The following is a 53,106-nucleotide window of genomic DNA, read 5'->3' as shown; positions in this document are numbered from 1 at the left end:
CATCCATGTGGTCCTGGCGACGCAGCGGCCTTCGGTCGACGTGATCACCGGCACGATCAAGGCGAACTTCCCGACGCGGATCTCCTTCCAGGTCACCAGCAAGATCGACTCGCGCACCATTCTGGGCGAGATGGGCGCCGAGCAGCTGCTGGGCCAGGGCGACATGCTCTACATGGCCGGCGGCGGCCGGATCACCCGCGTGCACGGCCCGTTCGTCTCGGACGCCGAGGTCGAGAAGGTCGTCGCGCATCTGAAGACGCAGGGGCGGCCGGACTATCTCGACGCGGTCACGGCCGAGGACGAGGCCGGCGGCGCCGAGGACGAGGACGGGGCGGTCTTCGACAAGAGCGCCATGGGCGCCGAGAGCGACGACCCCTATGAGCAGGCGGTGGCGGTGGTGCTGCGCGACAAGAAGGCCTCGACCTCCTACATCCAGCGCCGCCTGCAGATCGGCTACAACCGCGCCGCCTCGATCATGGAGCGGATGGAGAACGAGGGCATCGTCGGCCCCGCCAACCACGCCGGAAAACGCGAAATCCTCGTCGAGACAGGACGCGCCAGGGAAGACGAGGACTAAGAGGGCCGGTGCGACCTCCTCAGCCCTCATCCTGAGGAGCAGCGCAGCGGCGTCTCGAAGGATGCTCCAGGAGGTTCCGGAGACATCTGAAGCATCCTTCGAGACGCGATCTGCGATCGCTCCTCAGGATGAGGGCTTTCATTGGTCAGCGATGTTGGCCCCTGCCGTACGTGCTTTGGCTCAGTCCGACCAGGACAGCAGGATCTCGTAGGCCGTCGGCTTGACGAGGCGCATGTCCGGATCGGCCGAGGAGAATTCCTTGTCGCCGGAGAGCCGGTCGAGCGCCTTGGCGTCGGCGCCCTTCGGATAGCCGAAACGGATCGTCAGCCTGCAGCCGCCGAAGGCCTTGGCGAGCTTGCCGCCCTGCCAGTCGGCGGCGGTGCCGGAATAATCCCAGTCGAAGCCGAGGATGCTGAAGGGCTTGCCATTGGCGGCCTCGACCGCTGCGAGGGCACTGCCGATGGCGAGGCGCTCGCCCGCCGGCCCGGCCACGGCCCAGGCCGAGCCGTCGCGGACATAAATCGTGGCGGGGCCGCGGCGCTTCTTGCCGTCGCGCCAGATCAGCTCGAGCCGGCGCTTCCTGTCTTTGGGAAAGAGGATGGCGCCGGCCACCTTCTCGCCTTCGCCGATCTCGATGCGGGCGCGCTGGACGTTTCCGGCGCCGAACGCCCCGACCAAGGTCGCCTCGTCGGCATCGCGAGCGAAGGGGCCAGTGCAGACGAGCAGGTCAGGCGTCTGCGCCGAAGCCGTTCCGATCAGGGCGACAAGCGTGATCGCCGCCAGTTGCGATGCCAGAGCCAGTGTCTTCATGCGGCGCCCCCTTGCCGATGATGGCGGGCCGCCGATGGCGCCGCCCGCGTCAGACCTTGGGAGGCTTTGAAGCACGATCGAAGACGGGCGTCGCCTCGGTCTTGCCGGCCGGGTCCTGGCCCGTCGGGATGTCCTCGGCGGCGTGGCGGACAGCCTCTTCCTGCTCGGTCAATCCGTCCAGCGTGTCGTTGGCGTCGCTGCCTGCGTCGTGGACATTGGTCGTGTCGCTGGCGCGGCGCCGGTCGCTGATCGGCGCATCCTGGTCAGGGCGGACCGAGGCGTCCTCGGGCCGGACCGGATCGGTCTCGATGCGCTCGTCGAGCAGAGCGGGATTTTCGCGTGGCTTTCCATCCGGCATGGCAGTGCTCCTTGGCTGAGTGATTGCCGAACCAAGCTGCGAGCCACTGCATTGTTCCGTGCCGCCTGCCGCGAACCTTCGCGGGGCAAGAGCGTTTATCGGGCATGCAAGGAGTGCCCGCATGACGACGATCCATCAAGCCGGCGGACCGCCGGGTGGCGTGCCGACCAGCCCGACGCCACCACCGGAGCTACCGCCGATGAACCCCGGCGAGGTCGCGCCGGCACCGCCGATCGAGAATCCGCCGGACAACGAGCCGAACGGTATTCCGAACGATCCTCCGCCGGAACTGCCGCCGAATGCGCCGCCCGAAGGCCCCCCGGCATCGCCGATCGACCTGCCGCCGGCCCGCGATCCGCGCGAGCCGCAGGAGCGGGGACGCTAGCCTAGCTCAGAGTGCCGGGCGGTCGCTCTCGCCGAGGTCCCAATAGAGCCCAGCCATCAGGCCGAGCGCTTCGCGCGGGATGGCGACAGGCACATGCTCGTTGGGGGCATGCTGCGAGCAGCCGGGATAGGAATGCGGCACCCAGATCGTGCGCATGCCAACGATATCCGCGAAGATGTCGTTGGGCAGGCCGCCGCCGAGATTGGGCAGCAAAGCCGGCTTCTTGTTGGTGCTCTTCTGCAGCGAGGCCAGAGCCCATTCCACCCACGGATCATCGGGATCGAGCCGCGTCGCGTTGAAGACCGCGTCGCGCGCCTTGGTGACTTCGACCATGTCGAAGCCATGGCGCTTGAGGTGGCGCTGCAGCGCCGGGATGACGTCGTCCGGATCGATGCCTACGACGAAGCGCAGTGCGCAGCGGGCCCAGGCACTCGGCGGCACGGCGTTGACCGGGGTCTCCGGTACGCCCGACTTCATCGCCAGCACGTCGAAGGAGCACCAGCCGAAGACCTGCTCGGCCGGCGACAGGCCGGGCTCGCCCCATTCGGGATCGATGGTCGGGCCATCGGGCCCGCCGTCGATCTCGCAATCGGCGAGGGCCTTGCGCACCGCCGCCGGCAATTCCTTCGGCACCCATTCATGGATGCGGATCTGCCCGGTCGGCGAGGTGATCGAGGCGATGGCGTGGGCGAGCTGGATCGCCGGGTCGGAAAGGATGCCGCCCCAGTTGCCGGAGTGGTGGCCGCCCTCGCGGGCGTTGATGGTGAGGTCGAAGGTGACGCCGCCGCGGGCGCCCAAAAAGATGGTCGGGCGCTCGGCATTGAGGCGCGGCCCGTCGGAGGCGATCAGCACGTCCGACTTGAACAGCTCCTTCTGCTCGGTGCAGAGCTCGCGCAGGCCGGGCGAGCCGCATTCCTCGCCCATCTCGATCAGGTATTTGACATTGAAGCCGAGCGTGCCGCCGCGCGTCTCGAGCACGGATTTCAGCGCGCTGATGTTGATCAGGTGCTGGCCCTTGTTGTCGACGACGCCGCGTCCGTACCAGCGGTCGCCGCGCTCGGTGAGCGTCCAGGGCGAGAGCCCTTCCGCCCACTGTGCGTCGAGGCCGCGGATGACGTCGCCGTGGCCGTAGCCGAAGATGGTCGGCAGGCCCTCGGCCTCGATACGCTCGGCGAAGAGGAAGGGGCCCTTGGCCTTGGGGTGGTTCAGCGTCCGGCAGGAGAAGCCGAGGCTTTCCAGCAGCGGCTGCATCTCCTGTTCCAGATACTCGGTGAGTACCGGGGCGCGCTCGGGGTTCTGGCTCTCGGTCGGCATTGCGACGAGCCGGGTAAGGTCGCTCTTGAAGCTGCCGGAGTCGAAATAGTCGAGCGCATGGGCGATCGCCTTGGCGCGGGTCATGGTGGTCACTCCGTCAGAAAGGATCAGTTGCGCTTTTCGGGCGAGATCACGTCGCGCAGGCCGTCGCCCGCGAGGTTGATCGCGAAGATCAGCAGGGCGAGCGCCGTGCCGGGCAGGGCGATCAGCCAGAACGAGAAGAACATGTAGGCCTTGGCCTCGGAGACCATCAGGCCCCACGACGGCAGCGGCGGCTGCACGCCGAGGCCGAGGAAGGAGAGCGCCGCTTCGAGCAGGATGGCGCTCGCCGCCTCCAAGGTCGCGACCACGATCAGATGCGGGGCGATGTTGGGCAGGACCTCGCGCAGGATGATGCGGGTCGTGCTGGCGCCCGAGGCCTGTGCCGCCGTGATGTAGTCGAGCGAGCGGACCTGCTGCGTCGCGCTGCGCATCACCACGGCGAAGCGGTCCCATTTCAGGAGGCCGAGCACCAGGATGACGATCCAGAGCGAGGAGCCGATGATGGCGACGACGGCGAGTGCCACCAGGATCACCGGCATGGCGAGGCGGGTGGTGACCATGAAGGTCACGGCCATGTCGATGCGGCCGCCGAAATAGCCGGCGAGCAGGCCCATGGTCGTGCCGATCAGCCCGGCGATGGCGACGACGCTGATGCCGATGATCAGCGAGATGCGGGCGCCGTAGAGCAGGCGCGAGAGATAGTCGCGCCCGAGCGGGTCGGTGCCGAGCGGGTGGAGCCAGTTGCCCTTGTCGTACCAGAACGGTGGGACGTTCCGCGCCGTCAGGTTCTGCAGATAGGGATCATGCGGCGCCAGCAGCGGGGCGAGCAGCGCCAGCACGATGAAGAGCACCAGCAGGCCGAAGCCGAACAGGAAGGATTTCTGGGCCAGCGCGCGGCGCAACAGGCGACGGCCGCCGGTGATATCGCTGGAGGCAAGGGGGAGGGAGGTCGCATCGCTCATTTCAGGATACCCGGATTCGCGGATCGAGCCAGGCATTGGCGATGTCGGCCAGCAGCGTCAGCAGGACGTAGACGACCGAGAGCAGCAGGACGATGACCTGCATGACCGGGAAATCCTTGTAGGTGATGCTCTGATAGGCGAGGTAGCCGAGGCCATCGAGCGCGAAGATCGTTTCGATCACCACCGAGCCGCCGAGCAGGAAGCCGAGCTGCACCGCCGTCAGCGCGACCACCGGCACTGCGGCGTTGCGCAAGGCATGGGTGATGACGACGGCATGGGACGACAGCCCCTTGGCGCGGGCGGTGCGGATATAGTCGGCCGAGAGCACTTCGATCATGCCGGCGCGGATCAGGCGCATGAAGGCCGGGGCGGTGTAGTAGCCGAGCGCGATCGTCGGCATGACGTAATGCAGCCAGGTCCCGGAGCCGGAGACCGGCAGCCAGCGCAGCGTGATCGAGAACAGCATCACCAGGATCAGCGCGAAGAAGAAGTTCGGCATCGCCTGGCCGAAGACGGCGATGGCCAGCGCCAGCCGATCGATCCAGCTATTGGCGTAGATCGCCGCGAGCACGCCGAGCGGGATCGAGATCAGAAGCGCGAAGGCGAGCGAGGAGACACCGAGGATCAGCGTCACCGGCAGCTTGGCGAAGACCAGCGAGGAGACGTCGGTCTTGAAATAGATCGAGGTGCCGAAATCGCCTGACAGCGTCTTCAGCAGCCAGTCGAAATACTGGACGACGAGTGGCCGATCGAGCCCGTAGGTCTTGCGGATGACGTCGAGATCCGCCTGCTGCGCGCCCTCGCCGGCGATCGCGACCGCGATGTCGCCGGACAGGCGCAGCAGGAAGAAGGCGATGGCCGAGACCGCGAGGGCGACGAGCAGCGCCAGGCCGAGCCGTTTGACGATGAAGCCGAGCATGGCTTGCTTCCAATTGTGAAGGTGATGTCCGCGCCGGGTTATCAGCCCGGCGCGTCATGGTCGGCCTTGAGCCGACCATCTCTTTCAGGAGATTCTCGGGTCTGCGCTTCGCTTCGCCCGAGAATGACGCTTGCGCGTCACTTCCAGCCCATCTCCCAGAAGCGGACGAGCTCGTCCGGATAGGCCTTGAAGTTCAGGTCCTTGTTGGCGACGTAGTAGACCGGCAGCGAATAGAGCGGCACGGCATAGGCCTTGTCGGCGATGATCTTCAGGCCGGCCTTGTAGGCCTCCTTGCGGACCGCCGGATCGACCGAGTTGTTGCCCTTCTCCAAGAGGTCGCGGACCTGCGGATCGCGGGTGATGTCCTCGCTGCGGAAGGCGAAGTAGTTCGGCGTCGCGGCCGAGACGTCGTTGACCGAGAACGAGCCCCAGGTCTGGTGCGTCAGCATCGCCTTGTTGGTGGCGATCTGCTCGCGCATCGCGGCGTATTGCAGGAAGCGCAGATTGGTCTTGATGCCGACGGCCTGGAGATAGCCGATCAGCGCCTCGGTCTGGTTGCGCTCGCGATAGGCGACGATGTCCATGGTCAGGCTGGGATGGCCGGCTTCCGCCAGCAGCGCCTTGGCCTTGGCGGGATCATAGGGATAGCGCGCCGCGCCCTCGTCGGTGCAGCCGAACTGCGAGGGGAAGCAGATCGTGTTGATGACGCGCGAGCCCGTGCCGACGATGTTCTTGACCATCGCCTCGCGGTCGATGGCGTGGATGATCGCCTTGCGCACGCGCTCGTCCTTGAGGGCGGGGGCCGGCGTGCCGTCGAGGATGTTCATCTGCATGAAGACGATACGCATCGTCTCACCGGAGACGACCTGCAGCGTCGGGACGCTCTGGAGCTGGTCGGCCTGGTCCTTCGGCACGTGCATGATCAGGTCGGCGCCGCCCGATAGCATCTCGGCCATCTGAGTCTGGCGATCCGGGATGAAGCGGATCTCGAACTTGCCGACCTTGGGCTGCGGCTTCGGCGAATCCTTGAAGTAGTCCTTGTTGAGCTCGAGCGTGATCGACTTGCCCGGCACATAGTTCGAGACCTTGTAGGGGCCCGAGCCGACCGGCTTCTCGTTCTGGCCCTTGGGCCCGACCTTCTCGTAATACTCGTTCGGATGGATCACGACCGGGCCGGCGAGGTACTCGATCGCGGCCGGGAAGATCTCCTTGGTGGTCAGCCGGACCTTGTACTTGTCGAGCTTCTCGGCCTTGGCGATCCAGTTGACGTTGCCCTGGGTGACGACCTTGTTCTCGGGCTTGGAGATGAAGTTCAGCGTGTAGACGACGTCGTCGGCGTCGAACTCCTCGCCATTGTGGAACTTCACGCCCTCGCGCAGCTCGAACTCGATGGTCTTGTCGTCAACCTGCTTCCAGCTCTTGGCGAGCTGGCCCTTGTACTCGTTGGTGGCGGGGTCGCGGTAGATCAGCGTGTCCCAGACATTGGCGCCGATGATCACGCCGATGCGGACATTGTTGAAGAACGGATCGACGCTTTCGGGCGCCTGGTCATAGGCGAAGCGGACGGTGTTGGCGGCCTTCTGGGCCAGGGCGGGCGTGGTAAAGGCGGTCGCAGCCAGAATGGTTGCGGCCAGGGCCGTTGAGGCCTTGTCGAAGAAGCGCATGTTTTCCCCTCGCAGCGTTGTCGCTTGTCTCGTTCGGCGGGCAGCCTCGGGCCACCGTCACGCCGGCGACACAAACTCTGCACAGCTTCGTGCTTGCCGCCATAAGAATGAATCGAAAGGATCGTTGCCGAAGCGGCAATGCCTTGCTACGGCAGCCATCTTCTCAGCCCTCATCCTGAGGAGCCGCATCAGCGGCGTCTCGAAGGATGCTCCAGGACGCTCCGGAACCAGCTGGAGCATCCTTCGAGACGCGATCTGCGATCGCTCCTCAGGATGAGGGCTGAGCATGTCGGAAGTGGTAGCCGAGGTTCATGACGTGCAGACTCCGGCCTTGCGGTATTTCCTGGCGGTGGTGCGGACCGGCTCGATCAGCGCCGCGGCGCAGCGCCTGCGCGTCGCCGGCTCGGCCGTCAGCCGCCAGATCGTCAATCTCGAAAAGGAGCTGGACGCCGCGCTGTTCGAGCGGCGCTCGCACGGCATGATCCTGACCCAGGCCGGCCAGACGCTGGCGGCCTACGCGCAGCGGCTCGAACTGGACAGCGAGCAGGTCGTCAGCGAGATCCGCGAACTGCGCGGTGCCAGCAAGGGCCTGATCCGGCTCGGCGTCACCGAGGGCTTTGCGGTCAGCTTCATTCCCGAGGTGATCTACGCCTTCCGCCAGCAGCACCCGGACGTCGCCTTCGACGTCAAGGTGATGTCGCCGCAGGTCGTCACCGAGCATGTCCGCACCGGGGCGATCGACCTCGGGCTGACCTTCGTGCTGCAGCAGGAGCGCGGCGTCACCATCAACTGGCAATGCGCGGCGCGGACCTATGCCTTCGTCGCACCGCACCACCCGCTGGCGGGCAAGGAATCGATCCGGATCGAGGACATCTTCGTCCACCCGGTGGCGGTGCTCGACAGCGAGGCGACGGTACGCAAGATCGTCGACATCTATTTCTCGGCGCGGGGCCTTACCGTCGAGCCGGTGCTGGTCTCGACCAACGTCGCGGGGCTCGGGCATTTCTGCAAGCTCGGCGGCGCGGTGATGTTCGCGAGCTCGATCGCCTTCGGCGCCTCGATCCGCGACGGCTCGGTGGTGGCGCTGCCGCTCCGGGATGGCGACCTGCCGCCGCGCAGCCTGCAGATCCAGAGCATGTCGGGCCGGGCGCTGCCCAAGGTGGTGACCAATTTCTTGAGCGTGCTGATCGAGGAGCTGCAGCACGCCGATGTGCTGGCAGCGATGGCGACTGAGCGGGCTCCGGCTTCCGAGGTCCGGCAGGCATGAGCGTTCCCGTGAAGGCCGATGCGCCCGAGATCATGGTGCCGCATCCTCACCAGCTCGTCGCGCGCGAGGCGATCCTGGCGGCGCGGGCGGCGGGCAAGCCCGGCTTCCTGCTCGGTGACCTCACCGGGCTCGGCAAGACGCTCTCGGCCTGGCTCGCCATCTCGGCCATGCCCGAGCAGGAGGTGCTGGTGATCTGCCCGAAGGGCGCGATTCCGCAATGGCGGCGCACTATCGCCCATGCCGGGCTCCCGGCGAAGAAGCTCACCCTGATGAATTTCGAGCGGACGAAGTCGCTGCTCGCGCCACCGCCGGCCTCGAACAAGCGTTCGATCCGCGCGAAGAACAACGAGCTCGCCAAGCACGGCACGCCGAAGCGGGTTTGGCCGCTGGTCGTGATCGACGAGGCCCATCGCATCCGCAATCCGAATTCGCAGCAGGGGCTGGTCTGCCGGCAGATGGCGGCCGCCGCGCAGTTCACGATCTATATGAGCGCGACGGCCGGGCAGGCGCCGCACGAGCTCTCTTATCTCGCGCGTTTGCTGTCGGTGGCGACGGGCGCGCCGGGCGGCGATCTCGACGGTTTCCGGGCGCTGATGAAGCGGCTGAAGATCGGCAAGGCCAAGGGGCGCTGGAAGAACTGGAGCTGGGAGCCGAACGCGAGCGACCGAAAGGTGATGGCGGACCTGCTCTATCGCGGCGCCAACGCCATCGGCCTGCGTCGCCGGCCGGAGGAGATCGCCGGCTGGCCGGAGGTGCAGCGCGAGCTCGCCCCCGTTGCGCTCGATACGAGCGAGCGCAAGCTCTATGACGCGACCTGGCGCGAATTCCGGCGCGAACTCGGCCTCGCTGGCGGTTCGACCCGGAAGCCCGCTGGCTGGGCCGCCGATCTGCGCTTTCGCCAGAAGGCGAGCCTGCTGCGCACGGCCGGCACGGCCGAATTCTGCCAGGACCTGCTGGAGAATGACGAGCAGGTCGCGATCTCCGTCGCCTTCCTCGAAACCGGGGCGATGCTGGCCGAGAAGCTTACGGGCAGGGGCTGGCGCGTCGGCTCGATCACCGGCGAGCATTCCGGCGAAGTCAATGAAGCCACCCGCATCGCCTTCCAGACCGGCAATCTCGATGCCGTCGTCTTCACCGTGACCGAGTCGATTTCGCTGCACCGGGCCGAGATGCCTGGCGGCGAACGCGAGCGGGCACTGGTCGTCCATGACCTCCGGCACAGCGCGATCCAGCTGCAGCAGATCGAAGGGCGCTGCCATCGCGACGGCCAGCACGCGACGATCTTCTATGCCTATGCCGAGGATACGGTGGAAGAGAAAGTCGCCGCGACCGTGCTCGCCCGCATGGCGGCGATGGAGGGCCTGGCCGGCGACGAGACGGCACTCCTCGATGCCATCGCCGGGGAGGTCGAGCGAGCCGCGTTGGCGAGGGAGGCGGCGTAGGCGCTGCCCTTTCCCGTCATGGTCGGGCTCGTCCCGACCATCCACGTCTTTGAAGGTCGAAGGCCTCGTTCAAGACGTGAATGCTCGCCACAAGGGCGAGCATGACGGCGTGGGAGCGCTGACGCTCAATTCATCTGCGAGCGCGGCGGCTCGTCCGGAGCCCGCTCGCCGACGCGCTTGGCCTCGTCGACGACGCGCTCGGTTGCGCCGACGGCCTTGTACCAGAGGTCGCGCGTGTAGGCGCCCTGGTGGACTATGGCGTCGTAGCCGATCGCGATGACCGCGATCACCAGCAGAATGCGAAACATGGGTATCCCCCGTCCGAAACGTTACTCGGCAGGAAACGCCTCGGCCGCGGCCGGGTTCCGGTGCGGCGAGGTTGACCATCGCCGCGCGGCATTGTCCCTTCCGTCGGCAGGGAGACACGCGGAATGTTCGAGGATCTCAAGGGCAAGCGGCTTCTGGTGACGGGCGCTTCCTCAGGGTTAGGGGCGCATTTCGCCCGGCTGCTCGCGGGCAAGGGAGCGCATGTGGTGGCTGCGGCGCGCCGGACCGAGCGGCTTCAGGAACTGGCGCGTGAGTGCGAGAGCTTGCCGGGCAAGGTCTTGCCGCTCGCGCTCGATGTGAGTTCGGCCAAGGTGATCGAGGCAGGCATCGCCGAGGCTGCCAGGCTGCTCGGCGGGCTCGACGTGCTGGTCAACAATGCCGGCGTCGGCGAGACGGAAGCTGCGCTCTCGGTCAGCGAGGCGCAGTGGGACAGCCAGATCGACGTCAACCTGAAGGGCTGCTTCTTTGCGGCGCAGGCGGCGGCGAAGCTTATGGTGGAACAGGACGGCGGCGGGGCGATCGTCAACATCGCCTCGATCCTGGGCGAGCGCGTCGCCGGCAAGGTCGCGCCCTATGCGATCTCCAAGGCCGGGCTGATCCAGATGACCAAGGCGCTGGCGCTGGAATGGGCCCGGTACAAGATCAGGGTCAACGCGCTGGCGCCGGGCTACATCGTCACCGACATCAATCGCGCGTTCTTCGCAGGGGAGGCCGGCGAGGCGCTGAAGAAGCGCATCCCGATGCGCCGGCCCGGCGAGCTCGATGATCTCGACGGGCCGCTCCTGCTGCTCTGCTCGGAGGCCGGGCGCTACATGACCGGCGCGGTCGTCGCGGTCGATGGCGGGCATCTGGTCAGCGGGTTGTAGGCGGCCGGAACAGCCGGCGGCTGGGCAAGTTGCCTGTGTGGAAACAGGAGGAACCCATGCATAAGCCGGAAGGGCACAACGCGGTCTCGCCCTATCTCATGGTCACCGATGCCGAGCAGGCGCTCGCTTTCGCCAAGGCCGTCTTCGGAGCTGATCCCAGCTTCATCGCCCGGCGCGAGGATGGCGGGATCATGCATGCCGAGTTCAGGATCGACGATTCGATCGTGATGCTCGGGCAGGCGCCGGGCGGGCCGGAATCCCATGTCCACGTCTATGTCGCCGACCCCGACGCTTTGATCGCGAAGGCTGTGGCGGCTGGCGGCACGCTGGTCCAAGCGCCGGAAGAGAAGGGCGATGGCGATCGCCGCGGCGGGGTCAAGGACCCCGCCGGTACGACGTGGTGGCTGGCGCGGATGGTCGATCCGGCGGGGCGAAAGAAGACGAACGCGCTCTAGCTGTAGGGTAGCAAATCGCGCATCCGCAGCAAGGTTATCTTCTCGACCTGCGCGAGGGCGGTCTCGAATTCGCGCTGTGGCGTGCTCGCCATCCGTTCCTCGAAATTCGCGAGGATGTCGGCCTTCGTCAGTCCCTTGACGGCCAGGATGAAGGGGATGCCGAACCTCGCCTTGTACGCTTCGTTCAGAGCGGTGAAACGGGCGCGCTCGTCGGATGTCAGGCGGTCGAGACCCGCCGAGCCCTGTTCGTCCGCCGATTCCGCGGTCAACTCGCCGGCGGCGGCGATCTTGCCGGCAAGGTCGGGATGCTGTTTCAGGAAGGCGATCTGCGTCTCGCGCGGGCTTTCCTGCACGATCCTGAACATCGCGGAGTGGAGCGCATCGGCGGAGTCGTGCTCCGCATTGATGCCAGCCGCGTAGGCCTTCTCGGCAATCCAGGAAGAATGCTCGAAGACCCGCCCATAGACCTCGACGAAAAGCGCCCGAGGCAGCCGCGAGGGCTTGTAGCCCCCTTCCGGCGGATGTGTCCTGACCCAATGGCGGGCGATGTCGAGCCGCGTCGCGACCCAGACGCGATCATGGCTCTGGACGTAGTCGAGGAAGCGGGCGAGCGCGGCGGCCCGGCCGGGCCGGCCGACGAGCCGGCAATGCAGGCCGACCGACATCATCTTCGGCGCGGTCTCGCCCTCGGCATAGAGCGTGTCGAACGAGTCCTTGAGATAGGCGAAGAACTGGTCGCCGCTGTTGAAGCCCTGTGGCGTCGCAAAGCGCATGTCGTTGGCGTCGAGCGTATAGGGGACGGCGAGCTGCGGGCCGCGCGGCCCCTGCAGCCAATAGGGCAATTCGTCGGCATAGACGTCGGCGGTGTAGAGGAAGCCGCCTTCCTCCATGGTCAGAGGAATGGTGTTGACCGAGGTGCGGCCCTGATAGCACCCGAGCGGACGGGTCCCGGCGAGCTCGGTCTGGATGCGGATGGCCTCGAGGATGTGCTCGCGCTCGAGCTCTGCGGGCGCGTCGCGATAGTCGATCCATTTCAGGCCGTGGGTCGCGATCTCCCAGCCGGCCTCCTGCATCGAGGCAACGATCTGCGGATAGCGCTGCAGGGCCGACGCGACGGCGAAGACCGTGACGGGCAGATTGCGCTCAGTGAACATCCGCCACAGCCGCCAATAGCCGGCGCGCGAGCCGTATTCGTAGATCGACTCCATGTTCATATGGCGCTGGCCGGGCCAGGGCGCGGCACCGACGATCTCGGAGAGGAAGGCCTCCGAGGCGGCATCGCCATGCAGGATGTTGTTCTCGCCGCCCTCCTCGTAATTGACCACGAACTGGACGGCGATGCGGGCCTGCCCCGGCCAGTGCGGATGCGGAGGGGTGCGGCCATAGCCGACGAGGTCGCGCGGGTAGGAAGTGCTCATGAGATGATTCAAGTCCATGCGAGCGAGAGTCAAGAACGGCCGGCAAGCCGTTGTCGATGAGTCGTTTTCAGCTGCCGCGATAGGTCGAATAGCTCCAGGGCGAAGCGAGCAGTGGTACGTGATAATGGCCCTGCGGCTCGGCGATGGCGAAGCGGATCGGCACGAGATCGAGGAAGGCCGGCTCAGGGAGCTTCGTGCCGAGATGGCGGAAATAGTCGCCGATCGCGAAGGTCAATTCATAGCTGCCGACCGGTAGCCTGCCGGTGAGCAGAGGCGCATCGGTGCGGCCGTCGGCATTGGTGACGGTGTCGGCGATCCGTTCGCGGCTACCGTCCGGCAGCAGCGCGTCGAGCGCGATCGCGACGCCCGCGGCCGGCCTGCCGTTGACCGTATCGAGCACATGCGTCGACAGACGCCCCATAGCCCTGAACCTCTCGTTGATGCTGCGTTGAGCAGCTGGAATGACGCTTGCCTTCCAAGGCTGCGAACCTAGTCTGGACTGCGATGCAAGTTCCCTTCCGGATTCCGCCCTGTCAAATCGCACACATACCGCTCCACCCGGAGTCCGTCCGTGCTTGAGGCCTATCTGATGGAGTGGGGCAGCCAGCTCCTGCGCTGGCTGCATGTGATCGCGGCGATCGCCTGGATCGGCTCGTCCTTCTTCTTCATCCACTTGGACGCCTCGCTGAGGGCCGCGCCGGATGCGCCCAGGACCGAGGCCGGCCAGCCGACGCAGTTCCTCGCCTGGCAGGTCCATGGCGGCGGCTTCTATGCGATGCGCAAATACCTGGTCGCGCCAGAGGTGCTGCCGAAGGAGCTGACCTGGCACAAATGGCAGGCCTACTGGACCTGGATCTCCGGCTTCTTCCTGCTGGTCTGGGTCTACTACGCCCAGTCGGAGCTCTATCTGATCGACCCGGCGGTGATGGCGCTCTCGCCCTTCGCAGCGGGCGCGATCGGCATCGCGGCATTGGCCGGCGGCTGGCTGTTCTACGATCTGCTCTGCAAATCGCCGCTCGGCAAGAACGACGTCGTGCTCGGTCTGCTCGGCTTCGGCTATGTCGTCGCAGCAAGCTTCGCTTTCGCCTCGGTCTTCTCCGGGCGCGGCGCGCTGATTCATACCGGGGCGCTGATGGCGACGATCATGTCGGCCAATGTGTTCTTCGTGATCATGCCGGGCCAGCGCAAGACCATCGCTGCGATGGTCGCCGGCGAGGTGCCCGATCCGAAATACGGCAAGCAGGCCAAGCAGCGCTCGCTGCACAACAACTACATCACCCTGCCGGTGCTGTTCCTGATGCTGGCGAACCACTACCCGGTGACCTACGCCAATTCGGCGGTGATCCCGGTTCTGGTCGCGCTGATCATCGTCGCGGGTGCACTGATCCGGCATTTCTACAATGTCCGCCATGCCGACCATGCCAAGTCGCCGTGGTGGACCTGGGCGGTGGCGGCGCTTGCGCTCTGGCTCGCCTTCTGGGTGGCGATGGCGTCCTCGCCCGGAGGTCGCGAGCGTCTCGGGCTGAAGCCGCTGGAACCGGCCAAGCCGATGATGCTCGCCGGCCTGGTGCCGCCCTCGCCGGAGGTCGCCAACATCGTCACCGGACGCTGCGCCATGTGCCATGCGCCAGAGCCGTCCTGGCCTGGCCTGCAGATCGCGCCCAAGGGCGTCTTCCTGCACGAACCCGAGCTGATCGCCCGCCAGCGCCGCGCCATCGGCGTGCAGGCGGTGCTGACCCACGCCATGCCGCCGAACAACCTCTCGGGCATGACCGCGGACGAGCGGCGCGTCCTCGCCGCCTGGGTGGCGCAGAAGCGCTGACCCGGCTTCGCACGGCGCGGCAAGTTGACGCTGCCGGGCCACAGTCGGGCGCTCGATCCGCGCTGTTCAGTTTCATTCAGTTTCGGTTCATCGCGGAACCATCATCGTCGAACGTGATCACATCGGCGTGATCGGCGCGTGATCATGCGCGCCGGGCGCGCCGGGGGCCTTGGGGGTCCAGTTGAAAGCCGTGTGGAGATCGGGCTCCAGCTACTGGCTGGCGGCCGCGCTGTTCTGTTGCGCCTGGGTGGCGCTGTGCTGGCCCTGGCTGTCGGGAGCGGTGACGATTCCGTTCGACGCCAAGGCGCATTTCCAGGCGCAGATCCAGTTCCTGGCGCAGGCGCTGCACTCGGGCCAGTCGCCGTTCTGGACCCACAACGTCTTCGCCGGCTCGCCCCAGGTCGCCGATCCGCAATCGCTGATCTTCTCGCCCGCGATCCTGCTGGCGCTGTTCAACCCCTCGCCGAGCTTCCGCGCGGTCGATGCCTATGTGCTGGCGCATCTGCTGGTCGGCGGGCTCGCCATGCTGATGTTCTTCCGCGACCGCAACTGGCATCCGGCCGGGGCGCTGCTCGCGGCGCTGGTCTTCGCCTTCGGCGCCTCCGCCGCCTGGCGGGTTCAGCATGTCGGCCAGATCGCCAGCTTTGCCTTCTTCGGATTGTCGTTCTGGCTGACGGCGCGGATGCTGCAGCGCGCCTCGCTGCGCTATGGCCTGCTCGCCGGCTTTTCCGCCGGGATGATGGTGCTCGAGCCCGATCAGGTCGCGTTGCTCGGCGCCTATATCCTGATCGGCATGGTTGTGGCCTACTGGCTCTCCGAGGGCTGGACGGGGTTGCGCGAAAGTCTCGCGCCGATCGCGGCCGCCTGCTTCGCCGGGATCGTCACCATCGCGGTGCCGCTGCTCTGGACCTGGCTCTTCGCCGAGGCGACGACGCGCCCCGCCATCGATCTCGTCGAAGCCGGCAGGGGCTCGCTGCACCCGGCCTCCCTGCTGACCGCCTTCGTCGGCGACCTGTTCGGCGTGCGTGACCCGTCCGTCGAATTCTGGGGGCCTTACGCTCCGGACTGGAACGCCAAGGAACTCTTCCTGTCGAAGAATATGGGGCAGGTCTATCTGGGGGCGTTGCCTTTCATGCTGCTGATCGTGCCGGGCCTGACGCGCGGCTGGCTCTGGGACAGGGCGATCCGGCCCTTCACCATCCTGTTCGTGCTGATGGTGCTGTTCGCGCTCGGCCGCTACACGCCGCTGTTCCACCTCGCCTATGACTATCTGCCGGGCGTCAAGGTGTTCCGGCGGCCGGCCGATGCGACCTTCCTGATCGGCGGACTCGGGGCCGTGCTCTCGGGCTATCTGCTGCATCGCATGCTCAGCGAGGAGAAGCAGGGCGCGATCTGGCGCGATCTCGGCATCGGCGCCGGTGCGATCGCGCTGCTGATCGGCGTTGCCTTGCTGGTGGCGCGTCAGGCCGGCCATCTCGGTCAGGCCTGGCTGCCGAGCGCGACCGCTGCCGCCTGGTTCGCCAGCGCGCTCCTGCTCCTCGTGGTGCTGACGCGCTGGCGCGGCGCTGCGACCCCGCTTGCCGCAAGCCTGTTCATCACGGGCGTCGTCGCTGCCGACCTTGCTGCCAATAACGGTCCGAACGAGGCTACGGCGCTGGCGCCCGAGGTCTACGACGTGCTCCGGCCGGAGACCAAGAACGAGACCGTCGCCGTGCTGAAGAAGCTGACGGCGCAGCCGTCGGATTCAGCCCGGCGCGACCGGGTCGAACTGCTCGGGATGGGCTTCGAGTGGCCCAATGCCGGCATGATCCACGGCTTCGATCATACGCTCGGCTACAACCCGCTGCGTCTGGCCGACTTTTCGGATGCGGTCGGCACGCGCGATTCGATCGCGGCGCCGGGCGAGCGCGTGTTCACGCCCCTGTTCCCGTCCTATCGCTGCCGCCTCGCCGATTTCCTCGGCCTGCGCTACATCGCGACCCGGGTGCCGATCGGTGAGGTCGACCGCTCGCTGCGCGAGGGCGACCTCAAGCTCGTCGCCTATACCAAGGACGGCTACATCTACGAGAACCCGCGGGCGCTGCCGCGCGTGATGTTCGTCGGCGGCTGGGAACTCGCCGATTTCGAGGGGATGAAGTCGGCCGGGAAATGGCCGGAGGCCGACCCGCAGCGCGTCGTCCTGCTCGACCAGGAGCCGGAGCCCGGCGTGCCGGAAGGGCCGGTCGCGAGCAATGCCGAGGTCAAGCTCAAGCGCTACCGCAACACGGTGGTCGAGATCGAGGTCACGACCGCCCAGCCCGGCTTCGTCGTGCTGAACGACATCTGGCACCCCTGGTGGAAGGCCGAGCTCGACGGCCAGGAGGTCGAGATCCTCAAGGCGAACGTCTTGTTCCGCGCCGTGCAGGTTCCGGCCGGCACGCACAAGATCCGCTTCAGTTTCCATCCGCTCGAGGGGGCGATCGCCGAACTGCGCGACCGCGTGACGCCGCCGGAAGAGGAGGGCGTGGTCGCGGAAGCGCCGACGCATAGCGGCCCCTCGGGCTCGCCGGCGACGCGCATCCAGCCGGTGCCGCCGGAGCCGGTCTCGCGCCCGGCGCACGACATGGCCGCACATGAGATGCTGCCGTCCGCGTCGGCGATATCGGTGGTGCGGTAGGGGCAAGCAACGTCATGCTCGGCCTTGAGCCGAGCATCTCAGGCCGGAAGAGACTCCAATAGCGCCTTCTCGTCATGAGATTCTCGGGTCTGCGCTTCGCTTCGCCCGAGAATGACGCTTAGGGCTCAAGCCACGCCGAGCTTCTTCTGCAGGGCGCTCGACGAGGTCGTGTACTGGAAGGTCAGCCGCTTCTCCGGATAGACGTAGCGGTGGACCTTCTGGGCGGCGAGCGCCGCCTCGTGGAAGCCCGAGAGGATCAGCTTCAGCTTGCCGGGATAGGTGTTGATGTCACCGATCGCGAAGATGCCAGGCACATTGGTCTCGAACTTCTCGGTGTCCGCCGGGATCAGGTTCTCGTGGAGGTTCAGACCCCAGTCGGCGATCGGGCCGAGCTTCATCGTCAACCCGAAGAAGGGCAGCATCGTGTTGCAGGCGATCTCGAACTCGACGCCGGCATTGTCACGGCAGATCGCGCCGTGCAGCTCGTTGCCCTCGCCCTTGAGGCCCATGACCTGGCCGAGCCGCAGATCCATCGCACCGGAGGCGACGAGGGCGCGCATCTGCTCGACCGAATGCGGCGCGGCGCGAAAATCGTCGCGCCGATGCATCAGCGTAACGCGCTTTGCGATCGGCTGCAGGTTCAGCGTCCAGTCGAGCGCCGAATCGCCGCCGCCGACGATCAGGATCTCGCGGCCGCGGAAGGCCTCCATCTTGCGCACGGCATAGTGCACGCCGCCGCCGTCGCTGCGGCCCTCATAGGCCTCGATGCCGGGAATCGGGGGCTTCTTGGGCAGGAAGGAGCCGCCACCGGCGGCGATCAGCACCGTCTTGGCCTCGAACACCGTGCCGCCATCGGTGCGCAGGCGGAAACGCGGGGCCTCGGCTGAGCCGAGCACCTCGACCGCCTCGATCATCTGGTTGAGATGGAAGGTCGCGCCGAAGGGCTTGATCTGCTCCATCAGATTGTCGACCAGCCCCTGGCCGGTGACGAGCGGGAAGCCGGGAATGTCGTAGATCGGCTTCTCCGGATAGAGCTCGGCGCATTGGCCGCCGACCTTTGGGAGGATGTCGACGAGATGGGCCTTGATGTCGAGCAGGCCGAGCTCGAACACGGCGAACAGGCCGCAGGGGCCGGCGCCGATGATCAGCGCGTCGGTCTCGACGGTCTCACCCTCGATGGTGGCGGCGATGTTCATGGGTCTTCGTTCCTCAGGACGGCTTCAAGGGCCGCCGGTCGCCCCCCGTTGCCGGAAATCCGCGGGCCTTGCAATGCGACATCGCGCAAGGCCGGGCGGGCCCGATCGCATGCGGGATGGGGCTTTCAGCCGCCGGTTTCGGCGGTGAGCCCAGCGGCGGCGATGCCGGCGAGCGCCGCCGCCTCGTCATTGTCCGAGGTGTCGCCGGAGATGCCGACGACGCCGATGAGGTTGCCGCCGGGATCGCGGATCAGCGCGCCGCCGGGCACGGGGACGACCGGGCCGCCGACCGAGAGGGCGACGCCGTTGATGAAGTGCGGGCGCTCCAGCGCCATCTTGTTGAGGGTGCGCGGGCCGACGCCGAGCGCGATCGCGCCATTGGCCTTGCCGAGCGCGATCTCGCCGCGCTTCAGGCTGGTGCCGTCCTGCGCCAGGAAGAACTTCTGCGCGCCGCGGGCGTCGAGCACCGCGATGGCGAGCGGCTTCAGCCCGTTCTCGCGGGCGTATTTCAGGGCGCCGTCGACGATCACGCTGGCCTGGTCGAGGGAGAGGGCGGTCATGGGTGGCCTTTCCTGGATATCGATGACGGAGCCTGCCGGCTTGGCACCGTTCTGCCAGTGCCGGCGACGCGAGGGAAGGGCAGTCGTCAGGCTTCGTCTCGTGACGGTTTCGTCTTGCAGTTGTCGTTCCGAGTCGGCTTCATGTGTTGCCCGCCTCGGGATATGTTCCGCAAGGTGATTGCCATTTTTGCGACCAGAACATGCTCCAAGGCTGTCGCGTTGCGCGAAGCCCGATCGTTCGGCCAATCCTGGCGGGGCGGCCAGCGCATGAGGAGAATACGCCATGGGTCTGTTCAGTTTCATCAAGGAAGCCGGCGCCAAGATCTTCGGGTCGAGCTCGGCCAATGCGGCAACGGCTGATCAGTTGCAGAAGGAACTGGCGGGCCATGGCCTGCCGTCCGACGTCAAGATCGACGTCTCGGGCGACAAGGTGAAGGTCTCCGGCAAGGCGATGACCACGGAGGAGGCCGAGAAGATCATCTTGGCGATCGGCAACACCGCCGGCGTCGGCTCGGTCGAATCGGAGCTGATCGTCAACAAGGAGGCGGCAGCCGCGGTGTTCTACACGGTCAAGAAGGGCGATACGCTCTGGAAGATCGCCGAGGAGCATTACGGCAAGGGCAAGGGCGCCAAGTACACCGAGATCGTCAAGGCCAACACCCCGCCGGTGAAGGATCCCGACCTGATCCAGCCGGGCTGGGTGCTGCGCATCCCGCCGCTCGCCTGAGCCGGCGCGGCGTCTCCGCCGCTTGCCAATTGGTTGCAGATGAAACTATTATGACCGGGAGGCCGTCAGCGACGGCCTCCCGGCTTGCGTTCAGGCCGGTTTCCACCTCAATAGTGCAAGACGCGAGACGGGACGGGCGGCGAGGCCGCCGAAAGCCCGCGGCAGGGGCGACCGCAACCACCGATTTTTCCCAGGGGAGGGATGTAATGACTTTTGACCGCCGCAAATTCCTGACGCTCGCCGGCTCGGCCGTTGCTGCGCCCGCCGTGCTGCGCGCCACGCGCGCCAATGCCCAGGAAGTGACGCTGCGCATGCACCACTTCCTGCCGCCGGTGGCGAACGGGCATTCCAAGTTCCTGAAGCCCTGGGCCGACAAGGTCGGCGCCGAATCGAACGGCCGGATCAAGATCGACATCTTCCCGTCGATGCAGCTCGGCGGCACGCCGCCGCAGCTCTACGACCAGGCTCGCGACGGCGTCGTCGACATCGTCTGGACGCTGCCCGGCAACACGCCCGGCCGCTTCACCGGCATCGAGGCGTTCGAACTGCCCTTCGTGCCGAACAAGCGGGCGCTGGTGAACTCGCTGGCGCTGACCGACTATGCCGCGGAGCACCTCAAGGACGAGTTCAAGGACGTCCATCCGATCTGCTTCTGGGCGCATGATCACGGGCTGATTCATGCCAACAAGCCGGTGAAGACGATGGAGGACCTGAAGGGCCTCAAGCTGCGCTTCCCGACCCGGCTCGCCGGCGAGGCGCTGCGCGCGCTCGGCGCCAACGCCATCGGCATGCCGATCCCGCAGGTGCCGGAATCGCTGGCGCAGCGCGTCATCGACGGCTGCGTCGTGCCCTGGGAGGTCGTGCCGTCGATCAAGGTCCAGGAGCTGGTCAAGAACCATACCGAGATCCCGGGCTCGCCGACCTTCTATGTCGCGACTTTCGTGCTCGCCATGAACAAGGCCAAGTACGAAGGCCTGGCGCCCGACCTCAAGGCGATCATCGACAAGAACTCCGGCGCTGCGGCAGCGGCGATGGCCGGCAAGGTCTGGGACGAGCAGGCTGTCGTCGTGTCCGAGATGGTCAAGAAGCGCGGCAACAGCATCGTCACGCTGGAGCAGGCCGAGGCCGAGCGCTGGCAGAAGGCGACCGCGCCGGTGATCGAGGGCTGGCTCAAGACCGCCAAGGACAAGGGCCTCGACGGCGAGAAGCTGCTCGCCTCTGCTCGCGCCGCCCTGACCAAGCACCAGAACGCCGCCTGACGCGATGACCGACAGGGCAGGGGAAGAGCGGCCGCCATCGCGCATCGACGCGGTGGCGGAGACGGTTGCGCTCGTCGGCGGTGCGCTGCTGATCGCGGTCGCGACCATGGTCGTGGTCAGCGTGACCTTGCGCAGCGATCTGGTCGGCGCCGCCGGCGTGCCCGGCGATTTCGAGCTGGTGCAGATGGCGACCGCGGTCGCCGCCTTCTGCTTCCTGCCGCTCTGCCAATTGAAGCGCGGCAACATCTTCGTCGACACTTTCACCCTGAAGCTGCCGCAGCGCTGGCGCGACGGCATCGATGCGCTCTGGGACGTGGTCTACGGCCTCGCCATGGCGCTGATCGCCTGGCGGCTCGGCGTCGGCGCGCGCTCGGCGCTCGCCAGCGGCGAGAACACCATGGTGCTGCAGCTGCCGGCCTATCTGCCGATCGCGCTCTGCGCGGTGCTCGCCGGCTTCGTGGCGCTCGCCGCCTTCGTCAGCGCCAGCCGCCTCATGAGGCAGCCCCGATGAGCGGCGCATCTCTTGCGATCACTGGCTTTGCCGTCATGCTGGCGCTGATGGCGCTGCGCCTGCCGATCGGCCTCGCCATGCTGGTCGTCGGCAGCGCCGGCTATATCCAGCTCAACGGGCTCGAGCCCTTCCTCAACTACATCCGCACCACGCCGTATCAGATCTTCGCCAATTACACGCTCTCGGTGATCCCGCTCTTCGTGTTGATGGGCGCCTTCGCCGAGCGTTCCGGGCTGGCGGGCGACCTCTTCAAGGCGGCTTCCGCCTTCGTCGGCCATCGCCGCGGCGGCCTCGGCATGGCGATGATCGGGGCCTGCACCGGCTTCGGCGCGATCTGCGGCTCCTCGGTCGCGACCACCGCGACCTTCGCCCGCGCTGCGCTGCCGCAATTGCGCAGCTATCGCTACGATCCCGGCTTCGCCTGCGGCGTCACCGCGGTCGGCGGCACCCTCGGCATCCTGATCCCGCCCTCTGTCATCCTCGTCGTCTATGCGATCTCGACCGAGCAGAACATCGCCAAGCTGTTCCAGGCGGCGCTGATCCCCGGGCTGATGGCGGCGACGTTCTATTGCATCACCATCTGGATCATGTCGCGCGTCGACGGCACGCTCGCACCCGCCCATGAGCGCACGCCCTGGCGCGAGCGCTGGCCGCTGCTGCTCGGCGTCATCCCGGCGCTGGCGGTCGCGGTGATCGTGGTCGGCGGCATCTATGGCGGCGTCTTCACGCCGACGGAGGGAGCGTCGGTCGGCGCCTTCATCATGCTGGCGATAGGCCTGTTCCGGCGCACGCTCGGCTTCGACGGCGTCAAGCAGGCGATCCTGCAGACGGCCGAGACCTCGGCGATGATCTTCGCCATCCTCCTCGGCGCCGAGGTGTTCAACGCCTTCCTGGCGCTGACGCAGGTGCCGACGGCGGCGGCCGAGATGATCGTGGCGTCGGGCTGGGCGCCCTATACCGTGCTGGTCGGCCTCCTGCTGTTCTACATCGTGCTCGGCGGCGTGATGGACGAGCTCGCCATGATCCTGCTGACGCTGCCGGTGTTCTTCCCGATCGTGACGGCGCTCGATTTCGGCATGCCGACCGACGACATCGCGATCTGGTTCGGCATCCTCGTGCTGATCGTGGTCGGCATCGGCATGACCTGCCCGCCGATCGGTCTCAACGTCTTCGTCGTCGCCTCGCTGGCGCGCGACGTGCCGGTGACGCGGATCTATCGCGGCGTGCTGCCCTTCGTCGCAGCCGACGTGATCAGGCTCGGCATCTGCGTGGCATTTCCGGCGCTCAGCCTCTATCTGGTGAAGCTCCTGAACTGAGCGACCGCGAGCAGCAGCATGATCGTACACGACCTCGACATCGATGCCGTCAAGGCGGGCCTGGCCGATGGCTCGATCCTCATCGTCGACGTGCGCGAGCCGCATGAGTTCGCCGCCGGCCGCATTCCGGGCTCGGTGTCGCGGCCGCTGTCGCAATTCGATCCTGCCGACCTGCCGAACGAGCCGGGCAAGCGCGTCGTGCTCTCCTGCGCCGCCGGGGTGCGCTCGCTGCGGGCGCTGGAATTCGCGCAGGCGGCCGGACTCGACATCGACAGCCACTATATCGGCGGCTTCAAGGATTGGGCGATGCGGGGAGAACCCGTAGAGCGCTGACATCCCCTGAGCCCTCATCCTGAGGAGCGCTCGGCAGGATGAAGGCTTTGAAGGTATCGACGAGGTGCATCGCCTTCCGGTTGCGGTCAGCGGCACCAGCGTCGATAACGTGGCGCGGCCTCAAATCCGGCCGTGGTCGACCAAAGGTGCCCTATGAAGGCCTCCCGCCTGCTGAGCCTCTCCCTGGCAGCCCTGCTTTGCTCCGTGTCCGCAGCGCCGCCCGCCTTTTCGCAGGCCGCCCCGCAGACAGCAGCGAAGAAGCCGGCGCAGGATCCGGAGCTGCAGGCGGCGATCGCCAAGTCGAATGCCTATACCTCGCTTTCCAACCGGACGATCCGGGCGATCGAATCCTGGGATCGCTACAAGAGCTGGGTCGACTTGAAGAAGGGCCCGACCGGCAAGGAGCGCTACATCGATTACGGGCTCTACAGCCTCTATGACGTCAAGGACGAGATCGCCAAGGCCGAGGCGGCCGCCGGCCAGCCGCCGGCGCAGCCGGAGCTAGACGCCGCCGTGAAGCGCTATATCGCCGCCTATCAGGAGCTGGCGCCGCTGATCACCCGGGCCGAGCGCTATTACGAGCGCAAGGACTATCGCGGCGACAATGTCGCCGAGGGCCGCGAGCTGCATGCCAAGATGGTGCCGGCGGCGGAGGCTTTCCTGCGCGAGCGGACCGTGTTCGGCAATCAGCTCAACGGCTACAAGAAGGGCATCGACGCGCGCGAACTCGCCGCGATCGAGGCGAGCGAGGGCCGGCAGGCCCGCTGGCAGCTGCGCAACATCATGATCAATGCCCGTGCCGTCATGGACGTGATGCCGAGCAACGAGAAGCCGATCGTCGACCTGGCGGCCTTCGATACGGCGCTCGCCGGCTATTCCGGCGCGATCAAGGAGATGGACGCGTTCAAGGACAAGAATGCGTCCGGCGTGCCGATGATCGATTCCTCGGCCAGCTCCTGGCTCGGCAACCTGCGCGATTTCCGCGAGAAGCTCGGCAAGTCGAAGGGCGACGTCCGCAAGGGCGCGGCGGGCGACGCCAACCGGATCGTCTCCAGCTACAACATGATGGTGAGCATGGCAGACAGCGCCGCGCGCATGATCCGCTGAGTTTCAAGTCCCGCCTGCTTGCGCCCGGCGCATCCCGGCCCCCCTATATGGACTGGGGTGACGGCGCGGCTATCCTGCGCCAGTCTTTCTCATTCGAGTGATCCGAAGGAAGTTTGCCGATGCGTCCGATGAAGTTCGGGATGGGCCAGCCGGTGCGGCGGGTCGAGGATCAGCGCCTGACAACCGGCACCGGCCGCTATACCGACGACACCGCGGTCGAGGGCGCTCTGCACGCCTATGTGCTGCGCTCGCCGCACGCGCATGCCAAGTTCAAGATCGTCGACAAGCAGGCGGCGCTGAAGCGCAAGGGCGTCAAGCTGATCCTGACCGGCGAGGACGTCGCGCATCTCGGTGACATCCCCTGCAAGGGGCTCATCAAGGACATCTCCGGCAAGAACGTGAAGCCGAATTCGGTGCCGGTGCTGCCGACCGACACGGTGCGCCATGTCGGCGAGGCCATCGCCTTCATCGTCGCCGAGACGCTCGACCAGGCGCGCGACGCCGCCGAGGCGATCGAGATCGAGTTCGAGACGCTGCCGTCGATCACGGGCATCGCCGAGGCGCTCGAGAGCGGAGCGCCGCAGGTCTGGTCAGATCGCGACGGCAATGTCGCCTTCGAGGCGGAGCAGGGCAATCGCGAGCGGACGGAGAAGGCCTTCGCCAAGGCCGACCGGACGATCTCGATCACCATCGTCAACAACCGCCTCGCCTCCAACTACATGGAGACGCGCGCCTGCATCGCCGAATACGACAAGGCGACCAAGCGCTGGACCCTGACGCATGGCAGCCAGGGCAGCCACGGCACGCGCGACATCCTCGCCAACTACATCCTCAAGGTCGATCCCTCCCGCATCCGGGTGATCACCCCCGATGTCGGCGGCGGCTTCGGCACCAAGATCTTCATGTACCGCGAATACCCGCTGACCATGGTCGCGGCCGAGAAGCTGAAGCGGCCGGTGCGCTGGGTCGCGGACCGTACCGAGCACTTCCTCGCAGACACCCACGGCCGCGCCAATCTCACCACCGCGACGATGGCGCTCGACAAGCGCGGCAAGTTCATCGGCCTCAAGGTCGATCTCGCCGCCGACATGGGCGCCTATCTCTCGCAGTATGGGCCCTTCATCCCCTGGGTCGGCACGACGATGACGCCGGGCTGCTACAATATCCCGGCGGTGCATGTCCGCTTCCGCGGCGTCTTCACCCATACGACGCCGGTCGACGCCTATCGCGGTGCCGGGCGGCCCGAGGCGGCCTATCTGATCGAGCGCCTGGTCGATGCGATCGCGCGCGAGACCGGCAAGAGCCCCGATGCGGTGCGGGCGCTCAACTTCGTCAAGCCGGCCGAGATGCCGCACAAGACGCAGACCGGGCCGGTCTACGATTCCGGCGAGTTCGAGGGCCATATGCGCCGCGCCATGGAGGTGGCGGACTGGAAGGGCTTCAAGAGCCGCCTGAAGAGCTCGCAGAAGGCCGGCAAGCTCCGCGGCATCGGCCTAGCCTGCTATATCGAGGCCTGCGGCGGCGGCGGGCCGGAGAGCTCGACCGTGATCCTGGAGAAGGACGGCACCGTCACCGTGCTGATCGGCACCCAGTCGAACGGGCAGGGCCACGAGACCGCCTATTCGCAGCTCGTCGCCCAGCATCTCGACATCCCGCTCGACCGCATCAAGGTCGTGCAGGGCGACACCGACCGGATCGCGACCGGCTCGGGCACCGGCGGCTCGCGCTCGATCCCGGTGGGCGGCGCGGCGCTGAATGCGGCGACCGGCATCCTCGCGGACAATCTCAAGAGCCTCGCCTCGGAGGCGCTCGAGGCCGCCCCGGGCGATCTCGAGATCGTCGACGGGGCCGTGCGAATCGTCGGCACCGACAAGGCGCTCGATCTCAAGGCGATCGCCAACCTGCCCGGCGCCAAGGCCGAGCAGCTCAGCGTGCATCAGAGCTGGACGCCGCCGGAGGCGACCTATCCGAACGGCACGCATGTCGTCGAGCTGGAGGTCGACCCGGCGACCGGCGGCACCGAAATCCAGAACTATGTCGTGGTCGACGATTTCGGCGTGACGCTGAACCCGATCATGCTGCAGGGGCAGGTCCATGGCGGTGCGGCCCAGGGCATCGGCCAGGCGCTGATGGAGGAGATCCGCTTCGATTCGTCCGGCCAGATGCTGACCGCGACCTTCATGGACTACGCCCTGCCGCGCGCGATCGACATCCCGAACTTCCATTTCGAGACGCGCAATGTGCCCTGTGTCACCAACGCCCTCGGCGTGAAGGGCGCAGGCGAGGCCGGGGCGATCGGTGCCTGCCCGGCGGTGATGAACGCCATGGTCGATGCGCTGAACCGCGCTGCCGGCATCAAGGCGATCGACATGCCGGCGACCCCACCAAAGGTGTTCTCGACGTTGAAGGCGGCGGGCTATCTCTCTTGATGCAAGGAGGCGTTTGCTTCCTTGCAAGGAGATTCACGACAATGCGACTTGGCGCTGTCGTGCACGTCAGGTGATCTGGAAGAGTTCAAAACAGCGCCGGGTCCGGCGCTGCCTTCCGGAGGATTCCCACGCATGCTTCGCTCTGCTTTCGTCGCCCTCGGTCTCGCCGTCGGCATTTCCGCCGTACTGGCCCAGGCCAACCCGATCTCCGAGCGGCGCGACGCGATGAAGGCGGTCGGCGCCGCGACGCGCGAGGGCGCGGCGATGGCCAAGGGCGAGGCGCCGTTCGATGCCGCCAAGGCGCAGGCGGTATTCAAGGTCTATGGCGACGCCGCCAAGAAGATGCCGGGCCTCTATCCGGACAGCGCCAAGACCGGCGGCGAGACCACGGCGGCGCCGAAGATCTGGGAGGACCAGGCCGGTTTCAAGGCCGCTTTCGCCAAGTTCGAGGCGGATGCCGCCAAGGGCGCTGCGGTGACCGATCTCGCCGGCTTCCGCACCGCTTTTGGTGACGCCACCAAGAATTGCGGCACCTGCCACGAGACCTACCGCATCAAGAAGTAACGGGCGGCTTCAAGCCGCCAGATTTGACCTGATCGAAGGAGCGGGCTTCCTTGAGGGAAGGCCCGCTCCATTCGTGTCTGCGAGGTTCGGCTCGAACCCTGTCGCGATACGAGCGTTGTTTGCCCGGGACAACCGAATGAGGAACCGATGCGCCGCCTGCTGATCACGCTTCTGGTCTTCATCGCGTTCGGCGTTGCCGGCTTCTTCGTCCTCACCGATCCGCGTGTGGTCTCGCCTGGGCCCGAGGTCGGCACGCTGCCGGCGCCGGATCTCGAGAACGGCAAGCTGCTGTTCGCGGCCGGCGGCTGCGCCTCCTGCCACGCGACGCCGGGGCAGGACGACAAGAGCAGGCTGGGCGGCGGGCTGGTGCTGGAATCGCCCTTCGGCAAGTTCCATGTGCCCAATATCTCGCCGCATACGCGTGACGGCATCGGCAACTGGGGCACGGCCGACTTCATCCAGGCGATGACTGCGGGCGTCTCGCCCTCGGGCCAGCACTATTACCCGGCCTTTCCCTATACCTCCTACCGGCAGATGCCGGCCAAGGCGGTGGCCGATCTCCTCGCCTATATCCGCACGCTGCCATCGGTCGAGGGCAAGGCGCCGGCCCATGAGCTCGGCTTCCCCTTCAACATCCGCCGCCTGGTCGGCGGCTGGAAGCTGCTGTTCTTCGACGGCGCGCCGTTCAAGGCAGATCCCTCCAAGAGCGAGGAATGGAATCGCGGCGCCTATCTGGTGAACGGTCCCGGCCACTGCGCCGAATGCCATTCCAGCCGCAACCGGCTCGGCGCGATCGTCCAGGCAACGCGCTTTGCCGGCGGTCCCGATCCCGAGGGCAAGGGCTGGGTGCAGAACATCACCCAGGCCGAGGACGGGCTCGGCAAATGGTCCAAGGCCGAGATTGCCGAGCTGCTCGAGACCGGCTTCACGCCGAGCTTCGACAATGTCGGCGGCTCGATGGCTGCAGTGGTGCGCAACATGGCGCAACTTTCGGATGCCGACCGGCTGGCGATGGCTGAGTACCTGAAGTCGCTGCCGGCGGTGCAGGGGCCGGCGAGGCCGCCGAAACCCGCGGGCTAGCCGGACCCCATACTCAGACGGTCGCTGCGCCTGCCGCGATCCGGTCCAGCATGCTCAACGCATCAGCCGGAAGCTGGAGTTCCACTGCCGCCAGATTTTCGCGCAGATGGCCGGTCGACGACGTGCCGGGGATCAGCAATATGTTGGGCGCGCGCTGCAGGAGCCAAGCCAGCGCCACTTGCATCGGGGTCGCATCGAGCGCCTTGGCGACATCGGACAGTGCGGTCGATTGCAGCGGCGTGAAGCCGCCGAGTGGGAAGAACGGCACATAGGCTATCCCGGCAGCGGCGAGGTCATCGATCAGGGCGTCGTCATGCCGATGCGCGAGATTGTATTGGTTCTGCACGCAGACGATCTCGGCGATGCCGCGCCCCTGCGCCAGCTGCTTCGGAGTTACGTTGCTGAGCCCGATATGGCGGACTAGGCCCTGGCGCTGCAATTCGGCGAGCGCGGTAAGCGGTGCCTCGATCGAGCCTTCGGCAGGCCCGTGCACATCGAACATGACGCGCAGATTGACAACGTCGAGAGCATCCAGACCGAGATTGCGCAGGTTGTCATGAACTGCGCTGGTCAGCTCCTCGGCGGAGAAAGCCGGATTCCAGGAGCCGCCGGCGCCGCGCTTTGCGCCGATCTTCGTGACGATTACGAGATCGTCCGGATAGGGGTGGAGCGCCTCGCGGATGATCTGGTTAGTGACGTGCGGGCCATAAAAATCGCTGGTGTCGATGTGGTCGACGCCACTGGCGACGGCTTCGCGCAGGACTGAAAGAGCTGCCTGCCGATCTTTGGGCGGGCCGAACACGCCCGGCCCCGCCAGTTGCATGGCGCCATAGCCCATGCGCTTCACCCGACGCGTGCCGAGCATGAATGTTCCGACTTTGCCGATGTCCGTCATTGACCTGTCTCCTTTGGCTTGACCGAGCATGTACGCGGTCGGCATATAATGGATAAGACAGCTCAATCGGCACGGGCTGTTCGGGAAAGCGAACAATGGCGGCTGATCTTGGCGACCTCACGGCCTTCGTCGCGGTTGCGCGCGCCGGCGGCTTCCGCGATGCGGCGCGGGCCAGCAATGGCAGCGCCTCAAGTTTCAGCGAGGCCGTGCGGCGGCTCGAAGCGCGGCTCGGTGTGCGCCTCCTCAACCGCACCACGCGCAGCGTCGCGCCGACCGAAGCGGGAGCCCGCCTGCTCGACAGGCTGGGACCGGCGCTCGGAGAGGTCGAGGCGGCGCTCGACGTCGTCAACGGCTTCCGCGATCGGCCTGCCGGGACGCTGAGGCTGAACGTGCCGGTCAGCGCGGCGCGGCTCGTGCTGCCCAGGATCGTGCCGGCCTTTCTCGCCGCCTATCCCGACATCACTCTGGAGGTGATCGCCGAGGACAGCTTCGTCGACATGCTCGCTTCGGGCTGCGATGCCGGGATCAGATATGGCGAGCGTCTGGAGCAGGACATGATCGCGGTGCCGATCGGCCCGGCCGAACAGCGCTTTGCGACGGCGGCGTCGCCCGCCTATCTCGATCGCTGCGGGCGGCCTGAACATCCGCGCGACCTGCTGGGCCATGCCTGCCTGCGCGGCCGCTTCTCGAGCGGCGCGATGACATCCTGGGAATTCGAGCGCGACGGCGAGATCGTCCGCGTGGAGCCGAGCGGCCCGCTCATCGTTCGTGCCGGCGCTGCGATCGACCTTGCCGTCGAGGCAGCGATTGCGGGCAGCGGCGTCATCCAGCTCTTCGAGGACTGGCTGCGGCCTCATCTCGACAACGGCGCGCTGGAGCCCGTTCTCGAATCCTGGTGGGAGCGCTTCCCCGGGCCGTTCCTGTACTATCCGGGCAGGCGTCATCTGCCGGCGCCGCTTCGCGCCTTCGTCGACTTCGTCAAGGCGCAGGGGCGATGGCCGTGACTGCGTCTAGTCCATCACCGCGGCCTTGAGGATGCAGACCATCAGGGCGGTGCCGGGCTGGTCGCCGATGCAGCGGACGATGTGCTGGCGGTCGCAGCGATAGCGCAGGGTCTCGCCGGCCTTGGCGCGCTGGGTGATGCCGCCGACATCGACCTCGAACTCGCCCGCGCTGACCGAGAGCGATTCGATCGAGCCGCGCTGATGCCCTTCCGAATCGAGCTCGCCGCCCGGCTCGGCGCTGACCTCGTACCATTGCAGCCATTCGACCGTCTTGATCCAGCCGATGATGGCGAGGCGCAGCTTGCCGTCCTCCGAGACCAGGATCGGCGTGTCGGGCCGGGCGATCTTCTCGATGAAGGCCTCTTCCTCGTTGTTCGAGAGCACGCGCTCGATCGAGACATCGAGCGCCTGCGACAGCCGCCAGATCGTCGCCAGCGTCGGATTGGTCTCGTTGCGCTCGATCTGGCTGATGATCGACTTGGCGACACCGGACTGTTCGGCCAGTTCCGAGAGCGACAGGTTGTAGGCCTTGCGCAGCCGCTGGATGGTCTTGCCGAGCTGGCCCGAAATCACCTGCGCGCCGGATGCGAGCTCCCGGCCGCCACGTTCCCTGGTTTCGATGCCCATTGTGCTCATGCCTGCCGTCGCTCCTCTTGCCCGTCCAGAATGTGCCGTTTGGGAAAGAGAACGATTGGTTTGTCTTAGCGGACAATGCCTTGGATCGCTCCAGGCGGCAAGTCGAGTGGCTTCAGACCGAGCGGGACGGGCCGGCCTCGCGCGTCTCCTTCTTGAGCAGGCCGAGCTGCTTCTCGCGCAGGATGACGTAGATGCCCGACGCGATCACGATCAGCGAGCCGATGAGCACCGCCTGGACCGGCCATTCGCCGAAGACGAACCAGCCCAGCGCGGTCGCCCAGATCATCGTCGAATACTCGAACGGCGCGATCAGCGAGGCGTCGCCATAGCGATAGGCCTGGACCAGCAGCATCTGGCCGAGACCGCCTAGCACGCCGATGGTGACGAGCAGGATGAAGTCCTTCAGGTCAGGCACGGTCCAGCCGAGCGCGAGCGTCAGCAGACCGAGCAGCGAGGTCAGCGACATGAAATAGAAGACGATGGCGCCGGTCTTCTCGGTATGGGTCAGCAGCCGGACCTCGATCGAGGCGAAGGCCGAGCAGAAGGCGCCGGCAAGCGCGAGCAGGGCGCCGATGGCCGGGCCGCCCGAGAGCCCGTGGCCGAAGGCCTGCGCGCCCATATGCGGGGAGAGCATCAGGAGCACGCCGAGGAAGCCGACGGCGACCGCGGTCCAGCGATAGATGCGCACGCGCTCCTTCAGGATCAGCGCCGCCAGCACGACGACGATCAACGGCGCGGCATAGCCGATCGCGACCGCGTCCGAGAGCGGCAGCAGATGCAGCGCGGCGAAGCCGAGGAACATGCCGGTCGAGCCGATGACGCCGCGCTTGAGATGGCCGCGCAGATTGCTCGTCTTGAGCGCCTCGGGGAATTCATGCCGCCAGGCCAGCCAGATGATCAGCGGGATCAGCGCGAAGAACGAGCGGAAGAAGACGAGCTCGCCGGTCGGATAGCGCGAGGCCAGCGTCTTGATGCCGGCTGACATCAGCGTGAACGACAGGGCCGAGAGCAGCTTGAGGCTGATGCCGAGGAGCGGTGACAAGGGAACAGGTCGGGCGCGAGGAATGGAAGTCTTGTGCAAGACCTCCAGTCCTTAGACCACGAGCGCCGAGCCGTTCCAAGCGCCGATCTTGCAAACCGGACCGGCGCGCTGCGGGACGCGATGGCGATGCGGTTCAGGCGAGGCGGTATTCGAGGATCTCGTCGTCCCTGTGGTCGAACGTGCCGGTCGAGGTCCAGCCCAGATGCCGATAGAAGCCATAGGAGCGCACCGCCGGATCGGGCGAGCAACTGAGGAACAATCTAGCGAAGCCAAGCTCCCTGAAGTCGGCGACGACCAGGTTCAGCAAGGTCCGTCCGACACCTTTGTTCTCATGGTCGGGCAGCAGCGCCAGCACGGCGATCTCGCCGGTCTCGCGCTCGCCGAAGCAGTAGCCGATAATCTCATCGGCCTCGGTCGCGACATGGCCCGGCAGGCTGCCATCGGCGATGCCGGCCTGCCAGCTTTCGAGCGTGACACCGGCTTCCGCGAGGCGCTCGACCGAGAAGGCGTTCTCCCGTGTCCTGCCGCGTAGAACGACGCAGGCAGGCGTATCCTCCGGGACGGCGCGGCGATAGGCGATGGTCATTGGTCTCGGTTTGGTACTGGAGGGTGAGAGCCGGAGCGCATACTGACGCGCCCCGGCTGGCCCGGTTCAGAAATTGGCGCGGAACGAGCCGCCGTCGATCAGGAAGTTCTGGCCGGTGATGTAGCCGGCATGGGCGCTGGCGATGAAGGCGCAGAGCTTGCCGAACTCGTCGGGCGTGCCGAGGCGGCCGGCCGGTACGGCCGCGAGCCTGCGCTTCGTCGCCTCCTCGATGCTGATTCCCTGCATCTCGGCGACCTTGTTGGTCGCGGTCTTGATCCGGTCGGTATCGAACACGCCGGGCAGGATGTTGTTGATGGTGACGTTGGCATGGGCGATCTCGCGGGCGACGCCGGCGAGGAAGGCGGTGAGGCCGGCGCGGGCGGCGGAGGAGACGTCGAGCCCGGTCAGCGGAGTCAGAACACTGGCAGACGTGATGTTGACGATGCGGCCGAAGCGTCGCTCGATCATGCCGTCGACCACACGCTGCACCAGCTCCAGCGGGGTCGCCATGTTCTGCGCGACGCCTTCGAGCAGTCCCTCGCGCGTCACCTCGCGGAACGGCTTGGGCGGCGGGCCGCCATTGTTGTTGACGAGGATGTCAGGATTGGGCGCGGCGGCGAGCAGCGCATCCTGACCGGCCTTGGTTCCGACGTCGGCGACGACGGCGATCACGGTCGCGCCGGTGCTGGCACGAATCGCGGCCGCGGTGTCCTCAAGCGTCGTGGCGTCACGGCCGTTGACGACGACGGTGCAGCCCGCTTCGGCCAGTGCCTGCGCGCAGCCGCGGCCCAGCCCCTTGCTTGAGGCGCAAACGATGGCCGTGCGGCCGGCGATACCCAGATCCATGGTCGTCTCCCGGAAAGGTCCGTTCCTGTGCGGGCAGGCAAAGCATGCTTTTGCCGCCGCGTCATCAAAGCGTAGTGCAAATCAGACACACGCCGCAGGCAAGGCAACAGCATGGGCCGGCGGCCATGAGCGACGACAGCGACGCCAAGCAGGTTCGCAGCATCTTCATCTCGGACCTGCATCTGGGCACGCGCGGGGCCCAGGCGGATCTCGTGCTGGAGTTCCTGCGCGACTATGACGCGCCGACGATCTACCTGGTCGGCGACATCATCGATGGCTGGCGGCTGAAGAGCGGCTGGTACTTTCCGCAGTCGCACAACGACGTGGTGCAGAAGCTACTGCGCAAGGTGCGCAAAGGTTCGAAGCTGATCTACGTTACCGGCAACCACGACGACTTCCTGCGCGACTACACCGGCCTGCAGTTCGGCGGCATCACGCTGGTCGATGACATCGTCCACGAGACGGCCGACGGCAAGCGCATGCTCGTCATTCACGGCGACCTGTTCGACCTCGTGGTGCGCAATGCCAAATGGCTCGCACTCCTCGGCGACTGGGCCTACACGATCGCGCTCGTGCTCAACCACGGCATCAACAAGGTCCGCCGCGTCCTTCGCCTGCCGCACTGGTCGCTCTCGGCCTGGGCCAAGCACAAGGTCAAGAACGCCGTGAACTATATCGGCGAGTTCGAGCAGTGCCTCGCCGACGAGGCACGCCGTCACAAGGCCGACGGCGTGATCTGCGGCCACATCCACCATGCCGCGCAGCGCGAGATCGGCGGGCTGACCTACATCAACACCGGCGACTGGGTCGAAAGCTGCACGGCCGTGGTCGAGCACGACGATGGCCGCTTCGAGATCGTCCGCTGGCCGCAGCATCGGCAGAAGGGCGAGAAGCTTGCGCCCGTCATGGCACGCCCGACGCCAGCGCCGAGCCTCGTCGAGGCCGCGTGATGCGCGTCCTGATCGCGACGGACGCCTGGCGCCCGCAGATCAACGGCGTGGTGCGCTCGCTGGAGCGAATGGTCGAGGCGGCGCCGGAGTTCGGCGTCACACCGCATATGCTGACGCCGGAAGGCTTCTGGCAGGTCGGCCTGCCGTCCTATCCCGACATCCGCATCGCACTGGCGACGCGCCGGCATGTCGCGAGGCGGATCGCAGAGTTCGCCCCGGACCATATCCATATCGCGACGGAAGGGCCGATCGGCTGGCTGACGCGCGCCGTCTGCCTGGCCCAGAAGCGCACCTTCACCACGAGCTACCACACCCGCTTTCCGCAATATGTCGCGGCGCGCTGGCCGATCCCCGAAAGCTGGAGCTACCGCTTCCTGCGTCGTTTTCACGGGCCGGCGGCGGGCGTGATGGTCTCGACGGCCACCGTCGAGGCGGAGCTCAGCGCCCATGGCTTCGAGCGCATCCTGCGCTGGGGCCGGGGCGTCGATCTCTCGCTGTTTCATCCGCGCCCTGAGAGCGTGCTCGACCTGCCGCGGCCGATCTTCCTCAGCGTCGGCCGGGTCGCGGTCGAGAAGAACCTCGAGGCCTTCCTGTCGCTGCGCCTGCCCGGCAGCAAGGTCGTGGTCGGCGACGGCCCCGCCCGTGCCGACCTCATGCGCGCCTTCCCGGAGGCGCATTTCCTCGGGGCGCGCGAGGGCGAGGATCTCGCGGCGATCTATGCCTCCTCCGACGTCTTCGTCTTTCCGAGCCTGACCGACACCTTCGGCATCGTGCTGCTGGAGGCGGCGGCGAGCGGGCTGCCGGTCGCAGCCTTCCCGGTGCAGGGACCGAGCGACGTCTTCGCCGGCAGCGAAGCGGCGGTGCTGCACGAGGATCTGCGCAGTGCTGCGCTCTCGGCCCTGCGTCTGCCACGCGAGGCCGGGCTGGAACTGGCCAAGCGCCACAGCTGGAACAGCAGCGCGGAGCAGTTCTACGGCCATATGCGCCGGGCGATGCAGGCGGCCGCCGCCGGCAAAATGGTGCGTATCGAGCCGGCGCCGGCCGCGACGACAGCGCTGTCCGTGCGGCTTGAGCCGGCGGAGCGGAAGGAATTCGCGTAAGTCTGGATCAGGCGCCCGGCGTCACAGCCGCCGCGAGCGGGCATGGCGCGGCAGGGCGGGCTGCGGCGCGCTCGCCGGCTTGAGCTCGCTGCGGAAATCGTCTCGGCGCTGGTGCACCGAGGCGATGACGAGGCCCATCGGCACGCCGAGTCCGACCAGCGCCGCTTCCGACAATTGCAGGCTGGCTTCGATCGTTTCAGGTACGGCGTCGTTCACCCCAAGCTCGTACAGATGCCGCGCATGCTTGGCGTCGCGGGCGCGGGCGACGATGATGAGGTCCTGCCGCACGCCGCGCGCTGCCGCGACGATCTCGTCGACGGCGCGGGGATTGTCGATGGTGACGATCAGCGCGGTCGCCTCCTCGAGGCCGCAGAGTCGCAGGAAATCCGGCTGGGTGGCGTTGCCGTAGAAGGCGGGGCGGCCGGCGCGGCGTTGCGTCGCGACCACGGCCGGGTCTGCGTCGAGGCTGATATAGGGCACCTTGTGCTGCGAGAGCATCTCGCCGACCAGCCGGCCGACGCGGCCGAGGCCGACGACAATGGCGCGGGGGGCATGATCGTCCGGCGGCAGGATATTCGCTTCGTCCGGAATTTTCACGGCCGGCGCCAGGCGTGCCGAGAGCTTTCGCGCCATGCGGGCAGCGAGCGGCAGGAAGATCATGGTCAGCGAGACGCCCGCGAGCACGAGCGCGGCCGCGTTCTGGTCGACCAGCTTGGCCGCGACGGACGCGGTCAGCAGCACGAAGGCGAACTCGCCGCCGGGCCCGACCATGATCGCGGTTTCGAGCGCGGTCGGCACCGACAGTTTGAAGTAGCGGGCGAACAGGAAGGTGATCGCGACCTTGGCGAGGAAGAGCCCGGCGGCGATGCTCAGGATCGCAACGGGCTGGGCCGCGAGGGCTGCAGGGTTCACGCTCATGCCGACGGTGAGGAAGAAGACGCCGATCAGCAGCGACTTGAACGGCTCGATCGTTACCTCGATGGCGCGGCGATACTCGGTCTCCGCCAGCAGCAGCCCGGCGATGAAGGCTCCGAGCCCCATGGAGAGGCCGGCTCCGGCGGCGATCAGTCCTGTGCCGAGCGCGACCAGCAGGGTTGCCGCCATGAAACTCTCTGAAGAATCCGTCGATGCGACCAGGCGAAAGAGCGGGCGCATGGCGAGGCGGCCGATCACGACGATCGCGGCAATGGCTGCAATCGCCTGCAGCAGCGCCTGGGTCAGGCCGGCGATCAGCGAACCGCCATTCTGCGCACCGAGCACGCTGACCAGGAAGAGCAGCGGAATCACCGCAAGGTCCTGGCAGAGCAGGATGGCGAAGCTGGCGCGTCCGGCCGAGGAGGTCATGCGGCGATGGGCCGAGAGCAGCTCGACCACCATCGCGGTCGAGGACAGGGCGAGCGCCGTGCCGATCAGCAGCGCCGCGGCAGCCGGCTGTCCGAAGCTGTAGGCGATGGCGCTGATCGCCGCGGCCGAGAACGCAACCTGCCCGAGGCCTAGTCCGAAGACCAGCCGGCGCATGGTCTTAAGGCGCTCATAGGACAGTTCCAGCCCGATGACGAAGAGCAGGAAGGCGACGCCGAGTTCGGCCGGGCCGGCGAGCGCCTCTGCGCTCGAGACGGTGATGGTGCTGAGGATCGGGATCTTGGCGACTAGCCCGCCGAGACCATAAGGGCCGAGCACGGCACCGCAGGCCATGAAGGCGACGACGGAATTGACCCGGAAACGCTTGGCGAAGGGCACGATCACGCCGGCCGTGGCGAGCACGACCACGGCGTCACGATAGGCGGAAGGATCGATCGTCCCGGCCACGTCACCCTCGAAGAATCAAGCGAAGCTGCTGATCGCGAAGCTTTGCTTGGCAAAGCCTTGCAACACAAACCAAAACTCGCGTGGGGCCGACGAAAACTTGCCCTGTTGCCGGTCGACCTCTAAGCACGATGCTGTTCGCGGCAGCAGCATGGCCGCAAGCCAGCGATATGAAGGTCCCGCATGCGCTTTACCGGCACCGCTTCCTACGTCGCCACCGAGGACCTGACCGTCGCGGTCAATGCCGCGATCCGGCTGGAGCGGCCGCTGCTGGTCAAGGGCGAGCCCGGCACCGGCAAGACCGTGCTGGCCGAGGAGATCGCCGCCGCGCTCGGCGCGCCGCTGCTGACCTGGCACGTCAAGTCGACGACCAAGGCGCAGCAGGGCCTTTACGAGTACGACGCGGTCAGCCGCCTGCGCGACAGCCAGCTCGGCGACGCCCGCGTCTCCGACATCGCCAACTACATCAAGCGCGGCAAGCTCTGGGAGGCCTTCGTCTCGCCGGTGCGGCCCGTGCTGCTCATCGACGAGATCGACAAGGCCGATATCGAGTTCCCGAACGACCTGCTGCTCGAGCTCGACCGCATGGAGTTCCATGTCTACGAGACCGGCGAGACGATCCGCGCGGCGCAGCGGCCGGTAATGATCATCACCTCGAACAACGAGAAGGAGCTGCCGGACGCCTTCCTGCGCCGCTGCTTCTTCCACTACATCCGCTTCCCGGACGCCGAGACGATGCAGAAAATCGTCGAGGTGCATTTCCCTGGCATCAAGAAGCGACTGATGGAGGAGGCGCTGCGCCTGTTCTTCGAGGTGCGCGAGGTGCCGGGCATCAAGAAGAAGCCCTCGACCTCCGAATTGCTCGACTGGCTGAAGCTGCTCGTCGCCGACGATATCGGCCCCGAGGTGCTGCGCGAGCGCGACCCGCGCAAGCTGATCCCGCCGCTGCACGGCGCGCTGCTCAAGAACGAGCAGGATGTCTCGCTGTTCGAGAAGCTCGCCTTCATGGCGCGGCGGGAGAGCCGCTGAGCTTGGCCTCCGCCACCGTGTCGCAAGGCGGGATCGCGGTGGCGAGGTCGACCTTGGGATCGATCTCGCGGACGGCGTCCCTGAGATCGAAATCACGCATCAGCAGGACATAGTCCTGTGTTTCCGACGTCCTGAGATAGCCTGACATCGCGATCGGCTTGCCTGACAGCTCGCCCAGGCGGCAAGCCTTGTCGGCTCCCAGCGCCAGGCTGCCGCGATTGCCGCTGTTCTGCGGGCCGGCGAACATCTCTTCGCGGAAGGCGCCAAGGCGGGCGGTGTCGGCCCGGCTCAGCCTGAACAGGGTGAAGCGGCGTCCCGGCGAAGCCACCGCCGGCAGCTTCGCCAGCTCGGCGGCTTCGCGGACTTCTTCCAGCACGACCTTGCGTTCATGGCGCCCGCCATCCTTGGGCAAGGCGATGAGCGTCATGGTGACGCCGCCGGGCAGGGTGCGGATGTCGGCCGGCAGGCTGATGCCGGCGCGCAGCTCGGCGAGGTCGGTCGTCCTGATGTCGACCTTGGCCAGCTTCGGCAAAGAGGCCAGCGGGACGTGGCCGCAGCCGGCGAGCAGGCCGCAAAGCAGCAGTGTGGCGGGCAGAACAGGGCGCATCGCGTTTTCCGATGAATGGTTTTGACATTCAGAAATTCATCTCTTAGTTTAATTTTATCAATCACGGAGTGAAGAGACATGGTATCCCTTGTGAGCACGGCGCAGGAGCGGTCCCCCATGGCGAGGCTGCGGCGCATGAGTACGATTGCGCGCGTCCTGTGCATTGCGGCGGCGGCCTTGATGGCGTTCGGCGCCGTCTGGCTCTGGCGCGATCCCGAGCAGCTCGCCGCCTATGCCCGCGGCACGATCGGCGTCAGCGCCCCGGTCGGCCCGTTCTCGGAGCGCGGCTATTGGGCGGCGCTGACGATCGGCCTCGTACCTGCGGGCCTCTTCGTTGCCGCGATGTTGCGGCTATCGAGCCTGTTCGGCCGCTTCGGTCGCGGCCAGGTGCTGGAGGAGGAGAACGCGCAGCGCCTCACGCGGATCGGCTGGCTACTGACGGCAATGGGTGTGGCGACGCCGCTGGCGCGGGCGCTGCAGAGTGTCGCGCTGACCTTCGACAACCCGTCAGGCCAGAAGCAATTGGCGATCACGCTCGATCCGGGGACGTTCGGCGTGCTGGCCGCAGGGGCGGCGCTGGTCGCCTTCGGGCTGGTCCTCAGGGAGGCGGTCCGGCTCGCGGACGAGAATCAGAGTTTCGTGTAGGAGTTCGACGATGCCGATCATCGTCGAACTCGATGTCATGCTGGCGCGCCGCAAGATGCGCTCGAAGGAACTGGCCCAGCGCATCGGGCTGACCGAGCAGCAGGTCTCGCAGCTGAAGTCCGGCAAGGTCCGCGGCATGCGCTTCGATACGCTGACGCGGATCTGTGCCGTGCTCGATTGCCAGCCGGGCGACCTGCTGCGCTACGAGCCGGGCGACGATGATCTTGTGCCCGGCTCCGATGGCGATGATGCGTAGTGCCTGTCAGCCCAGCCCGAGCAGCGGGCGCGCCTGCAGCGCCGCGACGAGCGCCGTCGCGGTGATGGCGGCATAGGCGGCCGAGACCGTCCCGAGCGCAACGAGCCCGGCCTTGCGCTGCCGGCTCGCCAACCAGAGAGCCACGCCGATCGCCGGGATGATCTGCAAGGCGTGCAAGCCAAGGAAATGCGCGATGCGCAGATCCCCGATCGTCAGCGACCAGCCGAAGAAGGGCATCGTCCGATGCGCTTCCGGCACGATGCCGACATAGTGGCCGCTCGCGCTCGAACTGAGGATCGCGCCGCTGGCAAGCCCGAAGACGCAGGTGAGGGCGAGCCCGACGATCAGAGACCAGCGCACCACCTCCGGCAGCGGGGCGGCATCGCGGCGGGAAAGCCCATAGGCGAGGAAGCCGGGCGCGATCGTGAACATCACCGCGCCGATGCCCATCAGCGCGTAGAGCGCGATGCCGATCCAGTCGTCGCGGTTGTAGTGCGAGGCTTCGACCCGCGAGGCGCGCCAGGCGATGTAGAGCACTTCGAGGACGATCGGCACGATCACCGGCCAGACCATGTAGCGCCCGAGCCAGGAGGCGCGGAAGCGGTCGCTCGCGAGCGGCAGGAACAGCGCCAGAGTCAGCAGGTAGAACGCGACCGAGATCTCGAATTTCAGCGGCTTGATCCAGGTATCGACGCCATGGAACTGCCGGGTGTCGATCAGCCAGGCGAGGCTGGTCGGCGCGGCCAGGGCGAGCATGGCGAAGGCGGCGGCGGTGAGGCGCGGCTCGAGCTCGAGATCGGGCAGCCAGGTGGGAAGGCGGGCCTGCAGGCGGGCGATGCGGTCTTCGCGTGCCAGGCGAAAACAGGTTTCCAGCAGCAGGTAGGTGATGAAACCGAACGGGCCGAACAGGAAGACCATCGGCAGCACCGGCAACATCAGCCAATGCGGGATCGCCTGTTCCTGCGAGCGGCGCAGCATCCAATTGCCGAGGAAGAGATCGAAGGCGAGGTAGTGCACCCAGCCGGCGAGCAGCAGCGGCTTCGAGGCGAACAGGGCCGCAACCGAATCGAGCGAGGAGAAGCCGCCCTTGGCGTCGTGCCAATGGACGGCGATCAGCACGGCATAGCCGAGCGAGAGCAGGGCCGGGATGATCCAACCGGCAAGCGCTGCGGAAAGGCCGCGCCAGCGTGGCAGCAGGATCAAGGCGGCCCAACCGATCATCGCGAGCTGGCCTGCCCGAGTGAAGGCATCGTCGAAGCTGAGAGGCATCCTGCGCTCCAATCTTGACGCTGTTTAGTTGCGGGCTTGTCCTATTGCGTTATCTTAACGGCGTCAAGTTTAATGGCGGCGGCGTGCGGGCGGGGCGTGCGATGGATACCAAGGTCGGCAAGCGCGGCGGCTATCATCATGGCGACCTGCGCCAGGCGATGATCGACGCGGCGGAGGCGGTGCTGGCCGAGAAGGGCGTCGGCGGCTTCACCCTGCGCGAATGCGCCCGCCGGGCCGGGGTTTCGCCCGCGGCGCCGGCGCATCATTTCGGCAATCTCGTTGGCCTTCTGACCGCGATCGCGACGCTCGGCTTCGACGATCTGTCGCAGACGATGGAGGCGGCCATCGCCAAGGCCGAGGCGTCCGGCGGCGATCGGCTGGCGGCGATCTGCGAGGGCTATCTCGCGGTCGCGCTGACGCGGCCCGGCCGCTTCCGCGTCGTCTTCGGGCGGCTCGGCCTGAAGAGCGGGGACGACGATCTGCGTCGCGCCGCCGTCCGGGCCTTCGGCATCCTGGTCCGGGAGACCAAGCTGGCGCTGGGGCGAGAGGTCGATGCCGATGTGCTGATGCGGCTGCCGTCGAGCTATGGCGATGACGCCGATCTCGCCGAGATCCTGTTCGTCTGGTCGATCACCCATGGCTTCTCGACCATGCTGATCGACGGCCAGCTCGCGCCGCTGGAGATGCAGCCGGGCGGGCGCGAGCGGCTGATCGCGCTGTACTCGGGTCGTCTCATGGAGATGCTTCTCGCCGCAGTACGGGCTTCCACGCCCAAGCCACTCGCAAATCCCGCCAGCCATGGTTAGATGGCGGCCATGCGCCGCCTCATGCTTCTGCGCCATGCCAAATCGGCCTGGCCCGCCAACACCGCCGATCGCGACCGGCCGCTCGCCACGCGTGGACGCGAAGCCGCCCCGGTCATGGGGCGTTATCTCGCCGAGGAGCTGCTGCTGCCGGATCTCGTCCTGATCTCGCCGGCCAAGCGCACGGCCGAGACCTGGGAGCTGGTCAAGCCGATGCTGCCGGAGAAGCCGCCGACGCATTACGAGCCGCGCATCTACGAGGCCAAGCCCGAGCGCCTGCTCAACGTGGTGCAGGAGACGGATCCTGGCGTCCGCACGCTCCTCATGATCGGCCATAATCCCGGCTTCGAGGAGCTGGCCGCCAGGCTCGCCGGCCATGGCGACCGCTATGCCGCCGCGCGGATGGCGCAGAAATACCCGACCTGCGGCCTCGCCGTGATCGATTTTGCCATCGAGGACTGGCGCGATCTGGCCGCGCAAGGCGGCCGGCTCGACCGCTTCGTCACGCCGGGCTCGCTCGGCGAGGGGCCCGACGAATGAGACGGATCGCCTGATGGCGTCCGGTTCCTATCTCGAAGAGGCGCGCAATGCCGCGCTCGCTTTCGGCGACAGCCTGCTCGGGCTGGCGCGGCCGCGCCTGCGCATCGGCGTCACCGGCCTGTCGCGCTCGGGCAAGACGGTCTTCACCACCGCGCTGATCCAGAACCTGGTCGAAGGCGCAAAGCTGCCGGTGCTGAAGGCTTCGGCTGAAGGGCGGATTGCCCGTGTGCGACTGGTGCCGCAGCCCGACCCCGACATCCCGCGCTTTCCCTATGAGGCGCATCGCGCCGCACTTTCGGGGCCGGATCGGCGCTGGCCGGAGTCGACGCGGCGGATCTCGGAGCTGCGGATCGAGATCGATTACGAGCGCGCCGAGGGCTGGTTCAAGGGACCGGCGACGCTGACGCTCGACATCGTCGACTATCCCGGCGAATGGCTGCTCGACCTCGCGCTGATCGGACAGGATTACGCCAGCTGGTCGGCGCAGGCGGTCGCGGATGCGCGCAAGGCGCACCGGCTCGCCATCGCTGCACCCTGGCTCGACGATTTGAAACAGCGCGACCCGGCCGGGCCAGCGGACGAGCTGGTGGCCGAAGCCGCCAGCGACGTGTTCAAGGCCTATCTCGCCGCCCTGCGCGCTGATCCGGAGGCCGTGGCGGTGACCCCGCCCGGCCGCTTCCTGATGCCGGGCGATCTCGAGGGCTCGCCGGCCCTGACCTTCGCGCCGCTTGATCTGCCACCGGGCGTGCAGCCGCAGCCCGGCACGCTCGCCGGACTGATGGCCGAGCGCTTCGAAGCCTATAAGCGCGTCGTGGTCGGCCCCTTCTTCCGCGAGCATTTCGCCAGGCTCGACCGGCAGATCGTACTGGTCGACGCGCTGGCGGCGCTCGATGCGGGGCCGGCTGCGCTCGCCGATCTCGAAACCGCGCTCGGCCAGGCGCTCTCGGCCTTCGCCGTCGGCCGCAACAGCCTGCTGTCGAGCCTGTTTGCGCCGCGGATCGAGAAGGTGTTGTTCGCCGCGACAAAGGCCGATCATCTGCACCATACCAGCCATGACCGCCTCGCCGGGGTGATGTCGCATCTGGTCGCGCGGGCCGCTGCGCAGGCGCAAGGAGCCGGGGCCAAGGTCGAGGCGATGGCTTTCGCCGCGATCCGCGCCACGCGCGAGGTCCGCATCCGCGAGGGCCGCGAGGAGTTGCCGGCGATCGCCGGGGTGCCGGAGGCAAGCGAAGTCGTCGACGGCGAGGTCTTCGATGGTCAGACGGAAGCGGCGATTTTTCCGGGCGACCTGCCGGAGCGGCCCGAGGCGATCTTCGATCCCGACGCGCCGCGCTGGCATGTCAGGGCGCCGCGCTTCCGGCCGCCTCTGGTCAAGCCGGATGCCGGCGGGCGATTGGTGCCGCCGCCGCAGATCCGCCTCGACCGTGCGCTCGAATTCCTGATCGGTGACAGGCTGGCGTGAGGAGGCGAGCATGAGCAAGGCGCCGCGTGCCATCCGTCTCGATCCGCAGGACGGCCCTTCCGACGACGCGGTCTTCGGCGGGCGCGGCGATGTCGCCGTCGTGCCGGAGGTCGAGCCGATCGAGCCGGAAGCCGCTCCGATTCCGCAGCCGAGGCGTCGCCGCTTCAGCTGGGGCAGCCTGTTCGTCACGGCGCTTTCGGGCCTGCTGGCGCTCTCCGTCACGGTCTGGGCCGAGCAGACGATCCGCTGGCTGCTCGCCCTCAACCCGGCCGTCGGCATCGCGGCGCTGGTCTGCGCGGGCGTTGCGGCGCTGGCGCTCCTGGTCATGCTTCTGCGCGTGCTGCGCGACATCCTGCGCGAGCGGCGGGTCGAGGCACTGCGCGAGCGCGCCGTGGCGGCGCTCTCCGAGAGCGATCTCGCCAAGGCGCGCAGCGTCGCTGGCGATCTCGACAAGCTCTATGCCGGCCGGCCCGAGACGGCGAAGGGCAGGGCGGAGCTGACCCTGCATACGCCGCAGCTGCTCGCTGCCCGCGACCTGCTCACCGTTGCCGAGCGCAGCCTGCTCGCGCCGCTCGATGCGCTCGCGCAGGCGCAGGTTGCGCAGGCGGCGCGGCGCGTCTCGCTGGTCACGGCGGTCAGCCCGCGGGCGCTGGTCGACGTCGTCTTCGTGCTCGTCGCCTGCGCTCGGCTGCTGCGGACGATCGCGACGATCTATGCCGGTCGCCCCGGCGCGCTCGGGCTGTTCAGATTGGCGCGACAGGTGCTCGGCCATCTCGTCGTCACCGGCGGCATGGCGGCGGGCGATGCGGTGATTCAGCAGGTGCTCGGCCAGGGGCTGGCGGCGCGGCTTTCGGCCAAGCTCGGCGAGGGCGTGCTCAACGGCTTGCTGACTGCCCGGATCGGGCTCGCAGCCATCGCGGTCTGCAGGCCGCTGCCCTTCGTCGAGGAGACGCCCCCGGGATTGTCCGATGTCGCCGGCGATCTCTCCGGCTGGGGCGGCAAGGACAGTTGAGCCCGGCAGAATTTGCCGGTAGCGGACGAATCTGCCCGGTCGGAATCGTCCGGAAACCTTTCGAAAACCATCCAAGCCCTTGAAATATCTCACGCATGGCCCTGGCACAGGCCGTGCAAAACCAGCCTCGGTTCGACATGCCGCCCATGGGGGGCGCTGTCCAGGTCAGGTGACCAGGTGAGGTTGCGATGGGTGTTTTCAGTGCGCTGACGACGGCGGTGACGGGCATGCAGGCCCAGTCCTACGCCCTCGAGAATATCTCCGGCAACATCGCGAACTCGCGCACCGCCGGCTTCAAGCGGGTCGATACCAGCTTTTCCGACCTGGTGCCGGATTCGGCGCTGAACCGGCAGATCGCCGGCTCGGTCGCCTCCTATAGCCGCGCCACCAACACGATCCAGGGCGACCTCAACGCGACGCGCATCGACACCAACGCCGCGATCAACGGCGACGGCTTCTTCGTCGTCGACCAGCGCCAGAGCGGCGTCGGCGCTTCGACACAGTTCGCCAACAGCAATCTCTACACCCGCCGCGGCGATTTCGACTTCGACGCCGACGGCTACCTCGTCAACGGCGCCGGCTATTACCTCAAGGGCCAGAAGATCGACCCTGTCACCGGCCAGATCATCGGCAGCCAGCCCGACGTGCTGCGCATCACCAAGGACCAGTTCCCGGCCAAGGCGACGACCCAGATCGAATACAGCGCCAACATCCCGGCCTATCCGAAGACCAACAACGCCAATACCTCGACCCCGGGCTCCGAGCTGCTCAATGCCGGCACCGGCTTCGGTACGAATCCCGGAACGACCGCCTCGGGCGGTACCGGCACCGTGGTGGGCAGCGACCTGACCACCTTCCTCAACCGCTCGATCCCCGGTGGCTCGGTCACGGTCTACGATACGCTCGGCAAGGCGACCAGCGTCGAGCTGCGCTGGGCCAAGGTCTCCAATGCCGCGGCTGGCCCGCCGGCGGTGGCCGATACCTGGAACCTGTTCATCGCCGAGAACACCGGCGCGACCGGTACGACCGTCGCCTATCGAAATGTCGATACCGACATCACCTTCGACAACACCGGCAAGATGACTTCGCCGGCCAGCGGCAACATCACGATCCCGCCAATGACGATCGGTGGAAACGCCATCTCGCCTGCCTCCGCGCCGATCAGCATCGTCACCAACGGCACCAGCCTGACCCAGAACGGTGATACCAGCGGCCAGATCGACGCCCGCAGCATCCGCCAGAACGGTTACACCGCCGGTACGCTCGACCGGGTCTCGATCTCGAACGAAGGCCAGGTGATCGGCACGTTCAGCAACGGCCAAGTCGTGCCGCTGGCGCAGATCGCGGTCGCCCGCTTCAACGCCGGGAATGCGCTGAAGCGTCTCGATGGCGGCGCCTTCGAGGAGACGATCGAGTCGGGCGCGCCGATCGTTGGCCTCGGCACTGCGGCGCTGATCGGCGGCAATGTCGAGCAGTCCAACACCGACATCGCCGACGAGTTCTCGAAGATGATCGTCACCCAGCAGGCCTATTCGGCCAACACCAAGGTGATCTCGACGGCGCAGGAGATGCTGCGCGACGTCTTCAACATCATCCGCTGAGCGCTGAGAGCAGCCTGGCCTGACGGCCCAGAAGGGCCGGGCCATAGAACAAGAGCCAAAGACGACAGGAGTTGACGATGGGTCTCAATACCGCACTCGGCACGTCGATTTCCGGGCTGAACAGCGCCCAGATCGGCATCGGCGTCGTCTCGCAGAACGTCGCCAATGCCAGCACGCCGGGCTATGTCCGGCGCAATGTCTCCAGCGTCGACTCGATCAGCGGCGGCACCGTCGGGGTCAGCAACCCCAACGTCCAGCGGCTGCTCGACCGCATCGTCCAGCACCAGCTGCTGCAGGAGAGCTCGGGCGCGTCCTATACCTCGACCCGCGCCCAGGTCTTCGCCAATCTCGACCAGCTCTTTGGTGCTCCCGGCAGCAAGACGGCGCTGGACTCGATGTACAGCACCTTCACCAATTCGCTGCAGGCGCTGCAGAACGACCCGTCCTCCTACACCAACCGCACGGCGGTGCTCGATGCGGCGAGCCAGCTCGCCAACCGGCTGCGGGGGCTGTCGGACGGCGTCCAGCAGCAGCGCTCGCAGGCCGAGGCCGGCATCGGCGCGGGGGTCACACGCGTCAACGAGCTGCTCGACCAGCTGACCAACGTCAATGCACGGATCGTCAACGCCCAGCAGACCTCCGGCACGGCGGATCTGCGCGACCAGCGTGACCGCATCGTTTCCGAGCTCTCGCAATATGTCGAGATCCGCACCGACGAACGCCCGAACGGCGCGCTCAGCATCACCACCGCCTCGGGCACGCAGCTCTTCGACGGCCGCCCGACGGTCAAGTTCGAGTTCGACGCGCGCGCCAATATCGGCCCGCAATCGCAATGGAGCAGCGACCCGACCAAGCGGACGGTCGGCACGATCGTCGCGCGCGACCTGAACGGCAACACGTTCGACGCGATCGCCAACAACACCTTCCGCTCCGGCGAGATCGGCGCGCTGGTCGAACTGCGCGACAAGACGCTGGTTCAGGCACAGGCGCAGCTCGACGAGATCGCCGCCCAGCTCTCGAGCGCGCTCTCCGATCGCGAGATCGCCGGCACGGCGGTCACGGCCGGCGGCTTCAACGGCTTCGACGTCGACCTCAGCGGGTTGGCCGCCGGCAACTCGGTGACGCTGGACTACAAAGTCCCGCCGAGCGGGCAGACCCAGCGCTTCACCTTCGTGCGCGTCGACTCGGCGACGTCGCTGCCCTTGCCGGCCTCGGCCCAGGGCGACGCCAACAACCGCGTCGTCGGCATCGACTTCTCCGGTGGCCCCGCATCCGTCGCGACGCAGATCCAGGCGGCCGTCGGCGCCGGCTTCACCGTGTCCAACACCGGCTCGACGCTGCGGGTCGTCGGCAGCGCGACGCGCGACGTCGCCGGCCTGACCGCGCGCCCGACCCAGACCTCGCTGACCGGCGGCACCGCCGAAATGCCGTTCTTCGTCGACGCGGGGCGCAACAATGCCGCCTATACCGGTTCCTATGAGGGTGGGGCGCAGTCGGTCGGTTTCGCCTCGCGCATCGCCGTCAATCCGGATCTGGTCGCAGACCGCTCGCGGCTCGTCGTCTACAACACCAGCCCGGCGACGCCGCAGGGCGACGTCACCCGGCCGAAATTCCTCTACGACCGTCTGACCTCGAGCCAGCGCAGCTTCACCAACGCGACCGGCTTCGACGGCTCGACCGCGACCTCGACCGGCACGGTGTCCAGCCTGGTCCAGCGCGTCGTCGCCGGCCAGGGCCAGGCGAGCGAGCAGGCCAAGCGCCTCGACGAGGGGCAGCAGGTCGCCTTCTCCTCGGTGCAGAGCCGTTTCCTCGAGGACACCAAGGTCAATGTCGATCAGGAAATGTCGACGCTGATCGAGTTGCAGAGCGCCTACGCCGCCAACGCACGCGTCATCTCCACCGTCAAGGAGTTGCTCGACGTGCTGATGAGACTGTGAGGAGGTAGGTCATGACCATCACACCGACCGGTACCGGCGCCTACCGCCTCGCCAATCCCAACCAGTTCGTCTCGATGCGCGGCCAGCTCGAGGATCTGCAGCGGCAGCTCGCGACGCAGAAGAAGTCGCAGACTTATGCCGGCCTCGGCATGGATCGCGGCACCAGCCTCGACCTCAACGACAAGCTCTCGACGTTGGACGGCTTTCTCACCAGCATCCAGCGCTCGGACGTCAACCTCAAGCTGATGACCACGGCGGTCGAGAACTTCACCAAGCTCGCCGGCGAGACACGGGCCGATGCCCGGCCGGACAGCTATGTCGAGACATCGACCGGGCGTACCTCGCCGCAGGTGCTGGCCGAGGAAAAGTTCAAGCAGACGCTCGATCTGCTGAATTCGCAGGTGAATGGCCGCTATTTGTTCTCGGGCCGCACCTCCGATGTCGAGCCCGTGGTGGACTATTCGCTGATCATGGATGGCGATGCCACTCATGCCGGCCTGAAGCAGCTGATCTCCGAACGCAAGCAGGCCGATATCGGCGCCGGCGGCATGGGCCGTCTCGTCACCGGCGGCGCCGGCACCAATGCGACGATCGCCGAGGAGGCGGCCGGGCTGCCCTATGGCTTCAAGCTGACCGGCGCCTCCAGCAGCACGGCGGCGATGACCACGGCCTACAATGCCGGGCCGCCCGCCGACATTGCCGTCAACGTCGCCGCGCAGCCGCAGCCGGGCGATACGCTGAAGTTCGCGCTGACGCTTCCCGACGGCACGACGGAGGAGATCACCCTGACGGCGCGTGCGTCGGGCACCACCGGTGACCCGGCCGAAGGCTTCGTCATTGGCGTGGACGCGAACGCGACCGCCGCGAACCTGCGGACCGCGATCGGCGCGGCGCTGTCGCGCGAGGCGAAGACCTCGCTGTCGGCGTCGTCGGCCCAGGTCGCGGCCAAGGATTTCTTCGCGGGCAGCAAGAGCAATCCGCCGCTTCGGGTGCCCGGACCGCCTTTCGACACCGCAACCGCTGCGCCGGCGCCGGGCACAGCCGCCAATACGGTGATCTGGTACCAGGGTGACGATGCCGCCGGCTCCGCCAGGGCGACAGCGAGCGTCCAGGTCGACCAGGGCCAGCAGGTGGCGGCGGGCGCCCGCGCCAACGAGGAAGCTTTCCGCACCGGCCTGGCGCAGTTCGCGATCATGGCGGCCGAGACCTTCCCGGCGAGCGATCCGAATTCGAAACTGGCCTACGGTGCGATGACCGAGCGCGTGCGCAGCACGATCGGCTTCCCGACCGGGACGCAGGCGCCGTCCGAGATCATCGTCGAGCTCGGCTCGGCCCAGACCGCTATGGCGCAGGCCAAGGAGCGGCACACCGCAACCAAGGACTATCTGAGCACGACGCTCGCGGGCGTCGAGGACATCACCAAGGAGGAGGTGGCGATGCAGATCCTGGCGCTGCAGACCACTCTGCAGGCGAGCTACCAGACCACCTCCATGCTGCAGCAGCTGCGCCTGACGAATTATCTCTGAGGCCTCTGCCAAGGCTCCGAAACAGGAAACGGCCCGGATCGCTCCGGGCCGTTTTCGTTCGTATTCCGACTTGCCGCCCGAGGGCGTTCAGCGGCCGCGCAGGCCGGCGGCGATGTCGCGGTTGATGTTGACGAGGATGCCGATGGCGGCCGGCTCCGGCGCCGCGGCGATCTGGAACGTCCGGTTGAAGATGAAATTCGCGAGGCCGAGGATGTTGCGCTTGATCTCGACCGGCAGCGGATTGTCCTCGGCGATCACCGCCGAGACCAGAAGGGTCCAGAGCTTGCGGTTATAGGCCAGGGCGCCGTCGAGCTCGCCGGAACGGGTGGCCCAATCATCGACGATCATCTGGAGACGGGCGCCCGCCTTGAGCAGCAGGCCGGCTTCGAGTTCACGCGGTGACTGGACGTTCTGTGCCGTCTTCGACGCCGCGGCGTAGGCATTAAACCCGCTTTGCATGCTCGAGCAGTTCCGCCTCGTATGAGATCAGCTTCTTGGCAGCCTTGAGAGCTTTGTAGAGCTCACCGCTTAAGATGCAGTTATTGATTTCGGACATATGCGGCAAAGCGCTGGGCGCCGCCTGCATGAAGTCGCGCACGAGCTGGAAGTAGACCTCGTGCTGCTCGGTCGGATCGCCAGCCAGATACATCAGCTGTAGCGAGAGGTAGATCTTCTTGGCCGGCGTGTCGGCGCTGGCCGCGGTGAGGATATCCTTCTCGCGCAGGATCGGCGCCTCGCCCTCGATGAAGAAGCGCGTGCGCTGCTCGTCGTTGCGGATGACGACCGAGCCGATGATGATGCGCTCGTTGGGCTTGAGCTCGACCTTGAGGGCCATGTCTGTTCCGCCTTCTGGCTATGAGGGGAGGGGGCTCAGCCGAACAGGCGCAGCACGCCCTGGTCGGCCTGGTTGGCGAGCGAGAGGGCGGTCTGCGAGAGCTGCTGGCGCGTGTTGAGCGCGAGCAGGCTGGCGCCTTCCTCGTTCGGATCGGCCAGGACGAGATTGCCCGCGCCGGTGGTCAGCACGTTGGCGAGTTCCTTGGTGAAATCCTGCCGTGTCTGGGCGACCGAGAGGTTCGAGCCGAGCGTCGAGGCCAGCGACTTCAAAGAGCTCAGCGAGCCGGTCAGGGCGGCGGTCGCCTTCTCGAGATCCATGTCGTTCTGGAAGTTGATGAAACCCGCCAGCTGCGTGTTGATCGCGCGCGGGATGCCGAGGTTGTCGGCCGTGATGGTCGAGCCCTGGATGTCGAGCCTGGTCTGGTTGCGGCCGGTCTTCTCGTTGAAGACGATCGAGAGGCGGTCGCCAGAGAGCAAGTTGATGCCGTTGTAGCTCGAATCCTTGGCGAGATCGTCGATCTTGTCGCGCAGGTCGTTGAACTGGTCGATCAGGTTCGAGCGCACCGCCGAGGTGATGTTCGACGAGGTGATGGTCGAAGTGCCGACATCGGCGTCGGCTGCGGCGAAGTTGATCGCAGTGTTGCTGTTGGTGCCGGCGACCTGCGCCGCAGTGATGGCGGCCGGGCCGGCGTTGCCGACGCCGAAACCGAACTCGACGGTCTGGGAGCCCTTGCCCTTGACGTTGAGCTGGCCCTTCTCGTCGACGAATGCCGTCACGAGGCCGGATTTATTGATCTCGTTGACGATGTCGCGAACCGTGGTCGTCGCCGTCAGTGCGAAGCTCGCCTCATAGGTGTCCGAGCCGACGGTGATCGAGAAGGCGGCGTTGGTGTTCGTCGTCGTATTGATGCCGAGATGACCGGGCGAAGTCGCGGTCGCCGCAGCGGGAGCAGCCGCGCCGGGCGCCCCGATCAGCTTGTCGAGCGCCACATCCTTCAGGCTCTTGCTGGTCACCGCGGTTTCGGCGGCGTTCGCCAAGGCGCCACCGGCCTTGGTCGGGCGGTTCTGGGCTGCGTCGGCCTGTGCCTGCTTGATCGTCGACTGCAGCGACTGAACCAGCTTGGTGATGCCGTCGATGCCCTTGGAGGCGGCCTGGATGGTCTGGATACCGTTCGAGATGCCGTCGAGCAGGTTGGTCAGCTGACTCGAACGATCATTCAGCGACACGGAGGTGAAGTAGTTCACCGGATTGTCGATCGCCGAATTGACCTTGCGACCGGTCGCCAGGCGATTCTGGATCACGCCCTGCTGGGCGGTGGTCTGCTGGAGGGTCAGCAGGTTGTTGCGGACGCCGTTCGACAGGATGGTGTTGGCCATTTCAGGTCCCTCAGACAGCGCGATTCGGCGCTCAACGAGCTTGCTCTGAGCCAATAATCCTTTGTTAAGGCTAACAAACGGTTAATCACGTCGCTGCGCGCAAACGAAAAGCGGCGGAGCCGAGGCTCCGCCGCTCTTTTGCTTCGTCCCGCGTTCTGCGGGGTGATCCGCTCCTGCGGACCGAAGATCAGCCGAGGAGACGCAGGACGCCCTGGTCGGCCTGGTTGGCGAGCGAGAGCGCCTGCTGCGAAAGCTGCTGACGGGTCTGCAGCGCGAGCAGGGAGGCGGCCTCGTGGTTGAGGTCGGCGTTGACGAGGTTGTCGGCGCCGGTGGTCAGGGTGTTCGCCATGTCCTTGGTGAAGTCCTGGCGAGTCTGGACGACCGAGAGGTTGGCGCCGAACGTCGAGGAGAGGGACTTCAGCGAGGTCAGCGCGCCGGTGAGCGACTTGGTCGCGGCTTCCAGATCGGAGTCGTTCTGGAAGTTGGTGGTGCCGGCGAGCTGGGTGTTGCCAGCCTTGACGATGCCGAGGTTGTCGGAGGTCAGCTGCGTGCCCTGAACGTCGAGCTTGGTCTGGTTCTTGCCGGTCTTCTCGTTGAAGACGACCGACAGGCGGTCGCCGGCGAGCAGGTTGATGCCGTTGAAGCCGGCATCCTTGGCGAGATCGTCGATCTTGCTGCGCAGGTCGTTGTACTGGTCGATCAGGTTCGAGCGCACCGCCGAGGTGATGCCGGAAGAAGCAATGCCAGCGCCTGTGCGATCAGCGGCCGCAAAGCCGATGCTGGTGTTGGCGCCGCCAGTGTCGGCGTTCGTGATCGCGGCTGCGCCGTCGACCGCCGAGGCGCCGATACCGACCTGCAATGCATCCGAGCCGGTGCCCTTGACGTTGAGCTGACCCTTCTCGTCGACGAAGGCGGTGGCGATGCCCGACTTGTTGATCTCGTTGACGAGGTCGCGCACCGTCGCATTGGCGGCGGAG

General features: G+C 66.9%; 53 protein-coding genes. 30 read left to right on the top strand and 23 right to left on the bottom strand.

Annotated features, from left to right (window positions below; translation table 11 throughout):
- Positions 1-577 (top strand): DNA translocase FtsK (locus tag BMZ21_RS29100; RefSeq protein ID WP_143079840.1); only part of this gene is annotated, 577 nt, incomplete at its 5' end.
- A 180-nt stretch (positions 578-757) separates the two neighbouring features.
- Here BMZ21_RS29100 and BMZ21_RS29095 read toward each other — a convergent pair.
- A complete protein-coding gene (locus BMZ21_RS29095) occupies positions 758-1,387 on the bottom strand; it encodes a hypothetical protein (protein ID WP_091843385.1) in 630 nt (209 codons plus the stop codon).
- Between the two features lie 49 nt (positions 1,388-1,436).
- Positions 1,437-1,745, bottom strand: a complete 309-nt coding sequence (locus tag BMZ21_RS29090; protein WP_091843382.1) for a hypothetical protein — start codon at positions 1,743-1,745, stop codon at positions 1,437-1,439.
- Positions 1,746-1,866: 121 nt separating this feature from the next.
- Between BMZ21_RS29090 and BMZ21_RS29085 the strand changes: the two genes are divergently transcribed.
- Positions 1,867-2,130 (top strand): hypothetical protein, encoded by a 264-nt coding sequence (locus tag BMZ21_RS29085; protein WP_091843380.1) that lies wholly within the window; start codon positions 1,867-1,869, stop codon positions 2,128-2,130.
- 6 nt (positions 2,131-2,136) lie between these two features.
- Here BMZ21_RS29085 and BMZ21_RS29080 read toward each other — a convergent pair whose 3' ends face one another.
- From BMZ21_RS29080 to BMZ21_RS29065, 4 genes are all read right to left on the bottom strand, one after another.
- The gene (locus tag BMZ21_RS29080) at positions 2,137-3,528 is read right to left on the bottom strand and encodes a M20 family metallopeptidase (protein WP_091843377.1); all 1,392 of its coding nucleotides are present in this window, start codon (positions 3,526-3,528) and stop codon (positions 2,137-2,139) included.
- A gap of 23 nt (positions 3,529-3,551) precedes the next feature.
- On the bottom strand, positions 3,552-4,448 hold the full coding sequence (locus tag BMZ21_RS29075) for an ABC transporter permease (protein WP_208862399.1): 897 nt from the start codon (positions 4,446-4,448) through the stop codon (positions 3,552-3,554).
- Position 4,449: 1 nt separating this feature from the next.
- On the bottom strand, positions 4,450-5,367 hold the full coding sequence (locus BMZ21_RS29070) for an ABC transporter permease (RefSeq protein WP_091843371.1): 918 nt from the start codon (positions 5,365-5,367) through the stop codon (positions 4,450-4,452).
- Positions 5,368-5,504: 137 nt separating this feature from the next.
- Entirely contained in the window at positions 5,505-7,031 is a 1,527-nt protein-coding gene (locus BMZ21_RS29065; RefSeq protein WP_091843368.1) for an ABC transporter substrate-binding protein, read from the bottom strand.
- Positions 7,032-7,317: 286 nt separating this feature from the next.
- Between BMZ21_RS29065 and BMZ21_RS29060 the strand changes: the two genes are divergently transcribed.
- Together BMZ21_RS29060 and BMZ21_RS29055 are read left to right on the top strand one after the other, a co-directional pair.
- Positions 7,318-8,298, top strand: a complete 981-nt coding sequence (locus tag BMZ21_RS29060; RefSeq protein WP_091843365.1) for a LysR family transcriptional regulator — start codon at positions 7,318-7,320, stop codon at positions 8,296-8,298.
- The gene (locus tag BMZ21_RS29055; RefSeq protein ID WP_244544079.1) at positions 8,295-9,740 is read left to right on the top strand and encodes an SNF2-related protein; all 1,446 of its coding nucleotides are present in this window, start codon (positions 8,295-8,297) and stop codon (positions 9,738-9,740) included. Before BMZ21_RS29060 ends, BMZ21_RS29055 begins: the two co-directional genes overlap by 4 nt.
- Positions 9,741-9,865: 125 nt before the next feature.
- On the opposite strand, the gene BMZ21_RS29050 is transcribed toward BMZ21_RS29055, so the two are convergent.
- A complete protein-coding gene (locus tag BMZ21_RS29050) occupies positions 9,866-10,048 on the bottom strand; it encodes a hypothetical protein (RefSeq protein WP_091843359.1) in 183 nt (60 codons plus the stop codon).
- A 123-nt stretch (positions 10,049-10,171) separates the two neighbouring features.
- Here BMZ21_RS29050 and BMZ21_RS29045 point away from each other — a divergent pair, with 123 nt between their 5' ends.
- Both BMZ21_RS29045 and BMZ21_RS29040 read left to right on the top strand, forming a co-directional pair.
- A complete protein-coding gene (locus BMZ21_RS29045; RefSeq protein ID WP_091843355.1) occupies positions 10,172-10,933 on the top strand; it encodes an SDR family NAD(P)-dependent oxidoreductase in 762 nt (253 codons plus the stop codon).
- A gap of 56 nt (positions 10,934-10,989) precedes the next feature.
- Positions 10,990-11,388, top strand: a complete 399-nt coding sequence (locus tag BMZ21_RS29040; protein WP_091843352.1) for a VOC family protein — start codon at positions 10,990-10,992, stop codon at positions 11,386-11,388.
- Here the strand turns inward: BMZ21_RS29040 and puuE are convergent.
- Positions 11,385-12,806 (bottom strand): allantoinase PuuE, encoded by a 1,422-nt coding sequence (gene puuE / locus BMZ21_RS29035; protein WP_091843348.1) that lies wholly within the window; start codon positions 12,804-12,806, stop codon positions 11,385-11,387. The genes BMZ21_RS29040 and puuE overlap by 4 nt on opposite strands.
- A 67-nt stretch (positions 12,807-12,873) precedes the next feature.
- Complete coding sequence (uraH, locus tag BMZ21_RS29030) at positions 12,874-13,227, bottom strand: hydroxyisourate hydrolase (RefSeq protein ID WP_091843344.1); 354 nt, start codon at positions 13,225-13,227, stop codon at positions 12,874-12,876.
- 168 nt (positions 13,228-13,395) lie between these two features.
- Between uraH and BMZ21_RS29025 the strand changes: the two genes are divergently transcribed.
- Together BMZ21_RS29025 and BMZ21_RS29020 are read left to right on the top strand one after the other, a co-directional pair.
- Positions 13,396-14,628: a urate hydroxylase PuuD gene (locus BMZ21_RS29025; RefSeq protein WP_091843391.1), complete on the top strand. Its 1,233-nt coding sequence runs from the start codon at positions 13,396-13,398 to the stop codon at positions 14,626-14,628.
- Positions 14,629-14,809: 181 nt separating this feature from the next.
- On the top strand, positions 14,810-17,284 hold the full coding sequence (locus BMZ21_RS29020) for a YfhO family protein (RefSeq protein ID WP_143079839.1): 2,475 nt from the start codon (positions 14,810-14,812) through the stop codon (positions 17,282-17,284).
- A gap of 125 nt (positions 17,285-17,409) precedes the next feature.
- Here the strand turns inward: BMZ21_RS29020 and BMZ21_RS29015 are convergent, their stop codons facing one another.
- Together BMZ21_RS29015 and BMZ21_RS29010 are read right to left on the bottom strand one after the other, a co-directional pair.
- Positions 17,410-18,480 carry an NAD(P)/FAD-dependent oxidoreductase gene (locus BMZ21_RS29015; protein ID WP_091843338.1) on the bottom strand — a complete coding sequence of 357 codons (1,071 nt, stop codon included), beginning with the start codon at positions 18,478-18,480 and terminating at the stop codon, positions 17,410-17,412.
- A 125-nt stretch (positions 18,481-18,605) separates the two neighbouring features.
- Positions 18,606-19,040, bottom strand: a complete 435-nt coding sequence (locus tag BMZ21_RS29010; protein WP_091843334.1) for a GlcG/HbpS family heme-binding protein — start codon at positions 19,038-19,040, stop codon at positions 18,606-18,608.
- 283 nt (positions 19,041-19,323) lie between these two features.
- On the opposite strand from BMZ21_RS29010, the gene lysM reads away from it, so the two are divergent.
- From lysM to BMZ21_RS28965, 9 genes are all read left to right on the top strand, one after another.
- On the top strand, positions 19,324-19,767 hold the full coding sequence (gene lysM / locus BMZ21_RS29005) for a peptidoglycan-binding protein LysM (RefSeq protein ID WP_091843329.1): 444 nt from the start codon (positions 19,324-19,326) through the stop codon (positions 19,765-19,767).
- 206 nt (positions 19,768-19,973) lie between these two features.
- Positions 19,974-21,026 (top strand): TRAP transporter substrate-binding protein, encoded by a 1,053-nt coding sequence (locus BMZ21_RS29000; RefSeq protein WP_091843324.1) that lies wholly within the window; start codon positions 19,974-19,976, stop codon positions 21,024-21,026.
- 4 nt (positions 21,027-21,030) lie between these two features.
- Positions 21,031-21,537: a TRAP transporter small permease gene (locus tag BMZ21_RS28995; protein WP_091843319.1), complete on the top strand. Its 507-nt coding sequence runs from the start codon at positions 21,031-21,033 to the stop codon at positions 21,535-21,537.
- Positions 21,534-22,853 carry a TRAP transporter large permease gene (locus BMZ21_RS28990; protein WP_091843315.1) on the top strand — a complete coding sequence of 440 codons (1,320 nt, stop codon included), beginning with the start codon at positions 21,534-21,536 and terminating at the stop codon, positions 22,851-22,853. Before BMZ21_RS28995 ends, BMZ21_RS28990 begins: the two co-directional genes overlap by 4 nt.
- Positions 22,854-22,871: 18 nt before the next feature.
- A complete protein-coding gene (locus BMZ21_RS28985; RefSeq protein ID WP_091843311.1) occupies positions 22,872-23,186 on the top strand; it encodes a rhodanese-like domain-containing protein in 315 nt (104 codons plus the stop codon).
- A 153-nt stretch (positions 23,187-23,339) separates the two neighbouring features.
- Positions 23,340-24,293, top strand: a complete 954-nt coding sequence (locus BMZ21_RS28980) for a YiiG family protein (protein WP_091843307.1) — start codon at positions 23,340-23,342, stop codon at positions 24,291-24,293.
- 119 nt (positions 24,294-24,412) lie between these two features.
- The gene (locus tag BMZ21_RS28975; protein ID WP_091843302.1) at positions 24,413-26,722 is read left to right on the top strand and encodes a xanthine dehydrogenase family protein molybdopterin-binding subunit; all 2,310 of its coding nucleotides are present in this window, start codon (positions 24,413-24,415) and stop codon (positions 26,720-26,722) included.
- A gap of 132 nt (positions 26,723-26,854) precedes the next feature.
- Positions 26,855-27,286: a c-type cytochrome gene (locus BMZ21_RS28970; RefSeq protein WP_091843298.1), complete on the top strand. Its 432-nt coding sequence runs from the start codon at positions 26,855-26,857 to the stop codon at positions 27,284-27,286.
- Between the two features lie 147 nt (positions 27,287-27,433).
- Positions 27,434-28,366: a cytochrome c gene (locus tag BMZ21_RS28965; RefSeq protein WP_091843293.1), complete on the top strand. Its 933-nt coding sequence runs from the start codon at positions 27,434-27,436 to the stop codon at positions 28,364-28,366.
- Positions 28,367-28,379: 13 nt separating this feature from the next.
- On the opposite strand, the gene BMZ21_RS28960 is transcribed toward BMZ21_RS28965, so the two are convergent.
- Positions 28,380-29,261: an aldo/keto reductase family oxidoreductase gene (locus BMZ21_RS28960; RefSeq protein WP_091843289.1), complete on the bottom strand. Its 882-nt coding sequence runs from the start codon at positions 29,259-29,261 to the stop codon at positions 28,380-28,382.
- Positions 29,262-29,356: 95 nt separating this feature from the next.
- Here BMZ21_RS28960 and BMZ21_RS28955 point away from each other — a divergent pair, with 95 nt between their 5' ends.
- Positions 29,357-30,265, top strand: a complete 909-nt coding sequence (locus BMZ21_RS28955) for a LysR family transcriptional regulator (RefSeq protein WP_091843285.1) — start codon at positions 29,357-29,359, stop codon at positions 30,263-30,265.
- Between the two features lie 6 nt (positions 30,266-30,271).
- Here BMZ21_RS28955 and BMZ21_RS28950 read toward each other — a convergent pair whose 3' ends face one another.
- The 4 genes from BMZ21_RS28950 to BMZ21_RS28935 all read right to left on the bottom strand — a co-directional run bounded on the left by BMZ21_RS28950 (position 30,272) and on the right by BMZ21_RS28935 (position 33,375).
- Positions 30,272-30,892, bottom strand: coding sequence for a helix-turn-helix domain-containing protein (locus tag BMZ21_RS28950; RefSeq protein ID WP_091843280.1), 621 nt, complete (start codon positions 30,890-30,892; stop codon positions 30,272-30,274).
- A 121-nt stretch (positions 30,893-31,013) separates the two neighbouring features.
- Positions 31,014-31,943, bottom strand: coding sequence for a DMT family transporter (locus tag BMZ21_RS28945; protein WP_091843277.1), 930 nt, complete (start codon positions 31,941-31,943; stop codon positions 31,014-31,016).
- 133 nt (positions 31,944-32,076) lie between these two features.
- The gene (locus BMZ21_RS28940; RefSeq protein ID WP_091843274.1) at positions 32,077-32,529 is read right to left on the bottom strand and encodes a GNAT family N-acetyltransferase; all 453 of its coding nucleotides are present in this window, start codon (positions 32,527-32,529) and stop codon (positions 32,077-32,079) included.
- Positions 32,530-32,595: 66 nt separating this feature from the next.
- Positions 32,596-33,375 carry an SDR family oxidoreductase gene (locus BMZ21_RS28935; protein WP_091843270.1) on the bottom strand — a complete coding sequence of 260 codons (780 nt, stop codon included), beginning with the start codon at positions 33,373-33,375 and terminating at the stop codon, positions 32,596-32,598.
- Positions 33,376-33,500: 125 nt separating this feature from the next.
- Here BMZ21_RS28935 and BMZ21_RS28930 point away from each other — a divergent pair, with 125 nt between their 5' ends.
- Positions 33,501-34,325, top strand: coding sequence for a UDP-2,3-diacylglucosamine diphosphatase (locus BMZ21_RS28930; RefSeq protein ID WP_091843267.1), 825 nt, complete (start codon positions 33,501-33,503; stop codon positions 34,323-34,325).
- Complete coding sequence (locus tag BMZ21_RS28925) at positions 34,325-35,425, top strand: glycosyltransferase family 4 protein (RefSeq protein ID WP_091843263.1); 1,101 nt, start codon at positions 34,325-34,327, stop codon at positions 35,423-35,425. Before BMZ21_RS28930 ends, BMZ21_RS28925 begins: the two co-directional genes overlap by 1 nt.
- 21 nt (positions 35,426-35,446) lie before the next feature.
- Here BMZ21_RS28925 and BMZ21_RS28920 read toward each other — a convergent pair whose 3' ends face one another.
- Complete coding sequence (locus BMZ21_RS28920; protein WP_091843258.1) at positions 35,447-37,234, bottom strand: cation:proton antiporter domain-containing protein; 1,788 nt, start codon at positions 37,232-37,234, stop codon at positions 35,447-35,449.
- A 180-nt stretch (positions 37,235-37,414) separates the two neighbouring features.
- On the opposite strand from BMZ21_RS28920, the gene BMZ21_RS28915 reads away from it, so the two are divergent.
- The gene (locus tag BMZ21_RS28915) at positions 37,415-38,260 is read left to right on the top strand and encodes an AAA family ATPase (RefSeq protein ID WP_091843255.1); all 846 of its coding nucleotides are present in this window, start codon (positions 37,415-37,417) and stop codon (positions 38,258-38,260) included.
- Here BMZ21_RS28915 and BMZ21_RS28910 read toward each other — a convergent pair.
- Positions 38,235-38,867 carry a hypothetical protein gene (locus tag BMZ21_RS28910; RefSeq protein ID WP_091843251.1) on the bottom strand — a complete coding sequence of 211 codons (633 nt, stop codon included), beginning with the start codon at positions 38,865-38,867 and terminating at the stop codon, positions 38,235-38,237. The genes BMZ21_RS28915 and BMZ21_RS28910 overlap by 26 nt on opposite strands.
- 135 nt (positions 38,868-39,002) lie before the next feature.
- On the opposite strand from BMZ21_RS28910, the gene BMZ21_RS28905 reads away from it, so the two are divergent.
- Positions 39,003-39,512 carry a DUF2975 domain-containing protein gene (locus BMZ21_RS28905; protein WP_167561798.1) on the top strand — a complete coding sequence of 170 codons (510 nt, stop codon included), beginning with the start codon at positions 39,003-39,005 and terminating at the stop codon, positions 39,510-39,512.
- A 10-nt stretch (positions 39,513-39,522) separates the two neighbouring features.
- Complete coding sequence (locus BMZ21_RS28900; protein ID WP_091843242.1) at positions 39,523-39,768, top strand: helix-turn-helix domain-containing protein; 246 nt, start codon at positions 39,523-39,525, stop codon at positions 39,766-39,768.
- A gap of 6 nt (positions 39,769-39,774) precedes the next feature.
- Here the strand turns inward: BMZ21_RS28900 and BMZ21_RS28895 are convergent, their stop codons facing one another.
- On the bottom strand, positions 39,775-41,037 hold the full coding sequence (locus BMZ21_RS28895) for an ABA4-like family protein (protein WP_091843237.1): 1,263 nt from the start codon (positions 41,035-41,037) through the stop codon (positions 39,775-39,777).
- A gap of 101 nt (positions 41,038-41,138) precedes the next feature.
- Between BMZ21_RS28895 and BMZ21_RS28890 the strand changes: the two genes are divergently transcribed.
- From BMZ21_RS28890 to BMZ21_RS28860, 7 genes are all read left to right on the top strand, one after another.
- Entirely contained in the window at positions 41,139-41,843 is a 705-nt protein-coding gene (locus BMZ21_RS28890) for a TetR/AcrR family transcriptional regulator (RefSeq protein ID WP_091843232.1), read from the top strand.
- A gap of 9 nt (positions 41,844-41,852) precedes the next feature.
- Entirely contained in the window at positions 41,853-42,380 is a 528-nt protein-coding gene (locus BMZ21_RS28885) for a SixA phosphatase family protein (RefSeq protein ID WP_091843388.1), read from the top strand.
- 13 nt (positions 42,381-42,393) lie between these two features.
- The gene (locus tag BMZ21_RS28880; protein ID WP_091843229.1) at positions 42,394-43,842 is read left to right on the top strand and encodes a YcjX family GTP-binding protein; all 1,449 of its coding nucleotides are present in this window, start codon (positions 42,394-42,396) and stop codon (positions 43,840-43,842) included.
- Positions 43,843-43,852: 10 nt separating this feature from the next.
- Complete coding sequence (locus BMZ21_RS28875) at positions 43,853-44,854, top strand: YcjF family protein (RefSeq protein ID WP_091843224.1); 1,002 nt, start codon at positions 43,853-43,855, stop codon at positions 44,852-44,854.
- A gap of 188 nt (positions 44,855-45,042) precedes the next feature.
- The gene (locus BMZ21_RS28870) at positions 45,043-46,455 is read left to right on the top strand and encodes a flagellar hook protein FlgE (RefSeq protein WP_091843220.1); all 1,413 of its coding nucleotides are present in this window, start codon (positions 45,043-45,045) and stop codon (positions 46,453-46,455) included.
- A 77-nt stretch (positions 46,456-46,532) separates the two neighbouring features.
- Positions 46,533-48,392 (top strand): flagellar hook-associated protein FlgK, encoded by a 1,860-nt coding sequence (flgK, locus tag BMZ21_RS28865; protein ID WP_091843217.1) that lies wholly within the window; start codon positions 46,533-46,535, stop codon positions 48,390-48,392.
- A gap of 11 nt (positions 48,393-48,403) precedes the next feature.
- Positions 48,404-49,918 (top strand): hypothetical protein, encoded by a 1,515-nt coding sequence (locus BMZ21_RS28860; RefSeq protein ID WP_091843213.1) that lies wholly within the window; start codon positions 48,404-48,406, stop codon positions 49,916-49,918.
- An 87-nt stretch (positions 49,919-50,005) separates the two neighbouring features.
- On the opposite strand, the gene flaF is transcribed toward BMZ21_RS28860, so the two are convergent.
- The 4 genes from flaF to BMZ21_RS28840 form a co-directional block, all read right to left on the bottom strand.
- The gene (flaF, locus tag BMZ21_RS28855; protein ID WP_091843208.1) at positions 50,006-50,377 is read right to left on the bottom strand and encodes a flagellar biosynthesis regulator FlaF; all 372 of its coding nucleotides are present in this window, start codon (positions 50,375-50,377) and stop codon (positions 50,006-50,008) included.
- Complete coding sequence (gene flbT / locus BMZ21_RS28850; RefSeq protein WP_091843204.1) at positions 50,361-50,753, bottom strand: flagellar biosynthesis repressor FlbT; 393 nt, start codon at positions 50,751-50,753, stop codon at positions 50,361-50,363. The genes flaF and flbT overlap by 17 nt, the downstream gene beginning before the upstream one ends.
- Before the next feature lie 35 nt (positions 50,754-50,788).
- The gene (locus tag BMZ21_RS28845) at positions 50,789-52,129 is read right to left on the bottom strand and encodes a flagellin N-terminal helical domain-containing protein (RefSeq protein ID WP_091843201.1); all 1,341 of its coding nucleotides are present in this window, start codon (positions 52,127-52,129) and stop codon (positions 50,789-50,791) included.
- A 187-nt stretch (positions 52,130-52,316) separates the two neighbouring features.
- Positions 52,317-53,106, bottom strand: a 790-nt coding sequence (locus tag BMZ21_RS28840; RefSeq protein ID WP_280141495.1) for a flagellin, incomplete at its 5' end; no start/stop codon positions are given.

It is taken from the genome of Allobosea lupini (assembly GCF_900109525.1).
Classification (GTDB): Bacteria; Pseudomonadota; Alphaproteobacteria; order Rhizobiales; family Beijerinckiaceae; genus Allobosea; species Allobosea lupini.
This window is presented reverse-complemented; position numbering and strand designations above follow the sequence as displayed.

Coding starts and splice junctions, on each gene's coding strand:
- BMZ21_RS29095 (WP_091843385.1), bottom strand. CDS start 1,387: ATGAAGACACTGGCTCTGGCATCGCAACTGGCGGCGATCACGCTTGTC.
- BMZ21_RS29090 (WP_091843382.1), bottom strand. CDS start 1,745: ATGCCGGATGGAAAGCCACGCGAAAATCCCGCTCTGCTCGACGAGCGC.
- BMZ21_RS29085 (WP_091843380.1), top strand. CDS start 1,867: ATGACGACGATCCATCAAGCCGGCGGACCGCCGGGTGGCGTGCCGACC.
- BMZ21_RS29080 (WP_091843377.1), bottom strand. CDS start 3,528: ATGACCCGCGCCAAGGCGATCGCCCATGCGCTCGACTATTTCGACTCC.
- BMZ21_RS29075 (WP_208862399.1), bottom strand. CDS start 4,448: ATGAGCGATGCGACCTCCCTCCCCCTTGCCTCCAGCGATATCACCGGC.
- BMZ21_RS29070 (WP_091843371.1), bottom strand. CDS start 5,367: ATGCTCGGCTTCATCGTCAAACGGCTCGGCCTGGCGCTGCTCGTCGCC.
- BMZ21_RS29065 (WP_091843368.1), bottom strand. CDS start 7,031: ATGCGCTTCTTCGACAAGGCCTCAACGGCCCTGGCCGCAACCATTCTG.
- BMZ21_RS29060 (WP_091843365.1), top strand. CDS start 7,318: ATGTCGGAAGTGGTAGCCGAGGTTCATGACGTGCAGACTCCGGCCTTG.
- BMZ21_RS29055 (WP_244544079.1), top strand. CDS start 8,295: ATGAGCGTTCCCGTGAAGGCCGATGCGCCCGAGATCATGGTGCCGCAT.
- BMZ21_RS29050 (WP_091843359.1), bottom strand. CDS start 10,048: ATGTTTCGCATTCTGCTGGTGATCGCGGTCATCGCGATCGGCTACGAC.
- BMZ21_RS29045 (WP_091843355.1), top strand. CDS start 10,172: ATGTTCGAGGATCTCAAGGGCAAGCGGCTTCTGGTGACGGGCGCTTCC.
- BMZ21_RS29040 (WP_091843352.1), top strand. CDS start 10,990: ATGCATAAGCCGGAAGGGCACAACGCGGTCTCGCCCTATCTCATGGTC.
- puuE (WP_091843348.1), bottom strand. CDS start 12,806: ATGAGCACTTCCTACCCGCGCGACCTCGTCGGCTATGGCCGCACCCCT.
- uraH (WP_091843344.1), bottom strand. CDS start 13,227: ATGGGGCGTCTGTCGACGCATGTGCTCGATACGGTCAACGGCAGGCCG.
- BMZ21_RS29025 (WP_091843391.1), top strand. CDS start 13,396: ATGGAGTGGGGCAGCCAGCTCCTGCGCTGGCTGCATGTGATCGCGGCG.
- BMZ21_RS29015 (WP_091843338.1), bottom strand. CDS start 18,480: ATGAACATCGCCGCCACCATCGAGGGTGAGACCGTCGAGACCGACGCG.
- BMZ21_RS29010 (WP_091843334.1), bottom strand. CDS start 19,040: ATGACCGCCCTCTCCCTCGACCAGGCCAGCGTGATCGTCGACGGCGCC.
- lysM (WP_091843329.1), top strand. CDS start 19,324: ATGGGTCTGTTCAGTTTCATCAAGGAAGCCGGCGCCAAGATCTTCGGG.
- BMZ21_RS29000 (WP_091843324.1), top strand. CDS start 19,974: ATGACTTTTGACCGCCGCAAATTCCTGACGCTCGCCGGCTCGGCCGTT.
- BMZ21_RS28995 (WP_091843319.1), top strand. CDS start 21,031: ATGACCGACAGGGCAGGGGAAGAGCGGCCGCCATCGCGCATCGACGCG.
- BMZ21_RS28990 (WP_091843315.1), top strand. CDS start 21,534: ATGAGCGGCGCATCTCTTGCGATCACTGGCTTTGCCGTCATGCTGGCG.
- BMZ21_RS28985 (WP_091843311.1), top strand. CDS start 22,872: ATGATCGTACACGACCTCGACATCGATGCCGTCAAGGCGGGCCTGGCC.
- BMZ21_RS28980 (WP_091843307.1), top strand. CDS start 23,340: ATGAAGGCCTCCCGCCTGCTGAGCCTCTCCCTGGCAGCCCTGCTTTGC.
- BMZ21_RS28975 (WP_091843302.1), top strand. CDS start 24,413: ATGCGTCCGATGAAGTTCGGGATGGGCCAGCCGGTGCGGCGGGTCGAG.
- BMZ21_RS28970 (WP_091843298.1), top strand. CDS start 26,855: ATGCTTCGCTCTGCTTTCGTCGCCCTCGGTCTCGCCGTCGGCATTTCC.
- BMZ21_RS28965 (WP_091843293.1), top strand. CDS start 27,434: ATGCGCCGCCTGCTGATCACGCTTCTGGTCTTCATCGCGTTCGGCGTT.
- BMZ21_RS28960 (WP_091843289.1), bottom strand. CDS start 29,261: ATGACGGACATCGGCAAAGTCGGAACATTCATGCTCGGCACGCGTCGG.
- BMZ21_RS28955 (WP_091843285.1), top strand. CDS start 29,357: ATGGCGGCTGATCTTGGCGACCTCACGGCCTTCGTCGCGGTTGCGCGC.
- BMZ21_RS28950 (WP_091843280.1), bottom strand. CDS start 30,892: ATGGGCATCGAAACCAGGGAACGTGGCGGCCGGGAGCTCGCATCCGGC.
- BMZ21_RS28940 (WP_091843274.1), bottom strand. CDS start 32,529: ATGACCATCGCCTATCGCCGCGCCGTCCCGGAGGATACGCCTGCCTGC.
- BMZ21_RS28935 (WP_091843270.1), bottom strand. CDS start 33,375: ATGGATCTGGGTATCGCCGGCCGCACGGCCATCGTTTGCGCCTCAAGC.
- BMZ21_RS28930 (WP_091843267.1), top strand. CDS start 33,501: ATGAGCGACGACAGCGACGCCAAGCAGGTTCGCAGCATCTTCATCTCG.
- BMZ21_RS28925 (WP_091843263.1), top strand. CDS start 34,325: ATGCGCGTCCTGATCGCGACGGACGCCTGGCGCCCGCAGATCAACGGC.
- BMZ21_RS28915 (WP_091843255.1), top strand. CDS start 37,415: ATGCGCTTTACCGGCACCGCTTCCTACGTCGCCACCGAGGACCTGACC.
- BMZ21_RS28910 (WP_091843251.1), bottom strand. CDS start 38,867: ATGCGCCCTGTTCTGCCCGCCACACTGCTGCTTTGCGGCCTGCTCGCC.
- BMZ21_RS28905 (WP_167561798.1), top strand. CDS start 39,003: ATGAGTACGATTGCGCGCGTCCTGTGCATTGCGGCGGCGGCCTTGATG.
- BMZ21_RS28900 (WP_091843242.1), top strand. CDS start 39,523: ATGCCGATCATCGTCGAACTCGATGTCATGCTGGCGCGCCGCAAGATG.
- BMZ21_RS28895 (WP_091843237.1), bottom strand. CDS start 41,037: ATGCCTCTCAGCTTCGACGATGCCTTCACTCGGGCAGGCCAGCTCGCG.
- BMZ21_RS28890 (WP_091843232.1), top strand. CDS start 41,139: ATGGATACCAAGGTCGGCAAGCGCGGCGGCTATCATCATGGCGACCTG.
- BMZ21_RS28885 (WP_091843388.1), top strand. CDS start 41,853: ATGCGCCGCCTCATGCTTCTGCGCCATGCCAAATCGGCCTGGCCCGCC.
- BMZ21_RS28880 (WP_091843229.1), top strand. CDS start 42,394: ATGGCGTCCGGTTCCTATCTCGAAGAGGCGCGCAATGCCGCGCTCGCT.
- BMZ21_RS28875 (WP_091843224.1), top strand. CDS start 43,853: ATGAGCAAGGCGCCGCGTGCCATCCGTCTCGATCCGCAGGACGGCCCT.
- BMZ21_RS28870 (WP_091843220.1), top strand. CDS start 45,043: ATGGGTGTTTTCAGTGCGCTGACGACGGCGGTGACGGGCATGCAGGCC.
- flgK (WP_091843217.1), top strand. CDS start 46,533: ATGGGTCTCAATACCGCACTCGGCACGTCGATTTCCGGGCTGAACAGC.
- BMZ21_RS28860 (WP_091843213.1), top strand. CDS start 48,404: ATGACCATCACACCGACCGGTACCGGCGCCTACCGCCTCGCCAATCCC.
- flaF (WP_091843208.1), bottom strand. CDS start 50,377: ATGCAAAGCGGGTTTAATGCCTACGCCGCGGCGTCGAAGACGGCACAG.
- flbT (WP_091843204.1), bottom strand. CDS start 50,753: ATGGCCCTCAAGGTCGAGCTCAAGCCCAACGAGCGCATCATCATCGGC.
- BMZ21_RS28845 (WP_091843201.1), bottom strand. CDS start 52,129: ATGGCCAACACCATCCTGTCGAACGGCGTCCGCAACAACCTGCTGACC.